Here is a 57,671-nt window from a genome sequence, read left to right on the forward strand (position 1 = left end):
TCTATGTTGCCAATTTAATTTATGTTTTCCTGGAACACCAACTATTTCACCATCTCCAGTATTACCCATATGATATAAATAGTATTTCCCTTTTGATTTTATTACTGTTGGATTGTGTGTATCCATTCCATCCCAAAATTCTTTTCCTCTTGCTGGTAATGCAACATCTTGAAATTTAAACGGTCCAAATGGAGAATTAGAAACCGCATGTGCAACTTCAGAATGTGTTACCCAAACCCATCCAGGTGCTTTTGGCCAACGTGAGTAAAACATATGATATAAACCATCTTCACCTTTTACTACTGAACCTCCCCAAACACTTTTTCCTTCTTCAGAAAAAACAGATATTGGTGATACTTTTCCAAATTCAATTTTTAAATCAATATCTTGTTTAGTTATTTCTTTTTTGGGTTTCTCTCCGCAAGAAACCAAAACAAATACTATTAATACCAATGATGCTAAATATTTCATGTTGTTTATTATATATTATTATTTGGAACGTTATACTTATCTTTAAGTTTGATTAATTCTTCTTTTAAACGTGCTATTTCTTTTTTATAGGTTATATTTTTATATTGATTTTTCATTTCTGAAGGGTCCTTTTTTAAATCATAGAATTCCCATTCATCAATTTCATAAAAGTGAATTAACTTATATCTTTTAGTTACAACTCCTTGATGTTTTTGAATATCGTGTCCGCCAGGGTAATCGTAATATTGGTAGTATAAACTTTTTCTCCAGTTTTTGGCTTTCTTGTTTTTCAGAATTGGCAATAAACTTTCACCTTGCATATCTGAAGGGATTTCAACACCTGCAAAATCTAACATTGTTGGAGCATAATCAATATTTTGAACCAATTCCTTGCTCACTTTTCCTTTAGTTACTAAAGAAGGACAATATGCAATTAATGGAGTTCTAAAAGCTTCTTCGTACATCATACGTTTATCATACCAACCGTGTTCTCCTAAAAACAATCCTTGATCGGATACATAAATAACTAAGGTGTTTTCTTCCAATCCTGCAGTTTTTACATAATCCATTAATCTACCAACATTATCATCTACAGATTTTACACAACCTAAATAGTTTTTCATAATTCGTTGGTATTTCCATCTAATTAAATCTTCCTTTTTTAAATTAGCTTTCAAAAAAGCTTCATTCTTAGGATTGAAAACTTTATCAAAACTTGCTTTTTCAGCAGTACTTAATCTTCCATATGCTCGTTTCCATAATTCACCTCCAAAATCTTCATATCTGTCTGGTTTTTCTTGCATTTCAGACCAAAGTTGACAATACCAACCCATTGGCATTTCTTCAATAGTCATATCTGTTTCTTTCACTCCCAATCCATTTTCTGAATGATCATCAAATAAATTTGAAGGTTCAGGAATATTAATGTTATCAAATGTGGTTAAATATTTTACAGGAGGCAACCAATTTGCGTGAGGAGCTTTATGCCCAACAATCATCATAAAAGGTTTCTCTTTTTCTCTAGTTGAATCTAACCAATTAATGGCTTTATCAGTAATTACATCGGTTACATAGCCTTCACTTCTGGTAACTCCTTCTTTTGTTTTAAAGTCGGAATTATAATAATCTCCTTGTCCAATTAAAACATCCCAATCAGAAAAACCAACTGGACTATTTTTTAAGTGCCATTTACCAAAAAAGGATGTTTCATATCCGTTTTTTTGAAGAATATTGGCAATAGTTGGTTGACTTCCATCAAACTTCTCTTTCAAAGTTTTTATTCCATTTAAATGACTGTGTTTACCCGTAAGAATTGTTGCTCTTGATGGTGCACAAATTGAATTCCCAACATAACTTCTATCAAAACGAACTCCTTCATTGGCTAACTTGTCAATATTTGGAGTTGGAGCAATTTTAGCTAATCGATCATTATAAGCACTAATTGCTTGGTATGCGTGATCATCAGTAATAATAAGTATAATATTTTTTTGAGAATTACTTTGACTCATACCTAAAAAACAGGAAGCGTAAAAAGCAATTAACAAACTATATTTCAACATTTTTGTTTTCATTCTTTTTTCTAATTTTTCTCAATTAAAGGAATTACTACCGAATATGACATTTCACTTTCTTTAGGTAATATGGCAATAATTAATGCTTTTGGAATTCCATTTTCCATATAAAACTTTGGCATATCCGCAGTTCTTTCAGTTTTTGTAACTGTACCATCTGTCCATTTAATTTCTCCTGCTTTTAAGACTAAAAAGTTTTTAGCTGGTTTCCAATTTAAGCCCATATCATCAGACTCAAATAACATCGTTGAACCATTAGGATAATCGCTCCAAGCACCACGTGAATCTTTTGCGATACAATAATAATTCCCATTGTAAACCCATTCTAAATGATCATCTATTGCAAAACTTGCCGTTGGATGCGTAATAAAAGGAACTCCGGTATCTACAAAAGGTCCCATTGGAGATTTAGAAAGAGAAGTGACATGCACTACTTTTCCATTTTTAAATTTTTCATTTGGCTCCACATATTTATAAGCTAATAAGAACTTACCATCTGTACGTTTTGAAATAGTTGGTGTTGAAGTCATCATTCTATTTCCTGTTACATCAATTAATGGCTTATCAAATCGTTTCCATTCTCCATTTAAATCATCGGCAACAGCCAAGCCTACTCTTTGATTATTTCTATTTATCCACCACTCTTTATCCGTATATTTTGGCATAATTGAATCTGATGTTGTATTCCAGTAACCGCTCCCTTTGTTTCCCATATGGTATAAATAATATTTACCATTGTGTTCAATTACGTGTGGGTTATGCGTACAATCTCCATCCCAATATTTATTTCCACGAGGAGGTAATACCAAATTTTTAAATTTATATGGCCCTGTTAAATTATCAGAAACTGCATGTGCAATTTCAGAATGCGTAACCCAACCTAAATGCCCTCTAGATTTTAACCAACGTGAATAAATTGCGTGATATTTACCATCTTTCCCTTTTAAAATATTTGTTCCCCAAACATTATAATCTTTTTCAGAAATAATGTTTGCCTTGTCAAATTTTTCAGGAAGCAATTCTTTAAAATCGAAATCTGTTTGTGCTAATCCAATAAAGGTTATAAAACAGAAAAATGATGTTATAATACTACTTTTTAATTTCATGATTTATATTTTCTTAATTGATTTTGATTTTTTTAATGGAATTACCAATGAATATGATATTTCACTCTCCCTTGGTAAGACCGCTATAATTAACGCTTTTGGTAACCCATCTTCCATATATAATTTCGGCATATCAGCACTTCGAATAGCTTTAGTTACAGTACCATCAGTCCAAGGAATTTCTCCATATTTAAGCACTAAAAAATGCTTTGCCTTTTTCCACACCAATCCCTTTTCATCTGATTCAAATAATACGCAAGGGTGATCAGAGCTATTACCATTTCCACTCCAAACGCTATGAGGATCTTTAGCTAGACAATAATATTTTCCATCCTGTACCCACTCTACGTGATCATCAGTAGCAAATTTGGCAGTTGGATGCACAATAAATGGAACTTCTGTATCTATAAAAGGACCTGTAGGAGAATCGGATAAAGAAGTAACATGTACTACTTGTTTCCCTTGTGAATCAGTTCCTTTTGTCACATATTTGTAAACTAATAAAAACTTACCATCTGGGCGCTGTGAGGCCACTGGAGTAGATGTCATAATTCGATTTCCACTTATATCGATTAAGGGTTTGTCAAAACGTTTCCATTCACCATTTAAGTCATCAGCAACAGCTACTCCAACACGCTGGTTGTTACGATTTACCCACCATTCTTCATTTTTCATTAAAGGCATTTCATCGTCCGGTGTACTTTTCCAATAACCACTACCATAATTACCCATATGGTATAGATAATATTTACCATTGTGCTCTAATACATGTGGATTGTGCGTACAGTCTCCATCCCAAAATTTATTTCCTCGAGGAGGTAGCACAAGATTTCTAAATTTATACGGTCCTGTTAAATTATCAGAAACGGCATGTGCAATTTCAGAATGTGTAACCCAACCATGATGACCTCTACTTTTTAACCAACGTGAATAAATTGCGTGATATTTACCATCTTTCCCTTTTAAAATATTTGTTCCCCAAACATTATAATCTGCTTCTTGAATAATATTTGCCTTGTCAAATTTTTCAGGAAGTAATTCTTTAAAATCGAAATCTGTTTGTGCTAATCCAATAAAGGCTACTAAACAAGAAAATGTTGTTATAATTCTACTTTTTAATTTCATAATTCTTTAATTTCTTATAATTTGAATTGGAGAAAAAAAATTCTTAATTTTTCACTCCATCAGTATTGTTTTGAAGTGCACACCAAACTGCTGGATGCCATACTGAGCCTTTTTCTTTACCATCATCATACATCATTTACTATTGTTCTATATGATGACCATCTAAATCTACCTTTTTTGTTCCTTCAAAAGCTTTATCTGTATTTGTTTGTATAAAATTTGGATGATGCTGTTCTTCTTTAGTTGTTATTTCGAATGACCAAGCATATTGGCTGTTCCCAAGTTTTTTAGGAGGAACAATACGAAGTCCTTCAGTAGTCATTTCCCAATCAATTTTAGCATCTGTACCCAACAAACTTACAGATTCAATATACTTACTATCCCAGCCAGCTGTTGCTTCAATAACAAAAGGAAGGGTAGGTTTAGCACATTTAATAGCATACAGTTTTTTTCCATTGGCTGTAAACGAAAGATGTTCATTCTCCTGCTGATTTACTTTCCAATAGCGTGAATTATAAATAGCCGCTCCGTTAATCTTAAGCCATTCACCCATGGCCCTCAAACGTTCTACTTGCTCAGGCACCAATGTACCATCAGCTTTAGGTCCAATATTGATAAGGAAATTTCCATTTCTGCTTATCACCTCTACCATTTCGTGTATTACGCCTTCAATGCTTTTATATTTGTCTCCTTCCAAATAACTATATGAGGTGCCAAAAGTGGTACAGCTCTGCCACTTTGGACCAGTAACTTTTAATTTTAAATTATCTTTTTCTATAGAGCCAACACCATCTGGCCAGTTTCTGCTTTTTCCTTTATTGTTTACATATACTGCTTGTCCATTTTTTGCTCCCTGATTCATGAAATCGGTAATCATACCACGAACTTGATCGTCGAAATATTGGATGATTGGCTTTGCCTTTCCCTCTCGCACATTGTTTCCGTCTTTTCTATAGATAGGGATATCGTCTATCCACAGCATATCAGGATGGTATTTATCTTGAATTTCTTTCCAACGTGCCACATAATCATCCACATATTCTTTCGAAAAACCAAAAGGACCGTAAAGAGAGGCTGCCTCATGAACACGCTTTATTTCTTCAGCAATGTCGGGCAGGGGTGTAGCATTAACAACATAAAGATCTTTGGCAAAGAAAGAGCTGTGACGCTCTCGATGGTATGAAGGTGCATATTTCAAATCCTGCTTACGAACTGCCTTGCCAAGGTCTCCAACAAGATCTCGTTTAGGTCCCTTGTCAACTGCATTCCAGGGTGTAAGATCAGAATCCCAATTAGCCCAACCATCGTGATGTTCTGCTGTAAACACAACATAGTGTGCACCTACTTCCTTAAACAGTTTAGCCCATTCGTCTGGGTTCCAATTTTCGGCCTTAAATTCAGGAATCATATCCTTGTAACCAAATTCAGGAGGATTAGCCCCCCAACGCTTTTTTACATAGGGATAATAATGCGCGGTATCACGGTATATCAATTTTGGTACATGCTCTGCGTAACCAAGCCCACCTTTTTTATAACCTATTACACTATACGGCCCCCAATGAATAAATATACCTATTTTACCGTCGTTGAACCAAGTAGGGACAGGCATTTTTTGTAAAGATTCCCATGTTCCGTCATAAATTTTTTGTTCTTTGGCTTTATCTTTAACTTGGTTACATGATACAAACGTTATGGTAACTAATGTTATCAATAATTTTAAATTTAAAAAAGTTTTGTTCTTCATAATTTAAATGATATTTATATTAAAATAAGGCTCAAATTGTTTGCAACTCTGTATATAACCATATTGACCTCCTTTTTCAAGAAAGCTATTGTGGCGTTTGTGCATTTGAAACTTGCCATATGCTTAAAAAAGCCACCAATAATATTATTGAATTTTTCATTATTTCTTAGTTTTAATTGGAATTTGAACATTAAAGGATTGAAGAACACCTTTACTATCTTTTACATCAGAAGCACAAACAAGTACTTTTGGAATTCCATTTTCTAAATAAACTTGAGGTCGTTCTAAATGTTCTACTTTTTGAACTGTTCCATCTTCCCATTTAATTTCTAATGTTGAAACCAATGCGTTTTTAGATAGTTTCCAATCAAAACCATCAAGAGATTCAAATAAAACCAATGCCTGACCTGCATCTGTAAATGCTCCATGCATATCTTTTAAAATTGCTCTATATTTTCCAGATTCATACCAAATAAAAGGATCTTCTGCAGGAAAATCGTGTCCTTTAACTAGAAAAATTGGCTTATCATATTTTACAAATGGTCCTGTAGGACTATCAGATGCAGCAACACAATGCACCACCGGACCTCCCCAAATTCCTTTTTTCTTTTTACCAACAGCCTTATATACCAGTAAATAACCTCCTTCTGGTCTTTTGGTAATTGACGGATTACTTACCATTAACGCATCAATAGCTGTGCTATCTTTACTAACATCAATTAAAGGTTTATCAAAACGTTCCCAAGGTCCGTTTGGATTATCTGCAACTGCTACACCTATTCTCTGATTATTTCTATGAATAGGGTTTAATTTTATTTCTCCAGGGCCTCCAAATACTTTTCCATCACCAGTATTTCCCATATAATACAAGTAATATTTATTGCCATATTTTTTAACCGTAGGATTGTGTATACATAAACCATCCCATAGTTTTGAATCTCGAATTCCCAAAGCAACATCTTTAAACTTAAAAGGTCCAAAAGGACTTTCAGCAACTGCGTGTGCAATTTCAGAATGTGTAACCCAAGCCCAACCTAAATTTTTTTTCCAACGAGAATAGAACATATGATACAAACCATCATCTCCTTTTGTAATAGAGCCTCCCCAAATACTCATTGTATCGCTTTCAAATTTAGACTGAAGTTTAACTTCTCCTAATTCAATTTTATAATCTTGTTTTTTTTCTTTTAAAGTTTTTTTTGGTTGTTCTTTACAAGAACTAAAAAGAGTAACTGTAATTAAAATTAATGCTAGATATCTCATTTTATGTTGTTTGATTAATATTTTTTATTGTTTTTTGTTATAATATCTTACATAATCTACTTTCATTGAAGTTCCATCAATGGCATCTGTTACAGTGCCTGACCATTTTATAATAGCAAGACTTAACCAAATAGGTGTTTCGCTATGACAAAACGTATTTTCTTCTCTTCTAATTTCTTTTCCATCAAAATAAAAAATCAATTCTTGCTCATTCCACTCTAAACCATAAGTATGATATTCATCCGCGAAATTGTAACTTTTCTCAACATCTAAAACGGCTATATCTTTCCATACACCCTCTTCTAAAAATTGTACTTTATAATCTGAAACTAAATTATGCCAATTCCCTTTTGCGTCATTCCATCCGTTGATAAACTGAACACACCCAATTGTTCTATTTTCTTTCCATTCAAATTCAATCCATTTCTCACCTTTATTTTGTGTTATCCACGAAGTATTGAGACTTCCATCGGCTAATAGATTCTCTGAATTATTGTTTTTGTATGAACCACTTGATTTTATAACAACATCTTTTGCTCTCGCATAATTTGTTAAGCTCTCAATATCATTATCTGCTGTTTTTGACAATACTTTAGGGTAATTCCCTGATTTATTTACTCCATAAATTCTAAATTCTTTTATGTGGAATTTTGATTGGCTTTTTGAGACCAACCTTATTTTTTTTGTTTTGACAGGTGTTTCTAATTGTATTGAATAATCTGGTTTGGTTCCAAATGAAAATACTTTATGATTCACTTTATGTCTCTTTTTACCGTTTTTATCAATTGTAAAATCTGACCATTGATGGATATTTGTACTTACTTCATTAGGGAAATGACCTTCATTAATATCAATTTCGAACCTTTTTCCTTCTTTAGGTTCAGGTCCTTGAGTCATCAACCAAAAAGAATTATTAGTAGCTTCTGCCCCAGCATATTTATATCTACATTCAAAATAACCATATTTGAATTTTTTACGAGTCCAAACACTACCGGAAGTCCAATCTTGACCACCTCTTTTCTCTTTCCTGTTTTCTAAATGTAAAACTCCATTTTTTACAACTGCATTTTCTCGCCAACGACTGCAATACAAACTTTTACTTGGGTGATTTGCAGAAATCCATTCTTTATCAAGAATTTCATCTTTATAATCAAACTCATCATTCCAAACCAACTTCCAATTAGAATAATCGATTTGTTTTTTTTCTTGTGCTTGTGTTTTCAAAATAAAAAACACACTAATTAAACTAAAGAATATATATTTTACGCTCATTTTTTTTAATTATTTTTTTTGATAATACTTAACAAAATCAATTTTCATACTTGTACCATCAATAGCATCTGTTACTTCACCTGCATGGTCTAAAATGGCTAAACTTAAAAAGATATTAAGTTCTGCATCACACAAACTATTTGGTATCGTTCTAATTAATTTATTATCAAAATAAAATTTAATGTCTGTTGCTGACCAATCCATACCATATAAGTGATAATCTTGAGAAAAATCATAATCCGTTTTTACATCATAACTTGCTAATTCAATCCATTCTCCATCAACAAAAGCTTCAATTTTATAATCAGAAATCATAGCAGTCCAATTACTTGCGTTTTGCCATCCATTAATAAATTGAATGTGTCCAATATTTTTTTCTGAAGTCCAATTAAATTCTAACCATTTTTCGCCACTTTTTTGTGAAACCCAACCTGTAGAAGTTGATCCATCAGCTACAGCAGATACTTTGAAATCACTACTATAAACTCCACTCGCTGTAATTGACACATCAGTACTTTTAGCAAGATTATTCAATCCAGATATGCTAGTATCAGCAGAAGCTGAAAGAATATTGGTAGGATAACAATCTAAATTTGGCTCATAAACACGAAATTCTTTGATGTGAAAATGTGAAGAATTCTTTGAAGAAAAACGAATACGTTTTGTTTTAACAGGCGTATTAAATGAGTGCGCGTAACCAGGAGATAATCCTTCAGCATAAGCTAACTGGGTATTTTCAGTCTTTCCATTTTCCCAATGATGGCGGTTTGTATTTACTTCATTAGGATAATGCCCTTCGTTAACATCTAACTCACATATTAATTCCGTACCATTAATACTTTTTGCTCTTGGAAACAACCAAAAGGAATTGTTGGTTCCGCTTGCTCCTGCGTATTTGTATTTACATTCATAATACCCATAACCGAAGGTTTCTTTAGTCCAAATGTTACCACAAGTCCAATCTTGACCACCGCGTTGTTCTTTTTTAGCTTTTAGCTCTAAAACACCATCTTTGACAACCGCATTTTCTCTCCAACGGCTGCAAAGCGTACCAGAAGCTCCATTTTGAGATGTCCAATTAGTTTCTAACTGAGAATCATCATAATTAAATTCATCTTCCCATTTTAATTCCCATTTTGTAATATCTATTTCTTCGGCAGGTTTTTGAAGTTCAAAATTATAACCAACGGGGCAATCAGTTTGTGTAATTTCAACTGGCTCCTCTGGAATAATTTCTTGTGTCTCAGTATTACCATCCTCCGAATCTGGTGATCCACAGGATACTAAATTTGTAATTAACACGTAAAAAAGAAACGTATAAAAAATATTGTTTATAATTCTAGTATTCATAATTTATTTTATTTATTCGAGACCAATTACTTTTCTTTCCGTTATTTTCTCTTTGAATTTTGAATTAATCGAACTTTTTATTCTTTAAAATCATATAATTTAAACCAATCCAATTCCATAGTGGTTACTACTTCATCGTTTCCTCCACCTGTCCATAAGTTTCCTAAATACCAAAACATTTCAGACCTACACTCTTCTGGAATTGAGTTGATTGTGCCTTTTTCCTTATCATCAAAAATGACTTGATTACCTAACTTAATCCATTCATCATTTATTACTCTCCATACTTGAATAAAACCTGGTGTATACTCCAATCCATATGTATGAAATTCTCCATCAATATCATCATTATAAAAAGATTTCATAATTGCTTTTTCTCCTAATGAACCATTTACAGAGGCATCGTTAATTTTTTTACCATTTATTCTACAAGGAGCATCTGCTTGCGTTGCCGCTCCAAACTTTCCATCTATTGTTGCGTTAGTAACTTCAACCAAATCTATTTCTGTCCAATTTTTATCTGGCAAACTGGTTCTTCCTTCTTTAGTTCCGTTTGATTTACCACTCCATAAGCCTGGATGATAACTAGATTTACTATTAATAACAAAACCTGTAACTCGCCATTTTAGAGAATAAAACCCATACTTCATATGATTTTTAGAAACAATTCCTCCTCCTTTGCCTTCCATTCCGTAACAAATTAAGTTCCCATTTTTAAAATCAATAAAACGTTCTTCTTCAGTGACTTTTTTAGTGTCCTTATTAAGCTCTTGCCTTCTAAACCATTTATTGCTATCTAAAGTACTTTCTTCAAAATCATCAGACACCAAATTGTTTACAATTGGCTCATAATTATTAGTTATTTCAATAGGTATTTCCAATACAATTGTTTCATCATTTACTTCTTCCTCAACATTCTCTTCTATTACAATGTCAACTTCATTGTTATTTGAATTACTACAACTAATAATTAAAAAAACAACAAATACTATTTTTCCGAAATACATACTTTTCATAATAGAATACACTTTTTAAATTTTATTTTTCTGCTTTTATAGTACTCGTCCAATTACTTTTCTTCCCATTATTTTCTCTTTGAATTTGGAAATAAATTTCATCTTCATTATTTAAATCAATAGTCATCATTCCTCTAACATTAGATCTAAATTCCTTATTTAAATTTTCTTTTGAAGTTCCATATCTTACAGTATAAAAAGCATCTCCAAACTCACTTGTATATCCTATTACAACTTTATTATCTGATCTAAATGCATCCCAAACTTTAGGAGCTAAAGGTTTTCCATTAGTAATTCCCTTAATTGAATTTGGTGTTTTACTTTCTCCTTTTCCATTTAAGGCAACAACACTAAAATTGTATTCTTTATTATTAGATAAACCATCTATTTCAATGGCATTTGTAATTGTTTTAAATGACTCAACTACTTCATTATTATCATTTGTATAACGAACTACATATTCAGTTGCTCCAGGTACTTTATTAAATAAAACTCTTGCTGATTTATCACCCAAATCTATTCCTGTAATAACTGGAGATTTTGGCGCTGAAAATGGTATTACTTTCTCGTATCTAACATAACCTGTTGGACTTACCAATTGAAGTCTTAAATCCAATAATTCTTTAGGAAGTTTGTTCCAAGTAATTTCACCTTTCCAAAGGTTGTCTACTGGATTTATAGTTGGTAACTCTAAAAATTTATCTTCAATTATAGTTCCGTCTAAAGCTCTAAAATTCCATTTTAATTTATAACCTGTTAAACTATAACTTGGGTAATCGTTTAATCCTCTAATTGGAATTTCAACCTCAGCTTTATTATTTGAAATAGTTAAGTTTTTAACTTTAATATTTTTAATTGGGCTAAATTCTTTAGCCACTCTATCAAACATTCTACGTTTTTGTCTCCAAACATTAATCAATCCCCAAACTCTATTTTCTTCTTGCGAAGTTGCTGCGTAACCACTTCTGTAATCGTTAAAAGTCCACAATGAACCTCCAATAACAAATTCGTTTTTACCTCGCCAATGCTCATTCCAATCTGAAAAAATTTGTTGGTCACCATCTAATGAAGTAGTTGGATACGGATCAAAACCATATTCTGAAATAAAGATTGGTTTATCTGGCCATTCACTTCTTAATTTATCAATAATAACTTGAGGTTTACCTTGCCAGCGATACATATTATGCATAATAATATCTACCTCCGTATTTGGATCTGTTTTACGATTAGAAAAACTTTTCTGACCACTATTACTCACACAAGTAACCAATCTATTTGGATCCAATTCTCGAACATAATCCATAGTAGTTTTTGCATATTCATAATGACCGCTTAATTCATTACCAACACTCCAACCAATAATACTTGGGTGATTCCAATCACGTTCAATCATTCCTTGAATCCAATGTTTTGCTAATGGATATTCAGGCGCAGTAAATTCTGGATTTCCTAAATCACGAACATTAACTTCCTCAAAAATTAAGATTCCTTTTTTATCACAAAGCTCTATCAGTTTTTCATTTTGAGTTCCGTGCATAATTCGCATAAAATTAGCTCCAGCTTCTTTCATTAAATCGACATCTTTTTCTAAAACCTCTAAAGGTTCTGAAGATCCCCAAAAACGGTGTTCACTTACACGATTAAATCCACCTAAACGAACTGGCTCTCCGTTTAATAACAGACTAGAATCTGTTACTTCAATTTTTCTAATTCCGAAATTATCAGTTCTAGTATCAATAACATTTTCATTTTCTGAAATAGTAGTTTCTAATTGATACAATTCTGGATGGTCAAAATGCCATAATTGTACATTCTTAGCTTCTAGATCTCCTTCTAAAACTGCATCAATAATTTTATTAGCAGCTACTTCAACAGTTTTATCTAGTTCTACTAATTTTCCGTTTTTAGAAATTACGGTATGAATTGAAATATTTTTAGCCTCTAAAGAATTGTTTTCCAACCTAACTTTCAATTTAAAGCTTGCAGTTCCTTTTACTAAATCTGGAGTTGCGTGTATGTATTGATTGTTAATTCTAATATCATTATTCTTCACTAAATAAACATCTCTAATAATTCCACCCCAGTTCCAAGTTGCTCCAACCTTATTTCTATTATCAACCTCAACAGCAATAATATTTTTTCCGCCAAAATCTAATTGGTCTTTTACTTCAAACTCAAAAGGAGTAAAACCTCCTCTATGATCTCCAATAAATTTTCCGTTTAAATAAACTTTTGCAACGTGATAAACACCATCAAATTTTAATCTAATTTTTTCATTTGAATCTTCTTTCCAACCTTTTGGTAATTGAAACTCTTTTCTGTACCAACCTAAACCGTTGTAATTTGAATATGAGTTGATCATTCCCCAATGACCAGGAACTTTTAAACTATTCCATTCCGAATCGTTGTAATCCGATACATAAACTTGATTTGGTTGTTCTTTTGCTTCTGTGTATTTCTCTTCTGAAATTGGTCTAAATAACACAGCATCTGCAGCAACTTCACCATCGGTAATAGCAGTAACTTCAACATAATTATTTTCTGATGCATTAAATTTAAAAATACCCAAACTTATCCATTGTCCACAATCAGTTCTTTGACTTACATATTTTGATATTTTTCCTTCTGAACTATTTATATTTATTTGAGCAGTTAAATGTGATCCAAAAGGGTAAATAACTATGGCTTCATAATAACCCGTTTTGTTTATTGTTGGTTTAAAACGCACATAATTATTTGCGGCTTCCTCTTTTTTAAAATTACGGACTAAATAGTCTTCACCATAAAAAACAGATCCTCTTCCTCCTACTTTCTTCGTTTTCCAAGTTCCTTTAATTTCTATTCTGTCAGCATCTGTATTATCAATTACAATATCAGATTCTTGTTCAATAATATTTAAAGGATTTGAACCCATTCCATAAATAGTATTGAATTTCCAATCACCACTTAATAGCATTTGATTAGTATCAGGAATGTCACTTGAATTTGTTTGTGTTTTACAACCAACAACTAACAAACTCATTAAAAGAATACTAATTTTTATTGCTCCTAATAATTTAAAATCTCTCATTTTACTTAATCTTTATATTGTTGTAATTGGATACTATTTATTTTAACCCTTTAATTTCTGACCAATCTAATTTATCCGATTTCACTTGAATAAAAAATGGTTTTTCTGATTTCCAAGGAATGTTAAAACTCCCTTTTAATCCCGTTGAAATTTCTTTTGTCAATTCTTTTGAATTAGCTCCGTATTTAAAAGTAAATAAAGAATCGGTATCGTTTACTCTATAACCTACCGTAACATTCTCTCTGTACTTCTTCAGAAAAACAATTTTTGCTTTAGCTGATTCATCAACGAGTTTTATTGTTTTTTTAATTGGAAATTCAGCTGCTTTTAGCTCAATATTCATTGATGAAATTAAACTCGCTTTTACGCCAACTGCTCCATTATCATTTTTGAATTCAAACGCTAAATTTTTATCTCCTGGATTAATAATTGGTAACTTAATTTCTTCTGAATTTGTAATAGCCCCTTTCTCGTTTATAAAATCACACTTCAATTTATAATCCTTTAAAACAAAAGAAGGAATATCTACTTTATTACGAGGTGTAATTATAACTGTAGCCTTTGAATCTGTTAATTCACATTGCATTTTAGCAATTGGCGCATATACATTTCTAATCTGATTGAAAGCTGCCTTTTTGTTTCTCCAAACATCTACAACTCCCCAAGCTCTATTTTCTGAAGCTGGTGTGTTTTTATAATTACTTCTATAATCGTTGTAGGTCCATAAAGCAGTTCCTATTACATAAGGCAATTCATTAAACAGTTTCATTTCATCCAATAACTTTTCATCTAATACATCATTAGATTCTGAACCAATTTGACCCTTTCCAATCTCTGAAAAGAAAATAGGCTTACCAGGGAACTTTTTATGAGTTTCAACCACCTTTTTTAAATGACCTCCATAGGTATTGATTGAAATGAAATCTGCTTTTTCAACAGGCTCATTTAACATATCCGATTTTGGTAAATAAGCCGTAAAACTAGCATATGTTTTTAAGCGTGTTTTATCTAAGCTAATAACGTGGTCGAACATTGAATTTACATACTTAAACTGATCTGGAGTCATTGTCATATCTTCCCATTCGCAATCTAAATTTCCTATTTCATTTCCAACACTCCAACCAACAACACTTGCGTGATTGTAATCTCTCTCAATCATTTCAGAAAGCCATTGTTTTGTTATTGGATTATTAGCAGTAGCATTGGGAGCACCTCTACCCCAAACCGGAATTTCTTCAATTAGCAGATACCCGATGCTATCACAAAATTTCAACAAGCTTTTTGAAGCAGGCGAATGCATAATTCTTGAAAAATTTCCTCCAAGGGATTTAATATCTAAAATATCTTGCTGAATTAATTCATCAGGTTCTGAATTTCCAAATAACCTATGATCGTGAACTCTGTTAAATCCATTTACTCTAATTGGTTCATTATTCAATACCAATTGTTCTCCTTTAACTTCTAATTTTCGAATTCCGAATTTGTCTAAAACAATATCTTTTAACTGATTATTATCTAATATTTCCGTTTTTAAATTATATAGATTTGGACGATCAAAATGCCATAAATCAACATTCTTTAATTCTTCTGAAAAAGTAATTTCTGTTTTTGTAATATTCTTACCAGCTATTTTTATTGAATGCTTTTTAGTCAACCAATTTTCACCGTTGTTATTTTCAATAGTTGAAACTAAAGCTAATTCAGATTCTGTATCTCCATTATTTTCGATTTTGTATTCAATTTTAAAATCTACAATACCTTTTTCAAAATTTGGAATTGCTGAAATATGTTGCCAAACTAAACGAACATCTTCATTTGTAAATAGTGAAACATTTCTGCTAATTCCTCCCCAAGCCCACCAAGCTCCACGCTTAAAGGTGTTATCAGCCATTACAACTATAGAATTCTCAGATCCATAATTTACTTGATTTGTAATATTGAACTCAAAAGGTGTATAACCTCCTTTATGAGTACCTAACAATTTCCCATTCAACCAAACTTTTGAAGTTTCATAAACAGCATCAAATTTTACACGAACTTGTCTTCCTTTCCAATTTTCAGGAACGCTTATATTTTTCTGATAATATCCTTTACCAACATAATGTGTATAATCGTTTTGAGTATCCCAATTCCCAGGAACTTCAAGTGTGTTCCAAGATTTATAATTAGAATTCAAAATTTCTTTTTCAGAAACACTATTGGAAGCTAGAAATTGCCAAGTTCCATTTAGGGAAATTTGTTCATTATTATCTGGTTGGATTTTTTCATTGTTACATGAAATTGATAAGCTTACGAGAAAAATTAAATAAAATAGGTGTTTCATAATGTCTTCTTAATTAAAATCTATTGTTCTAATGGAATTCTAATATTACATGCATGTGCTCTATGAATTCCGTTTTCCGTAATTCCCAATGCTCCAAACAAAAATACTGGTTTTCCATTTTCAAATAACAACTGTGGTCTCTCTAATTGAATTTCACTTTTTGTTCCATCTTCAAACAAAAATCTACTTCCCAAAACCATCGAATTTTCAGATGCCTTCCAATCAATACCATTTGCTGATTGCATTAAAGCTAACGCACCCTTATCTCCAGTATATTCTCCATGAGCATCTCTAACAATACTCCAATATGTTTTATTTTTAAACCATACATATGGATCTTCAGCCATCATATGTACATTTTCAGAACCTTCGTTTTCAAAAATCACTTTATTGGTTTTCGTAAAAGGTCCTAAAGGGTTGTCTGCGAAAGCAACCATAAAACGCACTTTTTTTCCTTTTGAAATTTTAAAACTATCGTTTGAATTTAAATCAATTGGTTTGTAACTTTCTCCTTTATCTACTGCTTTATACAGCATTATTATCTTACCATCATCGGTAAAACTTACTGCTGGATTGGAAGTCATAAGAGCATCATATGCTTTTGGATCTTTGCTAACATCCAACACTGGTTTATCTAATCGTTGCCAAGGTCCATTTGGATTGTCTGCAACTGCAACTCCAATTCTTTGATTATTTCTATAAATCCACCAATCCTTGTTTTTCATTGAAGTTGGTTGAACGGCCTCGGTATTGCTGGTAGTTCCCATATAATACAAATAGTATTTACCATCTTTTATAAAAACAGTTGGATTATGTGTTGTGGTTCCATCCCAATAATTTTTATCTCTTTTAGCTAAAGCTACATTTACAAAATTATAGGGTCCTTCAGGTTTATCTGCAACCGCATATGCAATTTCAGAATGAGTTACCCAAGCCATATGCCCTAACTTTTTAGGCCATCTAGCATAAAACATATGGTATTTATTATCATCTCCTTTTACTACCGATGCTCCCCAAATATTATAATCGGGATCTATCATTGTATTTGAAACCAAAGCCGGTTTTACCATTGCACCAATATTCAACTGCTCATTCTTATCTTTTTTACAAGATATTAATGAAACAATTGATAGTATTAGTATGATGATTTTTAACTTCAAATTAGTTTTCTAAAATTTTAAACTATTTACAAAGAATTTCAAAAATAGATGCTGGAACATTTTCTGATGGATGTTCTACTTCTATAAGAATTCCTTTTATTTTTGAATCAAATTTCCAAGTGTTTATTGTTTGGTAATTCCCTTCTTTTTGACCTAATACTGTTCCTTTTAAATCTTTAATTGTATAATTTCTCAAACAAAATGGAGCAACATCTTCCGGATGTCCCATTAAAGTAGATTCTAACGGATGATCGTAATCTGGATCTAAAAACAACTTAATTTCTGAAAGCTCTTTTTCCGAATCCCATTCAATTTTTAAACTTGGTTTTTCATCTTCCAAACTTGCACTCCAAGCATTTACTGCTCCCCAAGGACGTACATATCCATTTCCTATATTTGAGCTATCAAAAGCTTCAATAGCCGGAGAAATTTCCATTGCTATGTTAAACCCTTCAGGTCTTCTCTGCGGAATCCAAAATTCAAAAGTGTCTACACCAATTCCATCAGGAGGTGTTTGTTTTCCATTATTTGAAACAGCTTTATTAACTCCATTAAAAACAGATAAAACACCTGAATAACGCTTAGTACTATTTTTAAAGTACACTTTTTTATTAGACATAAATGTCACAAAAGCATATTGATTTTTAGTTACTGAACCTACAAATTCAAACTCAACTTCTTGTTCTCCTTTTTTTAGATTGATGATTTGCTTTTCAATTATAATTTCAGGAGCATAGTTTTTAGACCTTTTTGAAGTTCTTAATTGGACTTCTATTTTAGTATCTTCATCTGCTTTTAATAATACCTTAAACTTGTAGCTTTCATTCGCTTTAAAAGGTAATAATTGTGCTGCAGAAGTTCCTAAATTTGTCCAACTTCCATCAAATGGAATTTTACTTAATTTCAAATTTGAAGAACTTGTAACAGTTGCCTCATTCACTAAATTACTTTCTTGTTGAATTGGAATATTAGGAATACTCTGCCCTACTATATTCAATTCATTTTGTAGTGTTTTAAGCAATCCGTTATCTAAAATTTCCGCAGGATTCACATTATTTTCAATACAAATAGCTGCAGCCATACCAACGGCTTGAGCACACAATCCCGTTGTCGCCATAACTCTTGTAGAACCAAAAGCAACATGTGTAGCACTTATAATTCTTCCTGCTAAAAACAAGTTATCAATATCTTTACTTACAAATGAACGATAAGGAATTTGATATACTCCTTTTGAGTGCCATTGCGTACAACCAGATAATTTACTATAAACTCCTTCCGCAGGGTGTAAATCAATTGCCCAACCACCGTGAGCAATTGCATCATCAAATTTAGTTTGACCTAAAACATCTTGTTGTTTCATCATATACAAACCTTCAAAACGACGACTTTCACGTTTTCCAGGAACAGTTCCTACCCATTCCAAGGTCATATTATCCACATCTTCAAACTCTCCTGAATTTTTAATATAATCCCAAACTCCGTAAATTACTTTCCAAAGTTCATATTTTATTTCTTCTGTATCGTGAATGGTATCTCCATCTCCTCCGTACTCAAACCACCAAAAACGACAACCTTTATCGTCTTTTCCAATAGCTTTATAACGAGGAATTTTTTTTATGTCTTTCAATGCAAAATCAGGTGCCACAAACTTTACTGGCTTATCTGTATTCTTGCTATAAAAATACATTGAGTGTCCCAATAATTCTCCATATGATTTATCTGGAGCAAATAACTCTCCAAATTCTTCTTTGCTTTCTGCCCCCATTCTAAAAGAAGCTCCAGCTTTAAAAGCTACAATTCCATCACCCGATGCATCACAAAATAAAGGTGAATTTATAACGTATTCTGTTGAATTTTGAGGGTTGAAAGCCTTCACTGATTCAATTTTAGTATCACCCGATTTTAAAACATCATAAACACTTGTATTTAACAAAAGTGTGATGTTTTTTTCATTCAACACTTTCTCCAATAAGACAGTATCAAAAATTACAGCATTTCCTTCTTTATTTCTATAAAGGTTTTCAACTAAAATTTCATCCATTACACCACCTTCACGAGACCAACGGTTGTTGTTTCCCATATGTGAAGTTGCTCCCAATATCCACAATCTAACTTCTGAAGAAGCATTACCTCCAAGCACTGGCCTATCTTGAACTAAAACAGTTTTAGTTCCTTTTCTTGCTGCGGTAATTGCTGCACAAACTCCTGCTGTACCACCACCTATAACTACAAATTCACTCTGTAATTCTTCAACCTTATTAGATCTTACTTCTTTGTTAAAACCCTTAACTAACATTTATATCTTTTTTTGAATTTTTAAAAATAATATAGCTTCCCAAAATAAGTACTAACGCTCCCATTCCAGTAACCAATAGTGTTGGATTCCCTTCAAGCATTGATATAATAACAATCAATAACCCTGTTGAAGCAACTCCAATTCCTATAACTCTTCCTCCTTTTTTATTTCCTCCTTCAGACTCTTTAGCATCTTGAGGTGCTTTTGAATCAACTATTTTTAAATAGCTAGCATATTGAGATGTATCTGATTTTCTTGTTCTTAAATAGACTTCAAAAATGAATAATAATAACATTGGAATTCCAACACCTGCCGTCATTTCCATTGCTCTGTTTAAACTATACTCGAACATTGATGGCATTACAAACTTGAAAAATGAATTTATAACCAGCGAAACTATTGTTACTACTAGTACACTTTTACCTGTTTGGTATTTTGAAAATAATGCAACTAATGGCGGTAAGAACATAGCTCCACCCGTAATGGCCGCTAAACTCATAACTACCTCTACAATTCCACCCATATAAGGCACTAATAAGGCTACAACAATTGTAATTAAACCTAATCCAATAGTTGCCATTCTACCAACCTTTACTAATTTATCTCCGCTAGTTTCAGGATAAAAATGTTTATAAACATCATTTGCCAAAACACCTGCAGAAATATTTAAGGTTGTATTTACGGAACTTGAAGTAGCGAAGATCATTCCTCCTAACATTAAGCCTAACATTCCTATTGGTAATACTTCTTTACACATTAAAAGGTATGCTCCTTCATCTGCTAACCCACCTAAATCTGGATTCAATACTTTATAAATCATTGGTGGTAACATCCAAATTAGCGGGCTAATTGTATACAATCCACCAAATAACCAACCTACTTTTTTTGCATCTCTAGGAGTTGCAACACTTGTATAACGCTGTATGTAGGCCCAGTTTCCTGCAATAAAGAATAAATTATACAACCCAAAAGTTACCATAAACTCCCAGGAATATTCGGTATTTGTAAAGTTAAAAAAGTTGTCTGGTGCTTTAGCTATAAAATTGTCAATCCCACCTATTTTATCAAAAGACAATGGAACAACAATTAAAACTGCAGCGGTTAATACCACAAATTGCAACACATCGGTCACAATTACTGCCCATAAACCGCCAACGGCAGTATATATTAATATTAACACACCTAAAAACACTATACTTGCTGAAATTGGAATTCCTGTTGAAACCTCCACAATTTTAGCTACTGGATATAAAAATGCACCAGTTGTAAATACAGATATCAGTAAAAATAAATAAGTGTATATTTTTTGAGTATTGTACCCTAATCTATCTGTAATAAATTCTGCAGCCGTTAAGGCTTTTGTTTTTTGCCATTTTGGAGCAATTACAAAACCGATTATTAAACCAGCAATACACATTGTCCATTGAATTGTTACTGCAACCCAACCGCTACTGTATGCTATTGATCCCCAAACCACAAAAGTTCCTGCTGAGAAAAAACTCATAAATAATGACAAACCACTCATCCACCAAGGTAATGCTCCACCTGCTGCGAAAAACGATTTCATATTTTTCCCTGACTTTGCAAAACTCAATCCGCAAACAAATACTAACAGTGTAAAAATTAGTATAACCGCAATATCAATACTACTCATAATTGTATATTTTTCTTTCAAGTAAATTTAATCATTAGGAATCTTCTATATATAATTTATTCAAAAAACAACTATCGAAAACGTAATAGTTGGGGGTTTATTTTTTCGAGAACGTTCTCGAAACTTGACATTTATTCATACATTTGTTATTATCAATATCCTTTCAATGAAATACATAACTATAAAAGACATTGCTAAAAAACTAAACACCTCTGTTTCAACAGTTTCAAGAGCATTTAACGATAAATCGGATATAAATGCTAAAACAAAAGAGGTTGTTTTAAAAACTGCCAAAGAAATGGGGTACCGCCAAAATAGAATGGCGAAAAATTTAGTACAAAGAAGATCTTTTAATATTGGTATTGTAGTACCTGAATTTGTAAATAGTTTTTTTCCTGAAGTTATTATGGGAGCTCAAGACGTTTTATTTGAAAAAGGATATCAAGTTCTAATAACACAATCTAACGAGTGCTATACTACTGAGTTAAAAAATGTACAATCGTTAGAAAATAGTATGGTTGATGGGTTATTAATTTCCTTATCTTCGGAGACTGCCAATATAGATTATTACCAAGATTTGGTGAATAGTGGATTTCCAATTATTTTTTTTAACAGAACTTACAAAGAGATAAAAGCATCTAAAGTGCTTTTTAACGATTATAAATGGGCAATGTTTGCTACTGAACATTTAATTAGACAAGGCTACCGAAATATTTACCATTTTCAAGGAATTAAAACCCTTACTTTATCTAGAGAAAGAAGAAGAGGATTTATGGACGCTCATAAAAAGCATAAAATAACCGTAGAGCCACATCAAGTAATTACTTCTGGTTTTTTTATGGAAGATGGAGAAATTATTGCAAAAAAATTGATTAAAAACAATACCATTCCAGATGCCATATTTGCTGCAAACGATCAATTAGCAATTGGAGCTATGAATGTTTTCAAGAATAATGGATATAAAGTTCCAGAAGACATTGCCTTTATAGGCTTTTCAGAATCTAAAATGGGAAGTATTGTTGAACCTCCACTTTCCTCTGTAAAACAGCCTACTTTTGAAATTGGAAAGCAGGCTGCTAAATTACTATTAGATCAAATTGAAGCTGGAAATAACCATTCTCCGCAAACTGTAATGTTAGATGGTGAACTTCATATTAGAGAATCCTCTCAGAAAAAGATTTAATAACCTAATACTTAAATCATATATATTTTGGAGACATTGTTGCTTTATTAATAAGTTTAAATAATCAAATCTTATTCTTTTTTAACATAATTATCAGGAAAGCCATTAAAAGCACGAGCAAAAACAGCAATGTTTTTTTCATCGTTTTTATACTGATCAACCGGTTTAGACAAGTAGTAATTAATTGGTTTCATTATGTTTCCAATTACAGGTTTTGTAAACCCATACAGTCCTACTCCCGTTTTTTTTGCATGTGAAACAACTTCCAAAGGATCTTGCTGATTCCAGGAAGCCAAGCAGGTCATTATTTTGGCATGATCACCAATTAGACTTCTAGTCGATTCAGTTCGGGAAACATCTCCTGCCTCATTCATTATCCAATCAACTTCTTGTAATACTTTTGTCCCAACATATTCTTTGCTTCTCAATTCATTGGCAGACAACCAAATAAGGCAGCTAGGTTTTGTGCTTTTAGCAGCATCCCTAATTCTTCCCCAAGCCCTATCAATTGACTTTTTTCTGAATTCAATTTCAAGAGGTAAATTCATTTTATGTTTTCCAGGGAAACCCTCACCCATTAATTCTTTGTACATTATTTGTTCGCAAGGCAACCATCTTAAGGCAGGAAGTGGATCGTGACCGCCTCCGGGATTGTACAACCAATCGATCATAAAACCATCCATGTCTGTTTTAATTATGGCATCTTTAATTGACGCACACAAATAATCAAGGTATTCTGTTGTAAACGGTATTTGTATACCCCAGGTTTGGTAGCATTGATCAGGATGGAGTTCCTCCCAACGATTATTCGCCCCAATACAAAAATATCCGAACACTTTCATGTCATTTTTTCGTCCAAGCTTAACCATTTCTGTTAAAAAATCGTATTTAAGCCCAGGTTGTTCAGGTACAACACCATTCTTATACCAAGCGTAACCATTGCTCGAAACCGCAAACGTTTGTATGGTATTACATCCAAGATCTTTATACCACTTAACATGCTCTTCAGGGTTAGCATCGGCCCATAATCCAGGTATGGCAAAACCATGTGCTCCGTCACCTTTGAAATTCCAATTATAATCAATACAATATGCTTTTATTATATCATTGTTATTTTCACTGTTTGAAGAACTAAATGTAAGAGTTGGTAAATCATTTCTATTGTCCTTTTTCTTATTTGAACAACTACTGGTAAAAGTTAGTACAATCATAATAATAACCCCCCATTTTACTTTTATTCTAACTTTTTGTCTTTCCATTTTATTTTTATAATATTAAGTATTTTTAACCTAATGTTTAAGTTTTATATAACTTTCCTTATTCCTCAATTCTGTTTTCTGAAAATAGAACACTACGTTGATTAAAAACTGTTTTTTCTCCTTTAATATTTACTTCTCCGCTTAGACGAATGTCAAGACTTGATGCTCCAACTTTAAACTCATAAACACCTGGATCAATTTCCCATTTTCCCTGATTATAATAAGCTAGTTGTTCGGGAGAAACGGAAATAGTTACTTTTTTATTCTGTCCCTTTAGTATATTAGTTTTAATAAAACCTTTTAGTTCAATTGGCTCTAAACCTTTATTTTCTTTTGGTGGTGACACATACAATTGTGCAATTTCTGAGCCTTCAAAATCACCCGTATTTGAAATTTCAAACGAGATTTCAATTCTTTTATCTTGAATATTAGCCTCTTTCGGCATTGTTAAATTATTATAGTCAAATGTTGTAAAGCTTAACCCATAGCCAAAAGGATACATTGGCATATCATTCGCTTCGTAGCCTTGACTGTAAACAATTGGAGCTTGCTGATTGTTTCTGGGGTAAGTGACAGTTAGTTTTCCTGAAGGAATTTCATTACCTAATAAAATATCTGCAACTGCATTCCCTCCTTCTTCTCCCGGGAACCAAGCCTGTAGAATGGCGTGACACCCTTCTTCTATATCTGTAATTATTTGAGGTCGCCCTCCAAAAATAACAAGAATAACTGGTTTACCTGTTTCAATTAATTTTTTGACAAATGCTTCTTGTTCACCAGGTAGTCTAATATCCTTTCTGTCACGGTTTTCTCCAACTAAATACAACTGTTCTCCCATTGCCGCAATAATTATATCGCTATCCTTTGCTATTTTTATAGCCTCAGAGCTATTGGGTGCAAGTCTATTTTTAGCACTAATGTATTTTACATTTTTGGAGCGTTCATCTCCAATATCACTAAGCTCATCAATTTCATCACGTAATGATTTTGTCCAATCACAGCCTCTTTCATAGGTTAGCTTAACATCTTTTGAAAGTTTTGTCTTTAGTCCATCGTATAAGGTTATCAACTTAGGGCTTTCCTTATCTATAGGATACTCCCACCAATATGCGGCTAATGATTGATAAGAATAATCACCTAACAAAGATTCTACAGCATCAGCATTTGGCCCAACTAAAGCTATTTTTTTAACTTCTTTACTTATAGGTAAAACACCATTATTTTTTAGTAACACAATAGATTCTGTAGCTGCTTTATGTGCTCTAACCCTGTTTTCAGGTGGGTCTAGATTAATTGGCTCATCTAAATTAAGTTCTTCATAATCCAATAAACCCAAACGATCTTTTAATACCAAAACGCGCTTCACTGCAATATTAAGGTCTTCCTGGGTTAAACTTCCTTCTGCAAGTGCTTCTTTAAAATAAGGAAAACTCATTCCGAAAGGCAACTCTACATCACAACCTGCCTTTAAACTTTTTATCCCTGCTTCTTTTTCTGAAGAGGCAAATTTATACTTAGACCAAACTTGTTGTACAGACCAAAAATCAGAAACAACCATTCCTTCAAACCCGTATTTATCTCTTAGAATATCAGTTAGCAACATCTTATTAGCAGTACAAGGAACACCATTAATAGCATGATAACCAGCCATTACACTTTGAGCGTTCCCAAAACGAACTGTAGCTTCATGAGGAAGTAATACCTCTTCATGCAATGTTTTTTCATTGTCTGTTCCGCCTCCATATCCAGCAAAATGTTTAATAGTAGCAGCAACTCCTGTTTTTAAATTATCTCCTTGTAACCCCTCCACAAAGGCTAATCCCATTGTAGCTGTTAAATAAGGTTCTTCTCCAAAGCTTTCTTCAATTCTTCCCCAATGCGAGTTTCTACAAATATCCAGCATAGGAGATAATACCTGCGTCGCTCCAACTTTTCGCATTAACTTTGCAGACATGGCTGTATTTTCTTTTAAAAGTTTAGTATTCCAAGTACATCCCATCCCTATCTGTTGTGGCAATGTTGTTGCCCCTTTCGCTGAAAAACCACAAATAGCTTCATCACTAAATAATGCTGGAATTCCACTTGGTGTTTCATTTAATAGATACAATTGAATTTCATTAACTACTTTTCTAATTTCAATCGGGTTTAAATCAGTTGAGCCAGCAAATTGCCCAAAATGACCAATACCGTTTGGTATCTTCTTCCTACATGAATCTAATGACAATTCTCTACCATCTAACAAATCTTTAAGCCAAATTCCTTGTAATTGGGCTATTTTCTCTTCATCTGACATATTCAATAGAATAGCACTTATCCGATCTTTATTATAAGTAAGTTGAGTATCCTTTATTTTAGAGTTGCAAGAGAATAAAACAATACCCAATAAAGACCAAACAATATTTTTTAATTTCATATAATGTATATTTAGTTATTCCAATTTCAGAGGCTATTAACTATGTTAACCTTATTTAGAACTACACAAAATAAGCTATATTTTATAGTTTAAAATTGAATATTTCTATCATATATTTGTATATTTCTAACCTTTAATTTGTTTAAATCATAATTTAATGACAGATATATTCACTAAACCATTATTTGAAGCTCTCCCAAATAAAACAGGGGCATTCTCCACTAAAAGACTAGTTTGCACTTATTTAGAATATCCATATCATTATCACCCTGAATACGAACTAACTTATATTATTAAAGGAAAAGGAAAAAGATTTACAGGAAACAATATTGAGGAATTTGAAGCCAACGATTTTGTATTAATGGGGCGTAATTTACCGCATGTTTGGAAAAGTGATATAGAATATTATGACAACCCTAACCTTCTAACAGATTGTATTGTAATTCAATTCTCTAAAGATAGTTTGGGTAAAGATTTTTTTGAATTAAATGAACTTAAAAACATTAAAGACCTTTTAAACAATTCTAAGTACGGAATCAAATTTAGTAAAAAAATCAAAGCTAAACTTTTACCAAAAATGAAGAAAATAGTTAGTTTAAGTGGAGCAAAAAAGATTACATCTTTTATTGATATATTGGATGAATGCTCCAAGGATAAAGATATTGTATTACTTTCTAAAAAACTAATATACATTAACCCTGGAGGCAAAGACAGTCAGCGTTTCAGTAAAATATTCAACTATATTATTGAAAATTTACATCGTGAAATTACAGTAAATGAAGTTTCTACTTTGGTCGGTTTGGCAGATAATTCTTTTTCTAGGTATTTTAAAAAGCATACAAATGAATCATTCGTTAAATTTGTAAATAAGTTGCGAATTGAAGCAAGTTGTTCCTTAATAAAGTCTGGCGAAAAAAATTTCACTCAAATATGTTTTGAAGTAGGTTTTGGGAGTTTATCTTATTTTAACAGACAGTTTAAACAATATAAAAAAACAACGCCTTCTGAATATATGAGGACATTTCATAATTTTTAAAAAAAAGTATAATGGGGTGAATTATTTTGCTATTTCATATAATTTATTAGCAAAAAAAGACATTGCCTTTATAGGCTTTTCAGAATCTAAAATGGGAAGTATTGTTGAACCTCCACTTTCCTCTGTAAAACAGCCTACTTTTGAAATTGGAAAGCAGGCTGCTAAATTACTATTAGATCAAATTGAAGCTGGAAATAACCATTCTCCGCAAACTGTAATGTTAGATGGTGAACTTCATATTAGAGAATCCTCTCAGAATAATAAAACATCAAATAAACTTTAATCTTTAAAAGATAGTATATCCTAATAAGAAAGAAAAATTACTGTAATCTAAAGTGTTCTGTCCTTTCTTCCATAAAAGATTTGATGCAACTCCATATCTAACCTCGGCTGAAAACTTATTCTTATATTTATAACCTATTCCAAGAACAGAATGAACTACATGTTCAAAATCATAGGTAATATTTTTGAACTTTAAATTTGAATCACCAACAATATCAAATACATATAAATAATTTAAAAATAATTTAGATTTCTCATTTAATTGCATATAGTGCCTAACTCCAAAGGAAAATTCAACTGAGGAATAGTCAACTTCTGCTTTGTGATAAGTAACAAGATTTTCATAACCACCAATTAGTTCTTTAATATCTTTTTCAGCTTTAAAACTTTGAACCAATGGCTCAAACAACAGACTCCATTTCCCCTTGTTAAATGGAAATATAAATTCAAGCTCCGCTCCAAGTTTATAAGATAAATCCGCATCTAATGTTTGTCCTTTAAATTTTAACGTATTCTTTTTTATACCTATTTTAGGCGTAAAATTAAACGCTCCAGCCTTTTTGGATTTAACATATCTTGGATTTTTACACTTATTATAATCATCAAAAAAATTTATTAGACTTTTATTATATTGTAAATTTTCAACTTTTGCTAATGATATTTTAGAACATTTTAAATTTAATAAAAGTTGTTGTTTATATTCATAATTATGCGCAAGCATTTCAACATCATCTACTGTTGAATTATAAATTTTATGCACTAATTGTTCTATACTTCTACTAGGTATTTTATAAAAAAACCTTATTAAGTTATTATTCTCATAATAATACAAATTAGCATCTCCTTCAACTAATACTTTTAAAAATAAGGTGTCTTTTTCAAACTTAACATTTCTTGATGTATCTAAATCATCAATATTATAAACAGTTTTATCAATGTTTACCTCTGCACTAATATATTTTAGTTCATCACTTAAACCAAATTCTTTAATATTTTTAACATTTCCTATTTGCTCTTCTCCATCCAAGGATTTTTTATAAATGAACTCTTTAGGAATATTAAAAAAGTCTACATTTTTAATATAGCATTCAATTGTTTCATTTGAATCAGTAATAATGTATCCTTTTTGAAATGTAACTTGGGAAAATCCATTAAATAAAGTAAATACCAAAACGGTAAGGGTAATAATCTTTTTCATAGTGTTTTTTGTTTACACAAAAATACCTTGTTTTTAAATTTACACCTAACTATTTTAGCCGTTTTCTATTTAAAAATATATTACTCGTAAAACCATCAACTACATCATCAAAAACCAATGGAGGTCTTGAGTCATCTTTAATTGTATTTATATGAACATTATTAATACTCAAGCCTTTTATATGACGTGCATAAATACCACTTGCCGGCAATGTTTTTACCAAATAAAATTCTGGCCACCATTCTCCAAGTACATCCAATGTATATTCTTTAATTTCTTTTGAAGCATCTTCTTTTGTTCCTCCTCCTGAAACGGTAAACTGAATATTATTTAACTGAATATCTGAAATATAATTATCAGGCATTCCAGTTAGAAAAAATGCTGAATTTTTATCTAACTCCTTATTATCAACAATAAAATCGCTAAAAATAAAACTGCGCATAGCTTTCATAGGTAACATTTCAACCGGAGAATCTACTCCTGCACGTTGTTGACAAAAAGTCATAAATACAGGTCTCGGCACGTTTCTCATTACTAAATTTGTAAACGACATATTTTTCATTTCAGCACCTTCATTCATTTGAATTTTTAATCCTGAATCTTGAATATCGTGAAACGTACAATTAGAAACTGTTACAGATTCAAAATCGCCACGAGAAGCTAAACCAATTCGCATAGCCGCCCATTTACTTGTAAACACACAATTTGTTACCACAATATCTTTACAAGGCTTATCTGCTCTTGAAGTTTGTAAACAAATAGAATCATCACTAGTATCAAAAGAACTGTTTGAAACACGAACATTTGTACAGCCATCAAAATCTAATCCGTCTCCATTTCCATTAACTCTACTATGAATTTTAATTCCATCAACAACAATTTCATCACAATACAACCAAGCCGAAGTCCAAGCAGCTGGATTAATCAACGTAATATCATTCATATGAATTTTACTACAATTCAAAAAACGCATCATCATTGGACGACCACCCTTTTTTCTTGTAAAATTTTTCATATAACCATTCCCGTCAATAGTTCCATAACCTTCAAAAGCAAATGATTTAGCATTACTAGCAAAAATTAAACAACGGTCCATATGAGGTTCATTCTTATAGGTGTTTTTATGAGTGTCTGTTGTATAATCCTCATAGTCTGGACTCCCCAATAAAACTGCTCCATTTTCAATATGAAGTGTTACATAATCCTTCATATAAATTGTACCAATCATCACCGTTTTTCCTGCAGGAATTATAACTTTCCCACCTCCATTTTCAGTACAAGCATCAATTGCTGCTTGAACAGCTTTTGTATCTTTAGTAACTCCATCTGCTTTTGCTCCGTAATCTATTACGTTAAAATCTGTAGCAAATACTTGCAACTGAAACCCTATTATCAATAGAAATATTATTTTTTTCATTTTGTTTAGTTTTTATTTATATAAAAGTATCTTATTCTACAAGCGTTCCCTTCGCTTCTAGCATCTTTATTTTTTGAAATTTTTAATTCAAGTGTATGCTTTTTATTGGACAATTTACTAGCCAATGTATAATACCATGGTAAATGAACTTGCCCACTCCATTTGGTAAATAAATTTTGAGTTTCCCAATCTCCTTTATCTATTCTGTATTCAATAATTCCAGCATCTTTACCTGCTGCAATTGCAATACCAACAGTACTCCCTTCAAACTTAAATTTTAATATTTTTGCTACTTTGTTACCAATTAACATTGGCGCATCAACATAATTTGATCTTGTTCTAGTTTTATCATTCGGGTTCCAAGAATTATTAATAGACCACCCTTTTGATAACTTCACTGTTGAAATATCAACTAGTTCTCCATTATCATATGAAAACTCATTTATTCTTTTTGGTAAACCATATGACAAAATCTTATCATCAGCATCCAAATGTTTTGAATATGAACTTTCTAAAAACAGAATCATTGAATGCGCATAAATACCTTGCCCAAATGATGAAGGATGTAAATTCTTAAAATCTTGTTCCCAAGTAAACTCTCCATTATCAATTCTATCAGTTACTTCTTTTGCTAAATTTATGGTTGAAATCCCATAATGTTCCGCAATTAAATTATGATTTGTAATAACGGTTGGCTCAACTCCTTTTCTGTAAGCCTCCATTTTATCTGGATCCACAAAATGCATCATAACCAAATCCATTTCAGGATTCGTTTTTCTTAAATGCCTCACAATACCTTCCATTCCTCTAATTTGTTCTTCGGATGTTCTTTCGTTTGTGGAATCGTTCACTGCTGCTTCTTCAAATAACAAATCAATTTTTCCTTTAGACAAAACATCTCTTTGTAATCTAAATGCGCCTGGAGTACTTCCCATTGAAGAAATTCCTGCCGCAACAAATTCAAATTTGGTTTCAGGAAATCGTTTTACTAAATAAGCTGAAATACTATCTCTCCAACCTGGATTAAAAGTAATTGAACCTCCTAAAAAAGCTACTCTTCCTACTTTCTCTCTTTCAAACATAATATAGCTGTTTGAAATACCGTTCCTTTTTATATGGTAATTATATGAATTTAATTTCCCTTTTTGAATTGAATTATATTTAATAAAATCAATTACCATTTGAGGATTATCAATTTCATAATGATGCCCTTTTAATTTTTGATTTCCCTTGGAACAAGGTAAAATAGAAGCTGGCGCACCTAACTCAATATATCTCTGAATCAGTTTTAACGAATTCTCTTTTGGAGGAACAACCTTATCATTATTACTAATAGAATGTAAAATAGGAACTCTATTTTTCGCCAATGCATCTAAATTATCAATAGGATTATTTAAATAGGCTTTAGCTTCTTCATCAGATTGAAATCCATACTCTTGCTTCAAAAGTTGCCATTCATTTTTACTTCCATCACCTAACCCTAATCCTGCGGGCCAACTTTTAAAATCGCAAACAATAGCATCTGCATAAATACAAGCTACTTTTTCTGGATTTACTTTTGCCCAGTTATAAGCAAACAATCCACCTCTGCTATGACAATGAATAGCTACTTTTTTCTGAAGCTGATAATTCTTCATTAAAAAAGAATAAAATGAATTCCAAATTTTAACAGCATTTGGACTTCCAAATCTATTATTAGTATTTATATATGCAATATGAAATCCTTCGGCAACTAAACTACTATCAATTACTGTATGATATTCTGGAAAACGAGCTCTCCAAACCCAAGGATTTCCATTTAATGCCTTTTTTGGAATTACCAATCTTGCGTCACAGTTTTCAACTTTAAAATCTATTTTTTTAAAACCTTTCCAATCTGATTGAACTAACTCTTGAGCTGAAATATTCACTACAAAAAATTGTAAAAAAATTGTTGCAATAAATACTTTAAATCTTATTTTCATTTTAATATTTTTCAGAAATTTTAACGGTGTCACCAACCTTTACTTGCCATTCTTTTAATTCACTAATTAACTTTTTCACTTCGGAAACTGAAGATTTTTTATTTACCAGATTAGTAGTTTCCCAAGGGTCATTTTCTAAATTATAGTACTCTACGTCTCCCGTTTTAGGATAAACAATTAGTTTTTTATTATTAGAAACAACACCTCTTTGGTCATCAAACATTGCTAAATAAATAGATCCTCTACCTTTCGATTTCTTATTAATTAATGGCGTTAAACTTTGAAAATCTATATTTTTAGGTCCTTGTATTCCTAACAAATCAAATAATGTAGGGTTTACATCTTGTAAATAAACACGTTCTTTAATTTTAGTATTCGGTTTAATTTTTGGAGCTTTTATTATTAACGGAGCGGTTACACTTGGTTCGTACAAACAAACTTTTCCTGCAACTCCATTTTCACCAAAATTAATTCCGTGATCAGACATAAATACAATAATGGTATTATCGTAAACACCTTTTTGTTTCAACGCCTTAATAATATCACCCACTCTAACATCCATATGCGTTACCATTGCATTATTCTGCTGAACTCTAGATTGCATTGTTTTTGAACTCAAAGGATCATTTGTATACTGATATTTCACATTTTTATTCAATGGTTTCCCATTTACCACACTTGGCGGTAAAACCATATCTTTTGCAGGATATAAATCGTAATAATTTTGAGTAGTTTGTCTTGGTACGTGCGGAGCATTAAAAGCAACATACATAAAGAAAGGCTTCTCACTTTTATATTCATTTATATATTGAACAGCTTCATTACCTGTAATGTCTGTTACGTGCCCGCCAGTTGTATTGTATGTTTTTAATTGACCTGGTTGAATACTCCCTAACTTATCAAAAATGTCTTTTGGATTTTTCCCCCAAGCGTGCCATTTACCAGTCATAAATGATGAATAACCGTTTTCTCTTAAAATTTCAGGAAATGCAACTGGAGCATTGTCTTTTGTTATTTTTTGAGATTTCCAAATATGCTGCCCATAAAACAACATAGTTCTACTAGGAATACAAACCGCAGGAGACCAACAGCCCATATTGTAAGCTGCCGTAAATGAAACTCCTTCTTTTGCCAACGCATCAATATTTGGAGTTACCATTGCTGGATTTCCATAAGCACCAACTGCTTGATTGCTTTGATCATCGGATTCTATAAAAACAATATTTGTTTGAGCGTTCATATAAACACCCAAACAAATTTGTAGTACTATAAATAGTAGTTTTTTCATTGTTTGAAAAATTAGTTTTTGGCAACCTGAACTTGGTTCAGGTTCTCATCAATCTAGTAATCATTATAATGAGATTCTGAAACAAGTTCAGAATGACGGATTTAATAATTGAATTAAACAAAGAATCTTTAATCCGTTAAATAGACTTTTCGATTACGCTAAGCTTCACTCAAAATGACATATTTTATTTCAATTATTAATGCCCTCCATCTGGATGACTATCATTTGTATATCTTAACACTTTTGGATTTCCTGTTCCTCTAGCATTTGTGATTTCTGTTTTCCAAACTTTTTTTAAGTTCTCTAAAATCTCACTATTTTTTGAATCCCCAACCAAATTATGTAATTCAGCAGGGTCATTTTTAAGGTTGTATAACTCTTCATAAACCGGCTTTTCACCTTCTAATGGAGAATCAATATAACCTCTATAAACTGCAATTGCAGGATCGTGAACGGCATATAACATTTTATTTACAGGAATACCCAACATTTTAGCCGTTTCAATTTCTTTGGTAGCTGAAAAATTGTTGTTTTTATAATATCTTATATATTTCCATTCTTTATCTTGAACAGCTTCACATCGTGGATTTCCAAAATGAGTAGACCATAAATTCTCAGTATATACATATTTTCTAACCTCTGCTTTTTCACCTCTAATTAATGCTGAAATATCTTTCCCTTGAAAAGAAGCTGGTTTTTCAATTCCTGCCATTGCAACCATTGTTGCTGCAATATCTATACTTTGTACCAAAGCATCACTTTTAAACCCTCTTTGTTTTTTCTTCAATCTAGGATCTAAAACAATAATAGGTATATGTGTTGTTTTTTCGTAACATAAAGATTTTCCTCCTAAACCTTGTTCACCCATAAATAAACCGTGATCCGAGGCAAAAATAATTATAGTATTTTTTTCAATTTTTAAATCTTTTAACTTTTTTCTTAAATTACCAACCAAACGATCAATACCAGTCATAGCTTGTAATTGACGTATGTATCTTTCCTTTGTTCCTTCAGGAGTATCTACATAATTATATCCCGTTTGTCTATCTTCTGCTTTTAATAAATCCGCTGGTAATTTCGGGGTTTTTATGTCCTTTCTTGCGATGTAATTTGGTGGTAACGGAATATCTAAATCCCGATATAATGTTTTGTAAATATCATCATCATTTTTTTTCATTTTCATAGTACCAGTACTAGCACCGTGAGGTAAGTTGAAATTTATTGACAACATAAAAGGCTTATCCATAGGTCTTTCATCTAAAAACTTAATTGCACCTTTTAAACTTCTGGCGTTTGGATCAAGAAAATCATCTACACCTTCATTTATAATTTCGGGTTGCGTAAATGCAATAGCATCATTAAATATTTTATGACGATCTTTTGGGTAAAAACTTAAATGCCCGTGACCTGCATACCAATAATCAAAACTTTTTTCCATAAGTCCACTTGTATAACCACCGTCTCCAATAGGAGCATGATTTTTACCAACCCAACCCGTAAAATAACCTTCTCTACGCATAACCATTGGGTAAGATTGTGCCCAACCTTCATCAGATATACTTGTTCCCGAATTAAAGTTAACACCATGTTTACGTTCATATTGGCTCAACAATATTGAAATTCTACTTGGGGTACAAATGGCACTTGTAATGTGAGCATTTGTAAACAATACACCCTCACTTGCCATTTTGTCCAAATTTGGAGTTTGTACAATGGAATTCCCATCACACCCCATTAACCCATATTGTTGATCATCTGTTAAAACAAAAACAATATTTGGACGCTCTTGCGCATATAATGCATTAAAAATTAGACTGCAAAAAAATGCAAGTACTAGTATTCTATTTTTCATTTTATTTAAAATTTTATTATAATTCTTGTATTCTAATATTTCTATAGGTAAGTTCAGCACCTTCTGCTTGTAAAGAAATGCTTCCTTTAGTTAGTGGATTTCCATTCGCATCAAAAAGGTTTTTAATTTCGTTCACTAAATGTCCGTTTACATAAAATTTAGCCGATTTTGAACCTCTTACTTCAATTCTAACGGCATTCCATCCTTCAATTTCATAGTTTTTATATTTTACATTTTGAAAATATGCTTTTACTTTTGAGTCTAGAACCTTCTCTTTTCCATCACCTTCAACCACAGTTACTTTTGGGCCTTTTATTACCCATAAATCACCCGTATCACCTTCTTGAATTTGACATTCTAAACATACTGGCCATACTTTTTTCTCTCCTTGAATATGAAAACAAATACCAGCATCACGTTTTGCTTCAACTCTAGGTTCAAACTTACGTTCTCCCCATTTATACTCTAGCTCTAAATTGTAACTACTATATTCTTTATTAGTGGTTATTATTGCAAAAGGCGCTTTATTTCCTTTCCATTTCTGAAGTACTTCAATACTATTCTCTTTTACTTCAAAATGTTTGTTACCTTCTGCATTCTCTTTTTCAGACGTTGTAAAAACTGTACCGAAACCATCTTTTGGAAAAGGATTTTCCCAAACAATCTTTTCAGTTTGTTTTTGCTCAGTTGTTTCTCTTACCCATATATTTCTATACTCAACAGGATCATTATGGTATTGCAAATAAATTGGAGCTGTTTCTGGCATATTATCAGGATAAGAAGTTACCTTTCTATACAAAGTTGGTCCTTCATATACTTGATTATTCTGAACCAATACACCATTATGCAAAACAGTAATACAAGCCTTTTCTTTCATTTTACCATTTTTATAAACAGGAGCTTTAAATATAATATCGTAACTATTCCAATTACCTTGAGGAGTTGAAGCATTTACTAGTGGTGGGAATTGACCATAAATTGCACCTGCTTGCCCATCTGCATACGTTTCATTTACAAAACTTGATAATATTTGGACTTCAAATTTACCCATAATGTAAATACCACTATTATTTCCTTTTTGTCCATTAGGCTTTAAAGTATCATTCACTCTCCATTCAAGATGCATTTGCATATCCCCAAAACTTTGTTTTGAAGAAAGACCACCTTTGCCTGCAACCATATATGAACTATCAATTATTTTGAAGTTACTAGGTTTCCAAGCGTCTAAATTACTTCCATCAAAAAGAATAATTGCGTCTGATGGTGGTGCTGTTCTTGTTCCCTTACCTGGAATTACTCTAACTGGTTTTTCTCTAGTAACATCATGTAACCTATCTTTTAAATACAATCGCTTACTTTCTTGAGCATTAATTGTAAAAACTAGAATTAATAATGCTATCGTTATTGATGATTTTACTTTATTAAATATCATAATTTACTTGGTTGTTATTGAAATATTTGAACCTTCTAATCCTTTTGAATTAGCTTTAATTGAAATGGATCCTGAATTTTCAGTTGATTTCACAACTAGTAAACACATACCGTTAAAAGCGTTTCTATTTGAAGCCTGAAATGATTTTAATGATGTTTGATCACCATTACCAACTGCTGCTAAAACACCTTCTCCTTGAATATCAAAGTTTACTAAATTATCAGATAAAGGACACATATTTCCATCTTTATCTTCAATTTTTACTGTTATAAAAGATAAATCATTTCCATCTGCATCAATCTCACTTCTATCAGCAACCAAACTAATTTTAGCTGGTTTTCCTGCAGTTTTTATTTCTTTAGTTACAATTTCTTTGCCTTTGTTATATGCAACAACTTTTATACTTCCAGGTTGGTAAGGTACGTTCCAAGATAAACGGTATTTAGATTTATACATTCCTTTATCAAATTCATGATATTCTGCAGGAATCATAGTAAAATCTTTTCCTTTTACTTTTTTACCAAATGATTTTCCGTTAACAAATAATTCAACTTCCTCACAATTTGTATAGGAATAAACAGGGATAGTTTCTCCTTCTTTCCCTTCCCAATTCCAATGTGGTAATACGTGAACCATTGGTTCTGTAGTCCACTGACTTTGGTACAAGTAATATCTATCTTTTGGAAAACCACATAAATCTACTGGAGCAAAATATGAAGAACGTGAAGGCCAATCATCATTCCAATATCCGTGTGTTGAATTATCTCTACCTCCATAAGGGGTTGGTTCTCCAATATAATCAAAACCTGTCCACATAAATTCACCTAAAGATCTTGGCTCTTTTTCTTGCGCATCAAACTCAACATCTGGAGCATATGCCCAAGGTGGTCCAACAATTGCATCGTAACTTGAAACGTGATTTGTTGAATGTCTCTCAGTAAATTCAATTGGTAAATGATACACACCTCTACTACTTGTTAAAGATGAAGTTTCTGAACCATATAAAATCATATCAGGATTTGCTTCTAAAATTTCTTTGTAATTTTCTGGCCAATAGTTCATTCCAACTATATCAACTTCATAAGCTAATTTATTTGTAAATGGTGCTGGATAATAATTAAACCCAACCGTTGTAGGTCGTGTAATATCTTCATCATGGCAAATATCATTTAATACTTTGGTAATCTTCCAACCATCTTTTTTACTTTGCTCTAAAATTTCGTTACCAATACTCCACATTATAACCGATGGATGATTGCGATCACGTTTAATCATATCACGTAAATCACGTTCGTGCCATTTATCAAAAAACTTATTGTAACCGTTTTTCACTTTCCCTATTTTCCACTCATCAAAAGCTTCAACAATTACTACAATTCCTAATTCATCACAAGCTTTTAATATTTCTGGTGAAGGTGGATTATGACTTGTACGTAAAGCATTCACTCCCATACTTTGCATAATTTGCATCTGGCGTTGTTTTGCTCTAAAGTTAATAGCCGTACCCAATGGCCCTTGATCGTGATGCATACAAACACCATTCAATTCAACAGCATTTCCATTTAATAAAAACCCTTTGTCTTTATCAAACTCAATGGTTCTAATTCCAAATTTAGTTTCGTATTCATCAACAACTTTATTATCTACAACAACTTTGCTAATTGCAGTATATAAAACAGGATTTTTAATACCCCATAAGTTTGGATTTTCAACGCTTAAGGAAACGTTTATTTTTTCTTCGGACTTTGAATTAACTGTAATTTCTGAAGATTTTTCAACTACTACAACTCCTTCAGCATTTAAAACACTTGTTTGTAATTGTGCTTTTGAAACTGAAGTTCCGGCATTTTTAATTTTAGTTTCAATACTAACTTCAGCAGATTTTGAAGTTACTTTAGGTGTTGTAATATAAGTTCCGTATTGTGGAATATGTACTGAATTATTCATTTTTAAACGAACATTTCTATAAATACCAGCTCCAGAATACCAACGCGCAGCCAAATCTTCAGGAGACAATTGAACTGCTATTACATTATCTTCACCAAATTTAATATACTTTGTTAAATCTAATTCAAAACCAATATAACCATAAGGTCTTTCGCCAACATATTCTCCATTCAACCAAACTTTAGCATTATTCATAGCGCCATCAAATTCAATAGAAATTTGTTTTTGACTAAATTTATTATCTACAGTAAAATGTTTTCTGTACCAAGCAATACCGTGTACTGGTAAACCTCCAGTTCTAGCATTGTATTTTTTATCAAAAGGGCCTTCAATTGCCCAATCATGTGGTAAGTTTAATTTTCTCCAACCAGCATCATCAAAAACTATGTTTTTTGCTTCTTCAGGAGCTTCCTTTTGAAACAACCAATCTTTGTTGAAATTTTGATCTTCAACCGAATTAATTTCCTTCGAATCGCAGGAATTAAAAACAACAACAAAAACCAGCATAAAAAGCAGGTTATACAATTTTAGTAAATTCATAATTATATATATTTTTTGGAAAATGATTAATCAAGGTAAATATAATTTAAACTATTGCTTCTCTCAAAAAATCCATCGGCTATTTTACTCAAAAAAACATATGTTCTACCTTTTAAAACAATACATACATTTTAAACCTTTATTTACCTTAATTTTATGTCATAAAACTTCCTTATAAAATGACAGAAAAAAACAAATGTCTTAAACCTATAATTACTCTTCTCAGTATTTTACTTTTTGGCTTTCAATTATACTCTCAAGAATTTCTTATTGAAACAGAAAACTTTTCTAACAAAGGAGGTTGGGTAGTAGACCCTCAATTTGTAGAACAAATGGGGTCTCCTTATTTAATGGCCCACGGTATTGGAAAACCTGTTAAAAATGCTAAAACAATTATAAAAATTAAGGAAAAAGGAAATTATCATTTATGGGTTAGAACTATAAATTGGGCTCCTGGAAACTGGGAAGCTCCTGGTAAATTTAAATTAAAAATTGAAAAAAAAACGTTTCCTAAAGTTTTAGGAACTAACAAAAACTGGAACTGGGAATATGTTGGTCAGTATAATTTTAACAAAAAAGAAGCCCAAATTGAACTTCTAGATTTAACAGGTTTCAACGGAAGATGCGATGCTATTTATTTTTCAACGAAAAATATTGCTCCGCCTAATAAAAAAAATGAATTAAAAAAGTGGAGAAATAAAATGCTTCAACAAACAAAATCGCCTAATAAAACTGAAAATTTCGATTTAGTTATTGTTGGAGGTGGAATTGCTGGTTGCGCTGCAGCAATTAGTGCTGCAGAAAAAGGCTTAAAGGTTGCCTTAATTCATGACAGACCAGTTTTGGGAGGTAATGCAAGTGGTGAAATTAGAGTACACACCGAAGGCATTTATGGTTATTTTGAACGTATTCTTAAAATGATTGATACAGATCATTACCCAAATGGATCACCTGAAGCATATGACGATGATGAAAAGCGAATGAAAAATATGATATCCTATAAAAACATTCACCTTTACCTTAATTGGAGAGCTTATGATGCGGTATCTATAAATAATACCGTTCAATATGTAGATGCAAAGCATACAAGTACCTCTGAAAGAATAAGATTTAAAGCGCCTTTATTTGTTGATTCTACTGGTGATGGCTGGATTGGTTTTTGGACAGGAGCCAAATTTATGTATGGTCGTGAAAGCAAATCTACTTTTAATGAAGGCTGGGAAACTCACGGTGAATTGTGGAGTCCTGAAAAAGCAGATAATTTTGTGATGGGTTCTTCTGTTTTATGGAGAAGTAAAAAACTTGAAACGGTAACTTCCTTTCCTAAAGTTCCTTGGGCAATTGAAGTTGCTAAAGACTATGCGGCTGTAAACGGAGAATGGCAATGGGAATTTTCTAGAAATGATTTAAGTCAAATAGATGATGCTGAACAAATAAGAGATCATATGCTAAAAGCTATTTTTGGTTCATTTTATAATGAAAAACAAAAAATAGGTAATGAAAAACTAGCCTTAAAATGGGTAAGTTCTTTAGTTGGTAAAAGAGAATCTAGAAGACTTATTGGAGATTATATTTACACATTAAATGATGTGAAAAATCAGGTGGATTTTAAAGATGCCGTTGTATTAGAAAAAAGATCTGTTGATGTTCACTACCAACAAAACTTAAACAACCCTGAAAAACCTAATTTCCTTTCTGAAGCCTTGTTCTTTAGAACCTCTGGTTATAAACTACCTTACAGATCTTTATACTCAAAAAATATTAATAATTTATTTATGGCCGGTAGAGATTTTAGCTGTTCACACATTGGCCTTGGAGGGCCTAGAGTTATGCTTACAACAGGCCAAATGGGGGCTGCTGTTGGCTATGCAGCCTCTATATGCAAGAAATATAAAACAACACCTAGAGCCGTTTATCAAAAACATTTAAATGAATATATGAAGCTAGTTCTTTCTTCTTCTAATCAATCTCAAAACAATTAATTATTTATGAAAAATACCATTTTAAAACTATCTGTGATTTTTATAATAATTATTGGAATATTTTCTTCATTTAAAAATAAACCCAACCCTAATTGCTCTAAAATATTAGAGCTTCCTAGTTTAGATGGCGTTTTTATTAATGATGTTTATTTCTGCGAAACTGAAACAGAAGGTGCTTATTATTATAGTAAAATAGAAACTAGTGTTTGTAGTGATACTTTATGCCGAATTGTGAATTTAAAAGTATACTGGGATTTGGCAGGGAATTTAAAAAAATTCGATACAATTCCAGGAAAACAACTCACCAAAAATGACCATATTAATTTTACAAGTGAAGATTACAGTAAACTTTTAAAAACACTAAAAGACAATTATTCTGTAATTGGAAAAAAGCATGTTGGGGCATTTATTGAAAAAGATAAATTTAGAAAATCAGATAAAATTGACGGAGTTTCTGGAGCTACTAAACGGACTATTAAAGAAGAAGCTGTAGAAGGTGCTTTATACTCAACTCATACACTTTGGAAATTAATTAATGGAACTATTAAAAAGCAATTAAAAGAATATACAAATTCTAATTACTCTGAGAAATTTAAATTACAACTGTTAAATTCAGAAAATGGAAACACCAATTTGTTTGCTTTACAAAAACTTAAAGATGATGATTATGTTGAACAATTTGATTTAATTTTAAAAATCATGAAAAAGAAACATAGCTTGGTGAATTTTTATATTTCAAAAGCATTGCCTCAATCCATTTTTAAGGATGAAATTTCAAAACAAAAATTAAAAAATGTTTGGAGCTTTTTAGATGAAAACTCAAAATCTGTACTAATAGAAAATTTAAATTGATAAATATCTTTTTACTAGTTCAATGAGAATTCAACCTAGAATTAAAAAATATAAGTAACATATAATTTAATAGTTACCATTATAATTTAATTACAATTTAAACAGTGTTTTAAACCTTATTTTTATGGTGAATAAATTAAAAAAATGAAAACGGTTAACATCCCTTTTTTCTTATTCATAAATGTACTATTTAAAGTTCCTGCTTTTTTCAGGAATAAAAAGATTTTGCAACAAGTTGAAGATAAACTATCCTCTTTTAAAATAACCTTAAATAAATTTTCAATCATCAAAAAAGAACAAGACTCTAACAAAAGTATAAACTCTAATAAAATTGAAAATACGGTTGTTAATTTACGCTCTTATTATAAACTTAAAGTAACATGAAATTAATATTTAAAATTTTACTAAGTGTATTTGTTATTTCTTGCACAACAAATACAGAAAAAAAAACCAGTCCAAATGAACAAAAGGCATTCCCTCTTTATCTAAAAAATTTAGAACCAGACCGCGAGTTAAGTTCTGCAATGAAAAGAAGTTTTGAGCATTATGAGGCTCCAAGAATTTTGGATAATGAGTTGTATACTAACTTTAGATATACCGAATTAAAAGGTTTTGATTACAACAATGGTGATGGAACTATAACTAGACGTGACCCTTCAAAAGTAATTTTTGAAAATGGAAAATATTATGTTTGGTACACACATAGAAACACCGCTACAAAACCACAAGGATACCCCAAATGTAACGATACTATTCCTTCAGCGGATTGGGATTTATGTGAAATTTGGTACGCAACTAGTAAAGATGGATTTACTTGGGAAGAACAAGGCTTGGCTGTTCCGCGTCCTCCAAAACCAACTCCAGGACATAGATCGGTTGCAACTACAGATATTTTAAAATGGAAAGGGAAATTTTTCTTATACTATCAAGCTTTTAGTGTTCCTAGCGGAAAGCCTTCAGATGGAGGTGGTTCTGACGCTTGCCCAGTTGCTATGTCTTATTCAGATTCACCTGATGGTCCTTGGACTTCGTTAAATGAAGTTGTAATTCCGTTTGGAGCAAAAAATGAATGGGATCACAGAGTTATCCACGATCCATTTCCATTAGTACATAATGGAAAAATTTATATTTATTATAAATCTGGATTAGGTGAGCGTGATGCAAACGGAAAACATTGGGATTGTTGGGGAATTGCAACGGCAGATTCTCCTGAAGGCCCATTTACAAAACACCCTTTAAACCCAATAATTAATTCAGGTCACGAAACCTTTTTATTTCCTTTTAAAGAAGGTGTTGCTGCAGTAGTTGGAACTGATGGAATAGAACATTTCACCATTCAATACGCTAAAGATTGGGTAAATTTTGAAGTAGCTTCAACCACTAAACTATTACCTACTGCTGGTGGTCCTTATTCTCCAGATGCTTTTAATGATAGTAAAAATGCAGATGGAATAACTTGGGGCTTATCTCATTTTATAAATGCAGGAAATGATTGGAATAAAATGTATTCTAAATTAGGTCGTTTTGATTGTGATTTAAGTCAGAAAACAAACGATCCAAGTTTAAAAAGATCAAATGTTTTATTACCAAATGATTTATTTTTTAAATATGGTTTAAGCAAAAAACAACGTGAACGCATTTCAAAAGAAAATGAAGCTCTTTTAAACGAAAACAAATAGATGAAGAACTTTCAAAAAAGCCTGACTTTAATTTTATTTATTAGTTTATTCGCTTGTAAAAACTCAACTGAATTAGTAAATAACTCAAAAAAAGACGTTGCTATTTATACTAAAATTGATAGTATTCTTAGCCAAATGACTTTTCAGCAAAAAATTGGTCAATTGCAACAAAGAGTTATTAAAAAAATTGATGATAGCTTAAAAAATGAAATTAGAAACGGTGATGTAGGTTCTATTTTAGTGAATTTAAAACTTATTACCGATGCGTCAGTAAGAAACAAACTTCAAAAAATAGCTATTGAAGAATCTGAACTTGGAATCCCAATTATTTTTGGGCAAGATGTAATTCACGGTTACAAAACTATGTTTCCTATAAGTTTGGCACAATCGTGCTCTTGGGATACTTTAAAGGTAAAAAAAGCAGCTTCAATTGCCGCTAAGGAAGCTACAACATTAGGTATAGATTGGACTTTCGCTCCAATGATTGATGTTTCAAGGGATCCGAGATGGGGTAGAATTGCAGAATGTTACGGAGAAGATACTTTTTTGAATACTCAATTTGGTATTGCTGCCGTTAAAGGTTTTCAGGGTGAAGATGTTTCTCAACCAGACAAACTAGTTTCTTGTTTAAAACATTATGTTGGTTATGGTGCCTCAATGGGAGGTAGAGATTATCAGTATACTGAAATTTCTAAAAGAAGCTTACACGAAACTTATTTACCACCTTTTGAAGCTTGTGTAAACACCGGTGTTTTAACTGTTATGAGTTCTTTTAATGATATTAGTGGAGTTCCAGCAAGTGCTAATAAAGAAACTTTAAGAAATATTTTAAAAGATAAATGGCAGTTTCCTGGTTTTGTAATTAGCGATTGGGATGCTGTTGAACAATTAATTTATCACGGTTATGCTACTGACTCTATAGATGCAGCTTACAAAGCTCTAAACGCTGGAATTGATATTGAAATGAAAAGCAATACGTTTAAAAAAATGTTAGAAGAAAAAATAGCTATTAATGTTTTAAACGACGCCGTTAAAAGAGTTTTATATGTAAAGTTAAAAAAAGGACTATTTAAAACTCCTTATGTTGATGAAAACAGAAGTAAAACGGATTTACTTACAAAAGAACATAGATTATTGGCTAGAAAATTAGCAAGTGAAACAATGGTTTTACTAGAAAATAAAAATAGTATTTTACCCATTAAAAACAAGCCTTTAAAAATCTCTGTTGTTGGTCCATTTTCTAAGGAGAAAAATTTATCTGGTTGGTGGAGATCAAACGGGAATAAAGATGATTTGGTTGTTCCTTTTGAAGGGCTTTTAAAGAACGCTCCAAATAACATTAAGATTATTGATAAGGTAAATTCTTCAACCGATATTATTATAGCCTGTGTTGGTGAGGAATACAGTATGTTTGGCGAAAATAATAGTAGATCTAGTATTGAATTACCAAATAAACAAAGTGAATATATTAGTTCTTTAAAAAAATATAACAAACCAATTATAACTGTTGTATTTAATGGAAGACCTTTAAATTTAACTTCTGAAAAAGAAAACTCCAACGCTTTATTAATAGCTTGGCATCCTGGAACTGAAGCTGGGAATGCATTAGCTGATGTTTTATTTGGGAATGTGAATCCTTCTGCAAAATTAACAACTAGTTTTCCAGCGGCTACAGGTCATATTCCTGTTTATTACAATCATAGAAATAGCGGAAGACCAAAATACAATTCATATAAAAAAGAGTCTACCGCTCCACTCTACCCATTTGGGTTCGGTTTGAGTTATTCAACTTTTAAATATGATAACATTAAAATATCTTCTAAAGATATTTTAGAAAATGACTCTATTACTATTTCAGCCGAAATAACAAACATTAGTAATATTGAAGGTACAGAAATTGCTCAATTATATGTTCAAGATTTAGTTGGCTCAACCACAAGACCTATAAAAGAATTAAAAGGTTTTAAAAAATTGAAGCTGAAAGAAAACGAAACTAAAACGGTGAATTTCACAATCTCAACTTCTGATTTAACTGTTTTAAATGAAAACATGAAGCCTATAGTAGAGAAAGGCAGATTTAAAGTTTGGATTGGTCCAAATTCTAACAACGGTTTAGAAGAAACATTCAATATCAAATAAATTCATAAAATGAATAAGTTTAAAGTTTTCACCTCATGCTCCTAAATGTTTTATTAATTAATAGTTCATTTGGACAACTTAAAATTCCTCCTTTTTTTGGGGACAATATGATTTTACAACAAAATGAGGAAAATTATATTTGGGGATGGACTGAAAAAATTACAGACGTTAATATACATACTTCATGGAATTCAAAATCAATTGTAACAAAATCAGATAAAAATGGTTATTGGAAAATAGCTTTCAATGTTCCTAAAGCTGATTTAAAAGAACATACAATTAAAATTTCTTCAAATAAATCCTCAATCATATTAAATGATATTATGTTTGGAGAAATATGGGTTTGCTCCGGTCAATCTAATATGGAAATGACGTTAAAAGGGAATTTTAATGAACCTGTTACGGGCAGTAATAAAGCTATTGCAGAATCTTCTAATAAATTTATAAGACAATTTCGTTTAGATTATAACTTCGCTAAAACACCTATTAAAGATTGTAAGGGAAATTGGCAAAAAGCGAATCCGAATACAACACCTGATTTTAGTGCTATTGGATATTTTTTTGCAAATCAGATTTATAAAGGTATAAATGTTCCTGTTGGTATTATTAATACAACTTGGGGTGGTACAGCTATTGAATCTTGGATGGATAAAGGCTTATTAACCAACAATTTTAGGTACGTAAATTTAAATGAATTAGAAACTCAAAACGTAAACTTTAAATCTCCTACAGTTCTATACAACGCAATGATTAATCCGTTGGTTGGTTTAAAAATAAAAGGATTTCTTTGGTATCAAGGTGAATCTAATGTAAGTAACTATCCTAAAAATTATGTGGATCATTTCCCTGCTATGATAAAAAAATGGCGCAAATTATGGAACCAAGGAGACTTCCCTTTTTATTACGTTCAAATTTGCCCATTTAACTATTCCAAAAAAGATGCTTTACCAATAATAGAAGCACAATTAAAAACTATGGAACTGGTATTAAATACAGGAATGGTTACAACTGGTGATATTGGTGAGCAATGGAATATTCATCCTAAAAGCAAGAAAGAGGTTGGACAAAGATTAGCGTATTGGGCTTTAAATAAACAATATAATTTTACAAAAATTCAATATGGTGGTCCGTATTTCAAAAATCTAAAAATTGAAGAAAATAAAGCAATTATAGAATTCCAAAATGCTCCAAACGGATTAACACCTGCTAATACACCTTTAAATGAATTTTGGATTGCTGGAGCTGATAAAATATTTTATAGAGCTAATGCAAAAGTAAAAATTCAGTGGGAACTACCACATCATTTAAGAATCCCTCTTGTAGAAGTTTCACACGAAAAAGTACCTAAACCCGTTGCAATTAGATACGGATGGACAAACTATTTTGAAGCTAGTCTATTTGACACCGGTGGTAACCCTGCTTCTCCTTTTAGAACTGACAATTGGAATTCTTTTATTAAAGCTGATAATAATTAAACATGTTATGAAAAAATTAAAAACAATCTTATTTCTATTAATTAACGCTTCACTGTTTGCTCAAAATCCAATTACTCCTCCAGGAATGTATATTGCTGATCCTGAAGCCCATGTTTGGGAGGACGGTAAACTATATATTTATGGATCAAGAGATGAAAGTGATGATTATTGGTGTTCTTACTCCCACAACGTTTTAAGTTCTGAAAATTTAATAGATTGGGATATTACCGAAAAAGCGTTTTCTTCAAAAGGAGAATTTGACCAAGTTCCACATCACGATAATTTATTATTTGCTCCAGATGCAGCTTACAAAAATGGCACTTACTATTTATATTATTGCTCTCCTGGAAAACCAAAAACTGAAGGTGTTGCAACAAGTACAAACCCAAATGGACCATTTATAAATGGAAAACAAATAAAAGGAGTCTACAGCATTGACCCTGCTGTGTTAATTGATGATAACGGACAAGCCTATTATTATTGGGGTCAAGGAAAACCTACAGTTGCTAAACTGAAATCTAATATGATGGAAATTGATGAAGCTACCATTACACATCCTTTAGATAAAGAAGGAAATGTGGCTTTTCATGAAGGTTCTTCAATACGAAAAATTGGTGATTTGTATTATTTTGTTTTTGCCGATGATAGCCGAGATAATAGACCAACATGTTTAGGTTACGCTATTGGAAAATCACCAATGGGACCTTTTGAATATAAAGGAGTTATTATAGATAATTTTAATTGTGATCCTTCTAGCTGGAACAATCACGGTTCTATTGAAAAATTTAAAGATCAGTGGTACGTGTTTTATCACCGTTCAACAAACAATTCTCAAAAATTCAGAAAAGCTTGTATTGAACCTATTTTTATAAATAAAGACGGAACTATTGATGAAGTAGAAATGACTTCTCAGGGCGCTGGAAAACCTCTAAAAGCTTCAAAAATTATTGAAGCTGAATGGACTTGTGGTTTATCTGGAAATGTAAGAATCACAAAAATACCATCAACAGATATTATTTCTGAAGGATTATCAGAAATAAAAAACAATGATACAGCCATCTATAAATACCTTTCTTTTGAAGAAAATACTAAATCTTTTGAAGTGAAAACCTCAACAGCTTCTGAAGGAATTATTGAAATAAGAATAGATGACAAGCAAGGACAAATAATTGGAACTTGCGATATTCAAGCAAACTCTAATAAAGTTTCTTATAAAATATCTAGTTGTAAAATTAAAACAGTAAAAGGTAAACACGCATTGCACTTTACTTTTAAAACCAAAGAAAACCAGCACTTAATTATTGATTGGTTTCGATTTAAATAATCCTTCTTGGCTATAAAGCCTATAATTTTAATAAAGAATGAAATCTTTAACTTAATAATAAACATTTATGAAAAAATTCATCATTATAATTAGCCTGTTGTTTCTTAATATTTCTTGTAAAACGGATAATACCGTTAATATTATTTACAATTCCAACAGTCCACAAGTTGAGTTTGCTGTTAAAGATTTAACAAAAGCACTTTTAGAAAAAGGTATTGAAATTGATTCAGAATCTACTAATGTTATTAACTTCAATTTAGAAAAGAATTCTTTTGAAGATCAAGCTTTTCAGATTAAAAAAACTTCTAAAAACTTAATTAACATAAATGCTAGTGATCAAATTGGGTTAATGTATGGTGGTTTAGAGTTGACAGAATATATAAGAATTGGTGAAGATTTAAACTCTTTAACTCAAATTTCAGAAAAACCTTATATCAAAAAAAGAGGGTTAAAATATAACATTCCTTTAGATGCAAGAACCAATACTTTTGATGACTCAGGTGATGCAGCTCAAAACAACATAATTAATATGTGGGATTTTAGTTTTTGGGAGGAATTTTTTGATAATATGGCAAGACATCGCTACAATATGATCTCGTATTGGAATGCACATCCGTTTTCTTCAATGGTAAAATTAGATGATTATCCAGATGTTGCCTTTGAAGATGTTTGCGGAACAACTATTAAACCAGAAGATCCAGGTAGAAATTGGACCGTTCCTGAATTGGCAAGTATTAAAATAGTTGAAAACTTAAAGATTCTTAAAAAAATGACTATTGAGGAAAAAATAGCATTTTGGCAAAAAGTAATGAAGCACGCTAAAAACCGAGGTATAGATGTTTATTTTATGACTTGGAATATTTGTTTAAATGGAGCTGCTGCTCCAGGTTCAAATGAAGAAGTTGGTGATAAAAAAGGAAAATATGGAATTTCTAATGATTTTAGAAATGAAATAAGTAAGGACTATTTACGTAAGTCTGTAAAACAATTTATAAAAAATTATCCAGATTTAACAGGAATTGGCGTTACTGCAGGAGAAAATATGAGAATTCCAATGACAGATGATGACAAAGAAAAATGGCTTTGGGAAACATACGGGCTAGGTATTATGGACGTCAAAGCTGATTTACCAAACAGAAAAGTAAAGTTTATTCATAGATATTGGTGGACAGATATGACTAAAGTATCTAAATACTGGGGACAATATCCAGATCAATTTGATATGAGTTTTAAATACGCCAAAGCCCGTTTATACTCCTCTCCAAAACAGCCATTTTACAAACCATTTATAGAATGGATGGGAGATACAAAAATGAAATCTTGGTGGAATTTAAGAAACGATGATATTTATATTCATAGATGGGGAAATCCAACATATGTTAGTGATTTTATAAAAAATATGCCGTACGAACAAACGTCAGGTTTTCATATGGGATCTGATGGTTATGCTTGGGGAAGAGAATTTATTAGTAAAAACCCAGAAACTCCACGTCAGCAAGAAATGAGTAAGCATTGGTATAAGTTTATGCTTTGGGGAAGATTAGGCTACAACCCTAATATAACTAATGATAGATTTGAAAAAATTATAGCTACAAAATTTCCTAATACAAATGCAAAATTACTATTTAATACTTGGGCTACTGCTTCTAAAATAATCCCTCAAGTAAATCAATTTCACTGGAGAGATTGGGACTATATGTGGCAACCAGAAGCTTGCATGGAAATATGGAATGATTTAAGATCTGTAGATGCTTTTAGAACAAACCCAACAATGGAAGGTAGTGGAATTTTAAATCCTCGTGATTATGTACAATCAATAACAAATAAAAAATCTATTTCTAAAAAAACACCTCTAGATATTGTAAAAAATTTAAAATCTTATTCTGAAATTAGTATTAAAAATGCTGATATTTTATTAAAAAATGTAAGCTCTGATGAATTAAAGCAAACCTTATTAGATATAAAATCTATGGGCTTTTTAGGTGAATATTATGCCAATAAAATAAGTGCTGCAATTGAATTAGAGTTTTTTAAAACAACTGAAAATAATGAGTATAAAAACAAATCAATTGCATTTTTACAAGAAGCTGTTTTAAATTGGGAAAAGTACAGAGATATTAATGTAAATAGATACTTAAAGCAAACCTTTTCACGTACAAGAACTTTTGATTGGAACAACCAATTAAAGCATGTAAATAATGAAATAGATATTGTTAAAAAAGCTAAGACTTATAGAGAAGAACCATACTTAGAAAACAAAGATAAGTGGAAGTAAACTAAAAAAAGCCTCTAAGTTTAAACTTAGAGGCTTTTACTTTATACTATTTTAAAAAAAAATATATGTTTATAATTTTGTTACATAAACATAGTAAGCTGCATTTTTTTCTTGCTTTTTATTAAAGAAACTAGCCTCTAACTTTGTTTTTCCTTTTTCTAAATTCAACTTAAAAGTAATCTCTTTAGCATCATTTATTAATGTTCCTTTTTTCTCCTTACCTTGAATATTTATTGAAGCACTTACAAACTCTAAATTTTTTCCTTCAGGAATTGTTTTTTCTAAACCAGGTAAATCTTCAGGTGTAATTTCTGGCGTTGTATCGTTAATCATCAATCCAGATTCTATAGGATATCTTCTTAAAGAAAACTCATATTCTCCAGCTTCTGCAATATTTATACTCCAATAACCATCTCCAACGGCTCCATCTCTAATATAAACTTGATTCCAAGCATAAAATTCTTTCTTTTTCATTGAATGTAAATCGTGAGATGTTAAAGCAACAGGGTTTTCAAATTTTGTTCCAATAGGAATATAAACTTGTTCATCTCCTTGTACAGAAACTTGTTCCCACCATTTATCGTAGAATTCACGCATTTCTTTAACTTTTTCAGGATTTTCTTCTGCCAAATTTTTATTTTGACCTTCATCGTTATCTAAATTGTATAACTCTTTTCCATTAATTAAACGCCATTTATTTTGCATTACTGAAGAGTTTCTCCATTTAACCAATTGTTGTAAACGTTGAGAATCTGTAACTAATATTCTGTTATTTTCTAATTCTGGATTTTTAAACATTGGCACAATACTTTCTCCATCAATTGGCATCCCTCCTTTTGGTAACTCAATTCCACATAGTTCAGCTAAAGTTGGCATAATATCTAAATTAGCCGTTAACTGATTAATATCTTTTGAAACATTGATACCTCCATTCTTCCAGTGAATAAAAAATGGAACTCTGTGTCCCCCTTCGTAAGCACTTCCTTTATTTCCTTTCATACCAGCATTAAAACCAGTAGTAATATTTTTCTCTTTATTGTATTTATAACCGGCTGCAGTACCATTATCAGTCATAAAAATTAAAATAGTATTATCGGCAATATTTAATTCTTTGATAGTTTCACGAAGTTTTCCAAAATTATCATCTGCATTGGTAATCATTCCATAAAAACGCTTTTGTGTATCAGACAAAAGATTGTCATCAATATCTTTATACATATTGTAATACTTTACCGGAACATTGTATGGTCCGTGTGGAGCATTTGTAGAAATATAACAAAAGAATGGTTCGTCTTTATTGTTTTTTATAAATTTAGTAGCTTCGTTAAAGAAAATATCTGTACAATAACCTTCATATTTTTGAGGCTTTCCATTTTTAAAATAAGTATCGTTAAAATAAGTATTCCCCCAATAATCTGGCGTTTGTTGAACACCTCCACCTCGGTGCATAACAGTTTCTTGAAAACCTCTATTTTCTGGTTTAAATGGATAATTATCTCCTAAATGCCATTTACCAAACCCTCCAGTTTTATAACCTGCTTGTGTAAACATATCTGCCATTGTTTTTTCTTGCTCTCTCAATAAGCTCCATCCACCTACAGTATGCCATACACCTACACTATTTGCATATCTCCCTGTCATTAATCCTGAACGAGTTGGTGCACAAGTTGGCCCCACATGAAAGTCTGTTAAATGATAACTTTCATCATAAAAACTATCAATATTTGGCGTTTTAATAATTGTGTTTCCATGAACTCCTAAATCACCATAACCTTGATCATCAGTTAAAACCAAAATTACATTTGGTTTAGATTTATTTGGACTGTTTTCAATTTTAGTTTTTTTACAACCAACCAAAACAATAGCTAGTAGTAAAACAATTTTAAATGTTCTCATTTATATTAATTATTTATTAAAATTTAAAGATTCAATTTTTTTAATTAATTTATCAGCAATTAGTTGGTGTTCTTTAACTTTCGGATGACCTTTTGAACCTTTATAAGGCGCAAAACAAGTATATACCTTGGTCTCATTTAAACTTTTAACAGCTTTAGTTACATAACCCGGCCATTTTGAACCATCTTTAGTTATATCCATATTACCTAATAAACAAACAATTGGAGTTTTTGGATATTTGCCTCTTATTGTTTTTATAAAATTCGCGTACGATTCTATTATTTTTTCTTCAGAAGGTTTATCAGTTCCAAATCTTCTTTTAAACTCTTCATGTTTTGGTCTATTTACAATCCAAGAATCATTTTGAAATAAATTTACAACAACTACATCTGGAGTTTTCTTAGAAAAACCCCACTTACTATTTTCATCATTCGGATTTAATCTATCATACATTTCAGGCATTATCATATTAAACCAACTTACCATAATTCCAATTCCTCCACGAGCAATACAACTATATTCGGCATTAAATGCTCTTGCCGTTTTAGCAGCGTATGTGTTATAATTATTTGTTACGTTGCCTTCAGGCTTATCATTTCCACTATAATCTTCATTACCATGACCTGCTGTAATAGAATCTCCATAAAATTCAAAAAATAATTGTTTTTTAGCATCAGGCTTTAAAAGTTTTCCTTCAATCTCAAAACCAAACAGTTGAGTTTTACCAAAAGTCCATTCATTTCTTTTAGTTAATTCTACTGAATGCTTTCCTTTACTTAAATCTTTAGCTAAAACATAGGTATTCTTTCCTTTATTCAGTTTTAAAGTTTCAAATTTAGAACCATCAATTATTACATTAAAATAATTTGTTCCGTTTTCATCATCTAGAATTACTTTTGCTGTAGTTCCTTCAAAATTTATTTTTATTGAAGTTCCAGACCAATATATTTCGGAAGCTGTTTTTGTTTCATTTACTCCTAAACGACCTTCATAAGCGATGTTTTTATTAGAATGTTTTACAAAGGTAGAAGTTGAATCAACAGATAATGATTTACAACCAACAAGTAAAAATAGTAAAAAAGTATACTTAAATATATGTTTCATATTATAATTTTATTTTTTCTGTTTCCAAGTTCTAAAATACTTAACGTGGTACTCACCATTTAATCTATTATTATCTGGCAATGCTCCAAACCACTTATTAGATTCACAATTAAAATTAACTTCTAATGGTTGATGCCAGTGTGTGTTTTTTGCCTCTCTAAACAAAATTCCATCAATATAAAAACGAATAAATTCTGGTGTCCATTCTAATCCCCATACATGATAATCGGCTTGTAATTCTTTAGGGAAATAATATTTTTTAGTTCTAGAAAAATGTTTTTTCACATCTCCTTTATCTTTTGGTGCCTTAAACACGTGAATGTTTGAATTTAAATCGTGTCTATTATAATACAAACCTGGTGCATTTTCACATATGTCAATTTCAGTCCACCAATCTTTGCTTACATTAGTCATCCAAAAACCAGAGACCCAAGGTGCATCCATTAGTTTAACTTCAGCTTCAAAATAACCATACAAAAATTTATTTTTACTTTTTATAAAACCTGTAGAATGCGTAAAACCTTCTGGCAAATTTTCCTTACCATGTTTGTTAACTTGTATAACAAGTTCATTATTTTCTAAACTAACGTTTGAACTATGAAAATATGTTGGTGGTCTTCCTTTCCATTTCGGGTTATTTGGATACCAACGTTCTTCATTTAATGTACTCCCAATAAATTCATCAGAATATTTCTTTAACAATTTCCATTTTTTAGAATTTGATTGATCAGAAAGAGGAAAGGTATTATTTATTCTTTTTACAGAGTTCTCAATTTTAACAGAATCAACATAATTTTTGGGAGGAATGGTTAAATTTTGAGAAAATACAACCGAATTAATCAAAACAACAATTGTTAAAATTACTTTTACTTTTAAGCTCATGTAAAGATATTTTTAAAAGATTAAAATTAATATTTCCAACTATAGCATTAAACTACATTTGGTTATTATACTACTACATATGTTTTTAAAAAAAAAGAGAAATAATTAGCGTCTCTCTTTTCTTCTAATATTACTTATAATTCTCTGTATTTAAAATTACTGAACTTACATGCCCACCACTGTCTGGGAAAGTAATTTCAATACTATTTATTCCGTTTTTTAAATACGAATGATTAAATGGAATATCTATTACTCCAAAAAATGCATCCCTTGGTTTTTGATCATAACCAGCCCAATTACTCGGTACTTCAACCTCTTTATTATTTACGCGTATTTTAGGTTTTTTACTTAAATCATGTTTTCTACCAATCCCCATTTTTATACTTGCTCGTCCTTTAGCAGCTACCTCAACGTTTTCAATTTCAAAATTAATTGCTGAATTAGCTTTTATAGGTTGTAAATAAGTGGTTGAATAAAAATTATTTTCTGTAACAGTGTTTTTAAAATCTACTTTATCAACATCAATTTCCAAAATTACAGTTTCTCCTTTTTTTAATTCAAGCTTATTAACGGAACTATTATTTGTAAACAAAACTAGTTTAGGAATACCAGAATCTGCTAAATACAATCTTTTAATAGTAATATTATTTACTTGATTAATACTACTATTCAAAAATTCTAAATTTACTTGTTGTTCTTTATCAATTAAATTATTAATCGCAACGTATATTTTATTGGTTTTAGCAAAGGCATTTACTTGAATATCTGGATTATTTGAATGAATATCTATTCGGTTTCCTTCTACATCTTTCCATAGTTCATAGAATTTTTTAAGATGCGTGTATTTATAAGTTCCATCTTTTAATTTTCTTAAAATTACCCAAGGATAAGGATTCCCTTCAGAATTTCTTGTATCACTATAAAACCAACTTCCTTTACCTGTAATAAAAGGAACTGCCTTAAGTAATCTATCTGGCTTATCTAATAGCGACATTAAAATTCTATTATAAGCTATTAAGCAAGTACCGTTTAATTCAGGTGAATATGGTTTACCAACTAGGCCATTAGCTGTATATCCATATTCTGAAATTAGATGTGGCTTTACTACTCCCCATTTTTTATAACTATACGCCTCAATTAAATCTAAAATTGCTTCGGAATTACTTCCTGAACGATATGTGAAATTTCCTTTTACATTTGCTCCATCATAAATATGTGTTGAAAAAAACTTCATATTCTCACCAGCTATATCCATAAATTTTTTCATTCTAGTATTCCAATGATCAAAATCTTTCATATCAACCTCAGGCCAAGCAGAACAGTAACCACCAACCATAATATTAGGAACTTGCTCGTGAACTTTTTTTCCAACTTCATTATAAAACTTACTCATTTCAGTTACAACCATATCAGTTTCTTCCCACGTTTTAACATAATCCTTTGCGTGAACAAATGGCTCGTTTATAACCTCGTAATATTTAGGCATTATTGGGTATGCATTTTTAATATACTCTGCATTATACTCTGCAACTTTTGCATAATCTACATTTAACTGAAACCCTTGTTTTGGATGATCTGTAATAATTAACTCTGTTGTACCATATGTTTTAAACATATCGGCACTTTTATAATGCTCCGCACTTCTTTTAGCTAATATTTTAGCATCACTCAATTTTGGTAAAACAGGTTTTCCATTTTTAAATGGTGTTGGTCCTCCAAAAGTTCTTCCAAAATGTACACCCAACTTATCAAATAAATAATCAGCTTCGGAAGCTAAGGATCCATCGGTATAAGATGTATGCATTGAGAAATACTTAGCTCTATTTAATTCACTTTGATCTCCAATAAATTTCTGCGTAGAAAAATCGACACTTACTTTATTTTGAGTAAATGAAATAGTACTAATAAATAAACTTATATAAAGTAAAATAAATTGTTTTTTCATAATTTAAAACTTAACAAATTTGTAATAATCATTATCACTTGTAATTGCAAAATATGCACCTCGTGGTAGCGAAGCTATAGTAATTTTATTTGAATTATTCACCTCTAATAGCGTCTTTCCATTCAAAGCAATTATTCTAATTGACTCAAATGAAGATTTTCCCGGTAATGTTAAAATATCAGAGCTTTTATTTAATGAAACCTGAATACTTTTTTCATCAATTTCCCTGATTGTTAACCTCTTTAAGACCTTCGTTATTTGAACTCCTGAAATTTCTTTTTGAGCATATGATTTATTATCAAAAGCTTCTTGAGTTCCAAATGTTAAAACAAACTTATACTTATCTCCTTCTTTTAATGGATCTAATGAAATAGATACTTTTTTTGTTCCCATCCCTGCATTAATTTTAACTTTTTTAGAAGTAGCTAACCATTCACTTTCGTTCCAAATAGAAACTTGAACAAATTGCTCTTTACTCACGTTATATTCAATATCAAAATTATGAACAGGTGAACTCTCAAAAACAGTTGGTGTAGCTAAAGAAAATGAAGCATCATCTACAAATGGAACACTTTTTTTAACAAATTCTATATTATTAATTACTCTTGCTGCTATTGTAGTTCTCCAATCTCCTCCTGCGGGTTTAATTGACAATGTAAGTCTATAACCCGCACCAAAATCTGGTAAGTTCTCAGGACTTAATACAATTTCTTTTACACCCTGCCCTTTATTCACTTTAATCGTTTTACCTGCCCAGTACTTTGATGGACCACCTCCTAATTCAATAGATATATCTCTATTAGCTGTTGCAACATAGCCTACCTTAAAAACATAGGAATCTTGAACTTTCATAACAACAGGAACCGATTTTACAAACATAATTTTG

The 57,671-nt window shown here is 31.3% G+C and carries 38 protein-coding genes (2 of these 38 running past the window's edge); 10 read left to right on the forward strand and 28 right to left on the reverse strand.

Annotated features, from left to right (window positions below; genetic code table 11):
- The 14 genes from DAD81_RS10820 to DAD81_RS10885 all read right to left on the reverse strand — a co-directional run.
- A protein-coding gene (locus DAD81_RS10820; RefSeq protein WP_111708272.1) for a glycoside hydrolase family protein crosses the window boundary here: on the reverse strand, positions 1-471 show its beginning. The gene continues 648 nt to the left of window position 1, outside the view; only the first 471 of its 1,119 coding nucleotides appear in the window; the start codon lies at positions 469-471; its stop codon lies beyond the left edge, outside the window.
- An 8-nt stretch (positions 472-479) separates the two neighbouring features.
- Positions 480-2,042: a sulfatase family protein gene (locus DAD81_RS10825; RefSeq protein WP_245949224.1), complete on the reverse strand. Its 1,563-nt coding sequence runs from the start codon at positions 2,040-2,042 to the stop codon at positions 480-482.
- 8 nt (positions 2,043-2,050) lie between these two features.
- Positions 2,051-3,148, reverse strand: a complete 1,098-nt coding sequence (locus DAD81_RS10830; RefSeq protein WP_111708273.1) for a glycoside hydrolase family protein — start codon at positions 3,146-3,148, stop codon at positions 2,051-2,053.
- 3 nt (positions 3,149-3,151) lie between these two features.
- Entirely contained in the window at positions 3,152-4,273 is a 1,122-nt protein-coding gene (locus tag DAD81_RS10835) for a glycoside hydrolase family protein (RefSeq protein ID WP_111708274.1), read from the reverse strand.
- Positions 4,274-4,412: 139 nt separating this feature from the next.
- Positions 4,413-6,017 carry an alpha-L-fucosidase gene (locus tag DAD81_RS10840; RefSeq protein WP_111708275.1) on the reverse strand — a complete coding sequence of 535 codons (1,605 nt, stop codon included), beginning with the start codon at positions 6,015-6,017 and terminating at the stop codon, positions 4,413-4,415.
- Between the two features lie 159 nt (positions 6,018-6,176).
- Positions 6,177-7,280, reverse strand: a complete 1,104-nt coding sequence (locus tag DAD81_RS10845; RefSeq protein ID WP_179950049.1) for a glycoside hydrolase family protein — start codon at positions 7,278-7,280, stop codon at positions 6,177-6,179.
- A 24-nt stretch (positions 7,281-7,304) separates the two neighbouring features.
- Positions 7,305-8,552, reverse strand: coding sequence for a family 16 glycosylhydrolase (locus DAD81_RS10850; protein WP_111708276.1), 1,248 nt, complete (start codon positions 8,550-8,552; stop codon positions 7,305-7,307).
- Positions 8,553-8,561: 9 nt separating this feature from the next.
- Positions 8,562-9,902, reverse strand: coding sequence for a family 16 glycosylhydrolase (locus DAD81_RS10855; protein ID WP_111708277.1), 1,341 nt, complete (start codon positions 9,900-9,902; stop codon positions 8,562-8,564).
- Between the two features lie 77 nt (positions 9,903-9,979).
- On the reverse strand, positions 9,980-10,918 hold the full coding sequence (locus DAD81_RS10860) for a LamG domain-containing protein (protein ID WP_111708278.1): 939 nt from the start codon (positions 10,916-10,918) through the stop codon (positions 9,980-9,982).
- Between the two features lie 22 nt (positions 10,919-10,940).
- Positions 10,941-13,988 carry a glycoside hydrolase family 2 TIM barrel-domain containing protein gene (locus tag DAD81_RS10865; RefSeq protein WP_111708279.1) on the reverse strand — a complete coding sequence of 1,016 codons (3,048 nt, stop codon included), beginning with the start codon at positions 13,986-13,988 and terminating at the stop codon, positions 10,941-10,943.
- Between the two features lie 37 nt (positions 13,989-14,025).
- A complete protein-coding gene (locus tag DAD81_RS10870) occupies positions 14,026-16,311 on the reverse strand; it encodes a glycoside hydrolase family 2 protein (RefSeq protein ID WP_111708280.1) in 2,286 nt (761 codons plus the stop codon).
- Positions 16,312-16,331: 20 nt separating this feature from the next.
- A complete protein-coding gene (locus DAD81_RS10875) occupies positions 16,332-17,471 on the reverse strand; it encodes a glycoside hydrolase family protein (protein ID WP_157961117.1) in 1,140 nt (379 codons plus the stop codon).
- 22 nt (positions 17,472-17,493) lie between these two features.
- The gene (locus DAD81_RS10880; RefSeq protein ID WP_111708282.1) at positions 17,494-19,767 is read right to left on the reverse strand and encodes an FAD-dependent oxidoreductase; all 2,274 of its coding nucleotides are present in this window, start codon (positions 19,765-19,767) and stop codon (positions 17,494-17,496) included.
- Positions 19,757-21,421 (reverse strand): sodium:solute symporter family protein, encoded by a 1,665-nt coding sequence (locus DAD81_RS10885; protein WP_111708283.1) that lies wholly within the window; start codon positions 21,419-21,421, stop codon positions 19,757-19,759. Before DAD81_RS10885 ends, DAD81_RS10880 begins: the two co-directional genes overlap by 11 nt.
- Before the next feature lie 166 nt (positions 21,422-21,587).
- Here DAD81_RS10885 and DAD81_RS10890 point away from each other — a divergent pair, with 166 nt between their 5' ends.
- Positions 21,588-22,604 carry a LacI family DNA-binding transcriptional regulator gene (locus tag DAD81_RS10890; RefSeq protein ID WP_111708284.1) on the forward strand — a complete coding sequence of 339 codons (1,017 nt, stop codon included), beginning with the start codon at positions 21,588-21,590 and terminating at the stop codon, positions 22,602-22,604.
- Between the two features lie 71 nt (positions 22,605-22,675).
- Here DAD81_RS10890 and DAD81_RS10895 read toward each other — a convergent pair whose 3' ends face one another.
- Together DAD81_RS10895 and DAD81_RS10900 are read right to left on the reverse strand one after the other, a co-directional pair.
- Positions 22,676-23,863, reverse strand: coding sequence for an alpha-amylase family protein (locus DAD81_RS10895; RefSeq protein ID WP_111708285.1), 1,188 nt, complete (start codon positions 23,861-23,863; stop codon positions 22,676-22,678).
- 58 nt (positions 23,864-23,921) lie between these two features.
- Positions 23,922-26,276, reverse strand: coding sequence for a glycoside hydrolase family 3 N-terminal domain-containing protein (locus tag DAD81_RS10900; protein ID WP_111708286.1), 2,355 nt, complete (start codon positions 26,274-26,276; stop codon positions 23,922-23,924).
- A 157-nt stretch (positions 26,277-26,433) separates the two neighbouring features.
- On the opposite strand from DAD81_RS10900, the gene DAD81_RS10905 reads away from it, so the two are divergent.
- Complete coding sequence (locus tag DAD81_RS10905; protein WP_111708287.1) at positions 26,434-27,312, forward strand: AraC family transcriptional regulator; 879 nt, start codon at positions 26,434-26,436, stop codon at positions 27,310-27,312.
- A 16-nt stretch (positions 27,313-27,328) separates the two neighbouring features.
- A complete protein-coding gene (locus tag DAD81_RS10910; RefSeq protein ID WP_218939698.1) occupies positions 27,329-27,595 on the forward strand; it encodes a substrate-binding domain-containing protein in 267 nt (88 codons plus the stop codon).
- 3 nt (positions 27,596-27,598) lie between these two features.
- Here the strand turns inward: DAD81_RS10910 and DAD81_RS10915 are convergent, their stop codons facing one another.
- The 7 genes from DAD81_RS10915 to galB form a co-directional block, all read right to left on the reverse strand.
- Entirely contained in the window at positions 27,599-28,792 is a 1,194-nt protein-coding gene (locus DAD81_RS10915) for a hypothetical protein (protein WP_111708288.1), read from the reverse strand.
- 49 nt (positions 28,793-28,841) lie between these two features.
- Positions 28,842-30,209 carry a glycoside hydrolase family 28 protein gene (locus DAD81_RS10920; protein WP_111708289.1) on the reverse strand — a complete coding sequence of 456 codons (1,368 nt, stop codon included), beginning with the start codon at positions 30,207-30,209 and terminating at the stop codon, positions 28,842-28,844.
- Between the two features lie 5 nt (positions 30,210-30,214).
- Entirely contained in the window at positions 30,215-32,173 is a 1,959-nt protein-coding gene (locus DAD81_RS10925) for an SGNH/GDSL hydrolase family protein (protein ID WP_111708290.1), read from the reverse strand.
- Position 32,174: 1 nt separating this feature from the next.
- Positions 32,175-33,461, reverse strand: a complete 1,287-nt coding sequence (locus DAD81_RS10930) for a sulfatase-like hydrolase/transferase (protein ID WP_111708291.1) — start codon at positions 33,459-33,461, stop codon at positions 32,175-32,177.
- 196 nt (positions 33,462-33,657) lie between these two features.
- Entirely contained in the window at positions 33,658-35,313 is a 1,656-nt protein-coding gene (locus tag DAD81_RS10935; protein WP_111708334.1) for a sulfatase-like hydrolase/transferase, read from the reverse strand.
- A gap of 16 nt (positions 35,314-35,329) precedes the next feature.
- A complete protein-coding gene (locus DAD81_RS10940) occupies positions 35,330-36,745 on the reverse strand; it encodes a 3-keto-disaccharide hydrolase (RefSeq protein WP_111708292.1) in 1,416 nt (471 codons plus the stop codon).
- Positions 36,746-36,748: 3 nt separating this feature from the next.
- Positions 36,749-39,232 carry a beta-galactosidase GalB gene (gene galB, locus DAD81_RS10945; RefSeq protein ID WP_111708293.1) on the reverse strand — a complete coding sequence of 828 codons (2,484 nt, stop codon included), beginning with the start codon at positions 39,230-39,232 and terminating at the stop codon, positions 36,749-36,751.
- A 179-nt stretch (positions 39,233-39,411) separates the two neighbouring features.
- Here galB and DAD81_RS10950 point away from each other — a divergent pair, with 179 nt between their 5' ends.
- The 7 genes from DAD81_RS10950 to DAD81_RS10985 all read left to right on the forward strand — a co-directional run bounded on the left by DAD81_RS10950 (position 39,412) and on the right by DAD81_RS10985 (position 50,958).
- Complete coding sequence (locus DAD81_RS10950) at positions 39,412-41,214, forward strand: FAD-dependent oxidoreductase (RefSeq protein WP_111708294.1); 1,803 nt, start codon at positions 39,412-39,414, stop codon at positions 41,212-41,214.
- A gap of 6 nt (positions 41,215-41,220) precedes the next feature.
- Positions 41,221-42,066, forward strand: a complete 846-nt coding sequence (locus DAD81_RS10955) for a hypothetical protein (RefSeq protein WP_111708295.1) — start codon at positions 41,221-41,223, stop codon at positions 42,064-42,066.
- A 380-nt stretch (positions 42,067-42,446) separates the two neighbouring features.
- On the forward strand, positions 42,447-43,745 hold the full coding sequence (locus DAD81_RS10965) for a glycoside hydrolase family 117 protein (protein WP_111708297.1): 1,299 nt from the start codon (positions 42,447-42,449) through the stop codon (positions 43,743-43,745).
- Complete coding sequence (locus DAD81_RS10970) at positions 43,746-45,884, forward strand: glycoside hydrolase family 3 N-terminal domain-containing protein (protein ID WP_111708298.1); 2,139 nt, start codon at positions 43,746-43,748, stop codon at positions 45,882-45,884.
- Between the two features lie 35 nt (positions 45,885-45,919).
- Positions 45,920-47,359 (forward strand): sialate O-acetylesterase, encoded by a 1,440-nt coding sequence (locus DAD81_RS10975; RefSeq protein WP_111708299.1) that lies wholly within the window; start codon positions 45,920-45,922, stop codon positions 47,357-47,359.
- Positions 47,360-47,366: 7 nt separating this feature from the next.
- A complete protein-coding gene (locus DAD81_RS10980) occupies positions 47,367-48,683 on the forward strand; it encodes a family 43 glycosylhydrolase (protein ID WP_111708300.1) in 1,317 nt (438 codons plus the stop codon).
- Between the two features lie 67 nt (positions 48,684-48,750).
- Positions 48,751-50,958, forward strand: a complete 2,208-nt coding sequence (locus DAD81_RS10985; RefSeq protein ID WP_157961118.1) for a hypothetical protein — start codon at positions 48,751-48,753, stop codon at positions 50,956-50,958.
- 69 nt (positions 50,959-51,027) lie between these two features.
- Here the strand turns inward: DAD81_RS10985 and DAD81_RS10990 are convergent, their stop codons facing one another.
- The 5 genes from DAD81_RS10990 to DAD81_RS11010 all read right to left on the reverse strand — a co-directional run.
- Positions 51,028-52,854 (reverse strand): arylsulfatase, encoded by a 1,827-nt coding sequence (locus DAD81_RS10990; RefSeq protein WP_111708302.1) that lies wholly within the window; start codon positions 52,852-52,854, stop codon positions 51,028-51,030.
- Between the two features lie 9 nt (positions 52,855-52,863).
- Entirely contained in the window at positions 52,864-53,958 is a 1,095-nt protein-coding gene (locus DAD81_RS10995; RefSeq protein WP_111708303.1) for an SGNH/GDSL hydrolase family protein, read from the reverse strand.
- Positions 53,959-53,967: 9 nt separating this feature from the next.
- Positions 53,968-54,840, reverse strand: coding sequence for a family 16 glycosylhydrolase (locus DAD81_RS11000; RefSeq protein WP_111708304.1), 873 nt, complete (start codon positions 54,838-54,840; stop codon positions 53,968-53,970).
- Positions 54,841-54,970: 130 nt separating this feature from the next.
- On the reverse strand, positions 54,971-56,785 hold the full coding sequence (locus DAD81_RS11005) for a beta-agarase (RefSeq protein WP_111708305.1): 1,815 nt from the start codon (positions 56,783-56,785) through the stop codon (positions 54,971-54,973).
- Between the two features lie 3 nt (positions 56,786-56,788).
- On the reverse strand, positions 56,789-57,671 hold the 3' portion of the coding sequence (locus DAD81_RS11010) for a hypothetical protein (RefSeq protein WP_111708306.1). It continues 86 nt past the right edge of the window; only the last 883 of its 969 coding nucleotides appear in the window; its start codon lies beyond the right edge, outside the window; its stop codon occupies positions 56,789-56,791.

The sequence above is a fragment of the Lutibacter citreus genome, from assembly GCF_003260195.1.
In the GTDB taxonomy this organism is placed as follows: domain Bacteria; phylum Bacteroidota; class Bacteroidia; order Flavobacteriales; family Flavobacteriaceae; genus Lutibacter; species Lutibacter citreus.

What these genes read in the sequence shown, in the direction of transcription:
- DAD81_RS10825 (WP_245949224.1), bottom strand. Translation starts at nt 2,042, where the DNA reads ATGAAAACAAAAATGTTGAAATATAGTTTGTTAATTGCTTTTTACGCT.
- DAD81_RS10830 (WP_111708273.1), bottom strand. Translation starts at nt 3,148, where the DNA reads ATGAAATTAAAAAGTAGTATTATAACATCATTTTTCTGTTTTATAACC.
- DAD81_RS10835 (WP_111708274.1), bottom strand. Translation starts at nt 4,273, where the DNA reads ATGAAATTAAAAAGTAGAATTATAACAACATTTTCTTGTTTAGTAGCC.
- DAD81_RS10840 (WP_111708275.1), bottom strand. Translation starts at nt 6,017, where the DNA reads ATGAAGAACAAAACTTTTTTAAATTTAAAATTATTGATAACATTAGTT.
- DAD81_RS10845 (WP_179950049.1), bottom strand. Translation starts at nt 7,280, where the DNA reads ATGAGATATCTAGCATTAATTTTAATTACAGTTACTCTTTTTAGTTCT.
- DAD81_RS10850 (WP_111708276.1), bottom strand. Translation starts at nt 8,552, where the DNA reads ATGAGCGTAAAATATATATTCTTTAGTTTAATTAGTGTGTTTTTTATT.
- DAD81_RS10855 (WP_111708277.1), bottom strand. Translation starts at nt 9,902, where the DNA reads ATGAATACTAGAATTATAAACAATATTTTTTATACGTTTCTTTTTTAC.
- DAD81_RS10860 (WP_111708278.1), bottom strand. Translation starts at nt 10,918, where the DNA reads ATGAAAAGTATGTATTTCGGAAAAATAGTATTTGTTGTTTTTTTAATT.
- DAD81_RS10865 (WP_111708279.1), bottom strand. Translation starts at nt 13,988, where the DNA reads ATGAGAGATTTTAAATTATTAGGAGCAATAAAAATTAGTATTCTTTTA.
- DAD81_RS10870 (WP_111708280.1), bottom strand. Translation starts at nt 16,311, where the DNA reads ATGAAACACCTATTTTATTTAATTTTTCTCGTAAGCTTATCAATTTCA.
- DAD81_RS10880 (WP_111708282.1), bottom strand. Translation starts at nt 19,767, where the DNA reads ATGTTAGTTAAGGGTTTTAACAAAGAAGTAAGATCTAATAAGGTTGAA.
- DAD81_RS10885 (WP_111708283.1), bottom strand. Translation starts at nt 21,421, where the DNA reads ATGAGTAGTATTGATATTGCGGTTATACTAATTTTTACACTGTTAGTA.
- DAD81_RS10890 (WP_111708284.1), top strand. Translation starts at nt 21,588, where the DNA reads ATGAAATACATAACTATAAAAGACATTGCTAAAAAACTAAACACCTCT.
- DAD81_RS10895 (WP_111708285.1), bottom strand. Translation starts at nt 23,863, where the DNA reads ATGGAAAGACAAAAAGTTAGAATAAAAGTAAAATGGGGGGTTATTATT.
- DAD81_RS10900 (WP_111708286.1), bottom strand. Translation starts at nt 26,276, where the DNA reads ATGAAATTAAAAAATATTGTTTGGTCTTTATTGGGTATTGTTTTATTC.
- DAD81_RS10905 (WP_111708287.1), top strand. Translation starts at nt 26,434, where the DNA reads ATGACAGATATATTCACTAAACCATTATTTGAAGCTCTCCCAAATAAA.
- DAD81_RS10915 (WP_111708288.1), bottom strand. Translation starts at nt 28,792, where the DNA reads ATGAAAAAGATTATTACCCTTACCGTTTTGGTATTTACTTTATTTAAT.
- DAD81_RS10920 (WP_111708289.1), bottom strand. Translation starts at nt 30,209, where the DNA reads ATGAAAAAAATAATATTTCTATTGATAATAGGGTTTCAGTTGCAAGTA.
- DAD81_RS10925 (WP_111708290.1), bottom strand. Translation starts at nt 32,173, where the DNA reads ATGAAAATAAGATTTAAAGTATTTATTGCAACAATTTTTTTACAATTT.
- DAD81_RS10930 (WP_111708291.1), bottom strand. Translation starts at nt 33,461, where the DNA reads ATGAAAAAACTACTATTTATAGTACTACAAATTTGTTTGGGTGTTTAT.
- DAD81_RS10935 (WP_111708334.1), bottom strand. Translation starts at nt 35,313, where the DNA reads ATGAAAAATAGAATACTAGTACTTGCATTTTTTTGCAGTCTAATTTTT.
- DAD81_RS10940 (WP_111708292.1), bottom strand. Translation starts at nt 36,745, where the DNA reads ATGATATTTAATAAAGTAAAATCATCAATAACGATAGCATTATTAATT.
- galB (WP_111708293.1), bottom strand. Translation starts at nt 39,232, where the DNA reads ATGAATTTACTAAAATTGTATAACCTGCTTTTTATGCTGGTTTTTGTT.
- DAD81_RS10950 (WP_111708294.1), top strand. Translation starts at nt 39,412, where the DNA reads ATGACAGAAAAAAACAAATGTCTTAAACCTATAATTACTCTTCTCAGT.
- DAD81_RS10955 (WP_111708295.1), top strand. Translation starts at nt 41,221, where the DNA reads ATGAAAAATACCATTTTAAAACTATCTGTGATTTTTATAATAATTATT.
- DAD81_RS10965 (WP_111708297.1), top strand. Translation starts at nt 42,447, where the DNA reads ATGAAATTAATATTTAAAATTTTACTAAGTGTATTTGTTATTTCTTGC.
- DAD81_RS10970 (WP_111708298.1), top strand. Translation starts at nt 43,746, where the DNA reads ATGAAGAACTTTCAAAAAAGCCTGACTTTAATTTTATTTATTAGTTTA.
- DAD81_RS10975 (WP_111708299.1), top strand. Translation starts at nt 45,920, where the DNA reads ATGCTCCTAAATGTTTTATTAATTAATAGTTCATTTGGACAACTTAAA.
- DAD81_RS10980 (WP_111708300.1), top strand. Translation starts at nt 47,367, where the DNA reads ATGAAAAAATTAAAAACAATCTTATTTCTATTAATTAACGCTTCACTG.
- DAD81_RS10985 (WP_157961118.1), top strand. Translation starts at nt 48,751, where the DNA reads ATGAAAAAATTCATCATTATAATTAGCCTGTTGTTTCTTAATATTTCT.
- DAD81_RS10990 (WP_111708302.1), bottom strand. Translation starts at nt 52,854, where the DNA reads ATGAGAACATTTAAAATTGTTTTACTACTAGCTATTGTTTTGGTTGGT.
- DAD81_RS10995 (WP_111708303.1), bottom strand. Translation starts at nt 53,958, where the DNA reads ATGAAACATATATTTAAGTATACTTTTTTACTATTTTTACTTGTTGGT.
- DAD81_RS11000 (WP_111708304.1), bottom strand. Translation starts at nt 54,840, where the DNA reads ATGAGCTTAAAAGTAAAAGTAATTTTAACAATTGTTGTTTTGATTAAT.
- DAD81_RS11005 (WP_111708305.1), bottom strand. Translation starts at nt 56,785, where the DNA reads ATGAAAAAACAATTTATTTTACTTTATATAAGTTTATTTATTAGTACT.